This window comes from Desulfomicrobium escambiense DSM 10707 (assembly GCF_000428825.1).
GTDB classification, from domain to species: domain Bacteria; phylum Desulfobacterota; class Desulfovibrionia; order Desulfovibrionales; family Desulfomicrobiaceae; genus Desulfomicrobium; species Desulfomicrobium escambiense.
In genome coordinates, this window is sequence record NZ_AUAR01000017.1 from 57,672 (window position 1) to 99,355 (window position 41,684).

At 59.8% G+C, this 41,684-nt stretch carries 42 protein-coding genes (1 of these 42 only partly in view); 15 read left to right on the top strand and 27 right to left on the bottom strand.

Going from position 1 to position 41,684, the window contains the following annotated elements; all coding sequences use genetic code 11:
• From G394_RS0113500 to G394_RS0113590, 22 genes are all read right to left on the bottom strand, one after another.
• A protein-coding gene (locus G394_RS0113500) for a nucleoside-diphosphate sugar epimerase/dehydratase (RefSeq protein WP_043775942.1) crosses the window boundary here: on the bottom strand, positions 1 to 438 show its 5' portion. It extends 1,440 nt beyond the left edge of the window; the window shows 438 of its 1,878 coding nt (coding positions 1–438); the start codon lies at positions 436 to 438; its stop codon lies off the left edge, out of view.
• A gap of 14 nt (positions 439 to 452) precedes the next feature.
• A complete protein-coding gene (locus tag G394_RS0113505; RefSeq protein ID WP_028578111.1) occupies positions 453 to 1,631 on the bottom strand; it encodes a DegT/DnrJ/EryC1/StrS family aminotransferase in 1,179 nt (392 codons plus the stop codon).
• A complete protein-coding gene (locus G394_RS0113510) occupies positions 1,625 to 2,248 on the bottom strand; it encodes an acetyltransferase (RefSeq protein ID WP_028578112.1) in 624 nt (207 codons plus the stop codon). Before G394_RS0113510 ends, G394_RS0113505 begins: the two co-directional genes overlap by 7 nt.
• The gene (locus G394_RS0113515) at positions 2,245 to 2,856 is read right to left on the bottom strand and encodes a sugar transferase (RefSeq protein WP_028578113.1); all 612 of its coding nucleotides are present in this window, start codon (positions 2,854 to 2,856) and stop codon (positions 2,245 to 2,247) included. The genes G394_RS0113510 and G394_RS0113515 overlap by 4 nt, the downstream gene beginning before the upstream one ends.
• On the bottom strand, positions 2,853 to 5,009 hold the full coding sequence (locus tag G394_RS0113520) for an STT3 domain-containing protein (RefSeq protein ID WP_156902618.1): 2,157 nt from the start codon (positions 5,007 to 5,009) through the stop codon (positions 2,853 to 2,855). The genes G394_RS0113515 and G394_RS0113520 overlap by 4 nt, the downstream gene beginning before the upstream one ends.
• Positions 5,009 to 6,142: a glycosyltransferase family 4 protein gene (locus tag G394_RS0113525; protein ID WP_028578115.1), complete on the bottom strand. Its 1,134-nt coding sequence runs from the start codon at positions 6,140 to 6,142 to the stop codon at positions 5,009 to 5,011. Before G394_RS0113525 ends, G394_RS0113520 begins: the two co-directional genes overlap by 1 nt.
• 63 nt (positions 6,143 to 6,205) lie before the next feature.
• Positions 6,206 to 7,075, bottom strand: coding sequence for a glycosyltransferase family 2 protein (locus tag G394_RS20855; protein ID WP_156902619.1), 870 nt, complete (start codon positions 7,073 to 7,075; stop codon positions 6,206 to 6,208).
• Positions 7,072 to 7,953: an alpha-1,2-fucosyltransferase gene (locus G394_RS20860; protein WP_084435652.1), complete on the bottom strand. Its 882-nt coding sequence runs from the start codon at positions 7,951 to 7,953 to the stop codon at positions 7,072 to 7,074. The genes G394_RS20855 and G394_RS20860 overlap by 4 nt, the downstream gene beginning before the upstream one ends.
• A 19-nt stretch (positions 7,954 to 7,972) precedes the next feature.
• A complete protein-coding gene (locus tag G394_RS20865; protein WP_084435654.1) occupies positions 7,973 to 8,824 on the bottom strand; it encodes a glycosyltransferase family 2 protein in 852 nt (283 codons plus the stop codon).
• Positions 8,825 to 8,929: 105 nt separating this feature from the next.
• Positions 8,930 to 9,997, bottom strand: coding sequence for a class I SAM-dependent methyltransferase (locus G394_RS20870; RefSeq protein ID WP_156902620.1), 1,068 nt, complete (start codon positions 9,995 to 9,997; stop codon positions 8,930 to 8,932).
• Positions 9,998 to 10,030: 33 nt separating this feature from the next.
• The gene (locus G394_RS20875; protein WP_084435657.1) at positions 10,031 to 11,527 is read right to left on the bottom strand and encodes a flippase; all 1,497 of its coding nucleotides are present in this window, start codon (positions 11,525 to 11,527) and stop codon (positions 10,031 to 10,033) included.
• Between the two features lie 271 nt (positions 11,528 to 11,798).
• Positions 11,799 to 12,632, bottom strand: coding sequence for an HI0074 family nucleotidyltransferase substrate-binding subunit (locus G394_RS21655; RefSeq protein WP_156902621.1), 834 nt, complete (start codon positions 12,630 to 12,632; stop codon positions 11,799 to 11,801).
• A gap of 33 nt (positions 12,633 to 12,665) precedes the next feature.
• Positions 12,666 to 12,923 (bottom strand): type VII toxin-antitoxin system HepT family RNase toxin, encoded by a 258-nt coding sequence (gene hepT, locus G394_RS20350; RefSeq protein ID WP_281168284.1) that lies wholly within the window; start codon positions 12,921 to 12,923, stop codon positions 12,666 to 12,668.
• Positions 12,924 to 13,099: 176 nt separating this feature from the next.
• Positions 13,100 to 13,483: a type VII toxin-antitoxin system MntA family adenylyltransferase antitoxin gene (mntA, locus tag G394_RS19245; protein WP_169725567.1), complete on the bottom strand. Its 384-nt coding sequence runs from the start codon at positions 13,481 to 13,483 to the stop codon at positions 13,100 to 13,102.
• Positions 13,484 to 13,502: 19 nt separating this feature from the next.
• Positions 13,503 to 13,964: a type VII toxin-antitoxin system HepT family RNase toxin gene (gene hepT / locus G394_RS19250; RefSeq protein ID WP_051307195.1), complete on the bottom strand. Its 462-nt coding sequence runs from the start codon at positions 13,962 to 13,964 to the stop codon at positions 13,503 to 13,505.
• Positions 13,954 to 14,349 (bottom strand): nucleotidyltransferase domain-containing protein, encoded by a 396-nt coding sequence (locus G394_RS0113560; RefSeq protein ID WP_051307196.1) that lies wholly within the window; start codon positions 14,347 to 14,349, stop codon positions 13,954 to 13,956. Before G394_RS0113560 ends, hepT (G394_RS19250) begins: the two co-directional genes overlap by 11 nt.
• A gap of 92 nt (positions 14,350 to 14,441) precedes the next feature.
• A complete protein-coding gene (locus G394_RS0113565; RefSeq protein WP_028578119.1) occupies positions 14,442 to 15,455 on the bottom strand; it encodes a GDP-L-fucose synthase family protein in 1,014 nt (337 codons plus the stop codon).
• A 34-nt stretch (positions 15,456 to 15,489) separates the two neighbouring features.
• A complete protein-coding gene (locus G394_RS0113570; protein WP_028578120.1) occupies positions 15,490 to 16,887 on the bottom strand; it encodes an RNA-binding domain-containing protein in 1,398 nt (465 codons plus the stop codon).
• Between the two features lie 287 nt (positions 16,888 to 17,174).
• Positions 17,175 to 18,293 carry a GDP-mannose 4,6-dehydratase gene (gmd, locus tag G394_RS0113575; RefSeq protein ID WP_245578342.1) on the bottom strand — a complete coding sequence of 373 codons (1,119 nt, stop codon included), beginning with the start codon at positions 18,291 to 18,293 and terminating at the stop codon, positions 17,175 to 17,177.
• A gap of 51 nt (positions 18,294 to 18,344) precedes the next feature.
• A complete protein-coding gene (locus tag G394_RS0113580; protein WP_028578122.1) occupies positions 18,345 to 18,869 on the bottom strand; it encodes a winged helix-turn-helix domain-containing protein in 525 nt (174 codons plus the stop codon).
• Positions 18,870 to 18,990: 121 nt separating this feature from the next.
• Entirely contained in the window at positions 18,991 to 19,278 is a 288-nt protein-coding gene (locus tag G394_RS0113585) for a ComEA family DNA-binding protein (protein ID WP_028578123.1), read from the bottom strand.
• A gap of 434 nt (positions 19,279 to 19,712) precedes the next feature.
• Positions 19,713 to 21,674 (bottom strand): peptidase U32 family protein, encoded by a 1,962-nt coding sequence (locus G394_RS0113590; protein ID WP_028578124.1) that lies wholly within the window; start codon positions 21,672 to 21,674, stop codon positions 19,713 to 19,715.
• 229 nt (positions 21,675 to 21,903) lie between these two features.
• Here G394_RS0113590 and G394_RS0113595 point away from each other — a divergent pair, with 229 nt between their 5' ends.
• Both G394_RS0113595 and G394_RS0113600 read left to right on the top strand, forming a co-directional pair.
• Positions 21,904 to 22,950, top strand: a complete 1,047-nt coding sequence (locus G394_RS0113595; protein WP_028578125.1) for a tetratricopeptide repeat protein — start codon at positions 21,904 to 21,906, stop codon at positions 22,948 to 22,950.
• Between the two features lie 3 nt (positions 22,951 to 22,953).
• Positions 22,954 to 23,157 (top strand): hypothetical protein, encoded by a 204-nt coding sequence (locus G394_RS0113600; protein ID WP_028578126.1) that lies wholly within the window; start codon positions 22,954 to 22,956, stop codon positions 23,155 to 23,157.
• A 75-nt stretch (positions 23,158 to 23,232) separates the two neighbouring features.
• Here G394_RS0113600 and G394_RS0113605 read toward each other — a convergent pair whose 3' ends face one another.
• Genes G394_RS0113605 through G394_RS20355 form a run of 3 tightly spaced genes read right to left on the bottom strand, consistent with a single transcriptional unit; the run spans position 23,233 to position 25,490 of the window.
• Entirely contained in the window at positions 23,233 to 23,931 is a 699-nt protein-coding gene (locus tag G394_RS0113605) for a pseudouridine synthase (protein ID WP_043775946.1), read from the bottom strand.
• Complete coding sequence (locus tag G394_RS19255; RefSeq protein ID WP_043775948.1) at positions 23,925 to 24,314, bottom strand: hypothetical protein; 390 nt, start codon at positions 24,312 to 24,314, stop codon at positions 23,925 to 23,927. The genes G394_RS0113605 and G394_RS19255 overlap by 7 nt, the downstream gene beginning before the upstream one ends.
• A gap of 12 nt (positions 24,315 to 24,326) precedes the next feature.
• Positions 24,327 to 25,490 (bottom strand): Na+/H+ antiporter NhaA, encoded by a 1,164-nt coding sequence (locus tag G394_RS20355; RefSeq protein WP_169725568.1) that lies wholly within the window; start codon positions 25,488 to 25,490, stop codon positions 24,327 to 24,329.
• 217 nt (positions 25,491 to 25,707) lie between these two features.
• On the opposite strand from G394_RS20355, the gene G394_RS0113620 reads away from it, so the two are divergent.
• Together G394_RS0113620 and trmFO are read left to right on the top strand one after the other, a co-directional pair.
• Positions 25,708 to 28,410 carry a cation-transporting P-type ATPase gene (locus tag G394_RS0113620; protein WP_028578129.1) on the top strand — a complete coding sequence of 901 codons (2,703 nt, stop codon included), beginning with the start codon at positions 25,708 to 25,710 and terminating at the stop codon, positions 28,408 to 28,410.
• Positions 28,411 to 28,540: 130 nt separating this feature from the next.
• Positions 28,541 to 29,851 (top strand): methylenetetrahydrofolate--tRNA-(uracil(54)-C(5))-methyltransferase (FADH(2)-oxidizing) TrmFO, encoded by a 1,311-nt coding sequence (gene trmFO, locus G394_RS0113625; protein WP_028578130.1) that lies wholly within the window; start codon positions 28,541 to 28,543, stop codon positions 29,849 to 29,851.
• 188 nt (positions 29,852 to 30,039) lie between these two features.
• On the opposite strand, the gene G394_RS0113630 is transcribed toward trmFO, so the two are convergent.
• On the bottom strand, positions 30,040 to 32,163 hold the full coding sequence (locus G394_RS0113630) for a DUF3536 domain-containing protein (protein ID WP_028578131.1): 2,124 nt from the start codon (positions 32,161 to 32,163) through the stop codon (positions 30,040 to 30,042).
• Positions 32,164 to 32,248: 85 nt separating this feature from the next.
• Here G394_RS0113630 and rdgC point away from each other — a divergent pair, with 85 nt between their 5' ends.
• Positions 32,249 to 32,878 carry a recombination-associated protein RdgC gene (rdgC, locus tag G394_RS0113635; protein WP_028578132.1) on the top strand — a complete coding sequence of 210 codons (630 nt, stop codon included), beginning with the start codon at positions 32,249 to 32,251 and terminating at the stop codon, positions 32,876 to 32,878.
• A complete protein-coding gene (locus tag G394_RS0113640; protein WP_028578133.1) occupies positions 32,878 to 33,399 on the top strand; it encodes a hypothetical protein in 522 nt (173 codons plus the stop codon). The genes rdgC and G394_RS0113640 overlap by 1 nt, the downstream gene beginning before the upstream one ends.
• A gap of 123 nt (positions 33,400 to 33,522) precedes the next feature.
• Here the strand turns inward: G394_RS0113640 and G394_RS0113645 are convergent, their stop codons facing one another.
• Complete coding sequence (locus G394_RS0113645; RefSeq protein ID WP_028578134.1) at positions 33,523 to 34,017, bottom strand: PilZ domain-containing protein; 495 nt, start codon at positions 34,015 to 34,017, stop codon at positions 33,523 to 33,525.
• A gap of 346 nt (positions 34,018 to 34,363) precedes the next feature.
• Between G394_RS0113645 and G394_RS0113650 the strand changes: the two genes are divergently transcribed.
• The 9 genes from G394_RS0113650 to G394_RS0113690 all read left to right on the top strand — a co-directional run.
• The gene (locus G394_RS0113650) at positions 34,364 to 35,419 is read left to right on the top strand and encodes a BMP family ABC transporter substrate-binding protein (protein WP_028578135.1); all 1,056 of its coding nucleotides are present in this window, start codon (positions 34,364 to 34,366) and stop codon (positions 35,417 to 35,419) included.
• 9 nt (positions 35,420 to 35,428) lie between these two features.
• Entirely contained in the window at positions 35,429 to 36,493 is a 1,065-nt protein-coding gene (locus tag G394_RS0113655; protein ID WP_028578136.1) for an ABC transporter permease, read from the top strand.
• Positions 36,490 to 37,410 carry an ABC transporter permease gene (locus G394_RS0113660; protein WP_028578137.1) on the top strand — a complete coding sequence of 307 codons (921 nt, stop codon included), beginning with the start codon at positions 36,490 to 36,492 and terminating at the stop codon, positions 37,408 to 37,410. Before G394_RS0113655 ends, G394_RS0113660 begins: the two co-directional genes overlap by 4 nt.
• 9 nt (positions 37,411 to 37,419) lie before the next feature.
• The gene (gpt, locus tag G394_RS0113665) at positions 37,420 to 37,905 is read left to right on the top strand and encodes a xanthine phosphoribosyltransferase (RefSeq protein WP_028578138.1); all 486 of its coding nucleotides are present in this window, start codon (positions 37,420 to 37,422) and stop codon (positions 37,903 to 37,905) included.
• A gap of 3 nt (positions 37,906 to 37,908) precedes the next feature.
• On the top strand, positions 37,909 to 39,411 hold the full coding sequence (locus G394_RS0113670; protein ID WP_028578139.1) for an ABC transporter ATP-binding protein: 1,503 nt from the start codon (positions 37,909 to 37,911) through the stop codon (positions 39,409 to 39,411).
• Positions 39,398 to 40,066: a class I SAM-dependent methyltransferase gene (locus G394_RS19265; protein ID WP_043775957.1), complete on the top strand. Its 669-nt coding sequence runs from the start codon at positions 39,398 to 39,400 to the stop codon at positions 40,064 to 40,066. The genes G394_RS0113670 and G394_RS19265 overlap by 14 nt, the downstream gene beginning before the upstream one ends.
• 8 nt (positions 40,067 to 40,074) lie before the next feature.
• Positions 40,075 to 40,494, top strand: a complete 420-nt coding sequence (gene nikR / locus G394_RS0113680) for a nickel-responsive transcriptional regulator NikR (protein WP_028578140.1) — start codon at positions 40,075 to 40,077, stop codon at positions 40,492 to 40,494.
• Positions 40,494 to 41,300, top strand: coding sequence for a GTP cyclohydrolase FolE2 (folE2, locus tag G394_RS19270; protein WP_051307198.1), 807 nt, complete (start codon positions 40,494 to 40,496; stop codon positions 41,298 to 41,300). The genes nikR and folE2 overlap by 1 nt, the downstream gene beginning before the upstream one ends.
• Before the next feature lie 13 nt (positions 41,301 to 41,313).
• The coding region (locus G394_RS0113690) for a flagellar basal body rod C-terminal domain-containing protein (RefSeq protein ID WP_028578141.1) at positions 41,314 to 41,684 on the top strand (371 nt) is incomplete at its 3' end.

Sequence of the window (41,684 nt, forward strand, 5' to 3'; positions counted from 1 at the left end):
CATCCCCGGCAGCAGGGCCGAGAACACGGCCCTGGGCCGGAAAGAAAATTCGTACACCGAGCGGATGAAAACCCGCGCCCCGCAGGCGAAGACGAACGCCAGCAGAGGGTCCAGAATGAAGACCGACCGCGGGTAGCCCTGGAAGTGGGACGCGAAGACGACCCAGATAATGAGCGCCACCTCGGCCATGAACACGGCCCGTGCGATCCGCCACAGGTCCGACAGGCCGGTGTAGCGCCACATGCCGCGATACAGGCCGGTCAGGAGAAAGAAAGCGAGTTTGAAGGCCACGGCCAGAGGCAGGAGACTCAGCATCTGGCGGAAGAAATCCGGGGGGATGTCGAATTCGAAACGCAGCAGGAAGGCGATAACCAGAGCCAGGGCAAACAGCCCTGATTCGCCGATGATCATGATGTAGAAATTGGCATTGCGAAACATGTTCACACCACGCCTCACCCGTTCATCGCACGACGGATCACCTGCTCCACAGCGTCGGCGTACCTTTCCATGTCGCACCGGGAAAGTGTCGGGTGGACAAGGAGCAGAAGGCTTCGCCGCCCCAGATCTCCAGCCACGGGCAAAGGATTTACCGGCGCCAGGCCGGCCTGCACAAAAGCCTGCTCCCTGTACATCTCCGGGCAGATACCCGCCAGGCACGGAAAACCCGCCGCATTTACTTCCGCAACGATCCGGTCCCTGTCCCAGCCGGTCCGGAGTCTGGCGGCTTCGAGAGTAAGGTAAAATTTATAGTAGGCATGATAATAATCCGACCCGGGCACAGCAACGTGCACTCCCGGCAAGGTCTCCAGCCTCTCGGTCAAACACCTGGCATGGACCCTGCGGGAAGCGACCCAGCCGTCCAGCTTGCGCAGCTGCACCCGACCGATGGCGGCCTGCATCTCGGTCATACGCCAGTTGGTCCCGAACGACTCGTGCACCCAGCGAAAACCCGCCGGATGATCAGTACGATGCACAGCGTCCCACTCTTTGCCGTGATCCTTGTAGGCCCAGGCTTTTTTCCAGGCGTCGTCATCGTCCAGCAGCAACATCCCACCTTCGCCGCCGGTGGTCATGATCTTGTCCTGGCAAAAGGAGAACGCAGCGGCATGGCCGATGCTTCCCACCGGCCTGCCCTTGTAGCAGGCGCCGTGGGCCTGGGCGCAATCCTCGATGACGAGAAGGCCTCGCTCCCGCGCCAGCTCCATGATCGGATCCATGTCGCAGGGCCACCCGACCAAATGCACGCAGATGACGGCCCGGGTCCGAGGCGTGAGGACCCGGGAGATGGTTTTCGCCGAGACATTGCGAGAAATGGGGTCCACATCCGCGAGCACCGGCACGGCGCCCCGAGCCACTGCGCAGCTCGCCGAGGCGATGAAGGACCAGCAGGTGGTCACCACCTCGTCGCCGGGGCCGATGCCGAAGGCCTGGAGGGCAAGTTCGAGTGCCACGGTCCCGTTGGCCAAGGAAATGGCGTGTTTTCGGCCGACGTAGGCGGCGAACTCATCTTCGAACCGGCGGCACTCCTCGCCTGTCCAGTAATTGACCTTGCCCGATTCCAGCACACGCATGGCAGCGAAGCGCTCATCTTCGGCAAAAACAGGCCAGGAGGGAAATTCAGCCTTCAGCATGACGCCTGAAACCTCACTATTCGAGCTGGGGAGCCCACGACAACCGCATTGTCCGGGATATCCCGCAACACGGTCGCTCCCGCGCCAACCATGACGTTGGTCCCAATGCGGACGCCCTGTATGACAACGCTGCCGATCCCCACCCACGTGCCGTCGCCAATCGTGACGCCACCGCCGATATTCGCGCCAGGGCAAACGTGCACAAAATCCCCCACACGACAATCGTGATCGATCGTAGCTCCGGTATTGACGATGCAATGCCGACCTATATTGCTGTCAGGTTGCACCACAGCCCCTGCGCAAATCACGGATCCCTGGCCGATCCGGGCCGTCGGATCAACCCAGGCCGTCGCATGGATGGCTTCAACCCAACAAGCGTCACGGCACATCCCGACTACCTGTCTTCTGATCATGCAATCGCCTATCGCGACAATGGCTTGTCCCGCACGCCGCGCAAAATCAGCAACTGTCCCAAGAACGGGCGTATCAGACACGGCCCTGCCGACCAACTCCTCATCATCGTCATAAAAACCAAGGACAGCCGTCTGCGACGAACGCAAAACTCCAAGGACAACCTTTCCGTGGCCACTGGCCCCAAGAATGCAGACTCCGTTCATTCACCTCTCCGTAAATCGCCCGAACCGGTGAACCTCGGCATGGTCTCGTGCCCTTCCGAACTGATCCCTTGCCGCAGAAAAACCGACCGTACCGTCAGCCACAGGATCTTCAGATCCAACCATATACTTTGGTTGTCCACATACCAGACATCAAGAGCGAACCGCTCCTCCCAGCCAAGGGCATTGCGCCCGTTGACCTGGGCCCACCCCGTGATACCGGGCTTCACTTCGTGACGCCGCGCCTGTTTCGGCGAGTACAGCGGCAGATACTCCATCAGGAGGGGACGTGGGCCGACGAGGCTCATGTCTCCTGTGAGCACGTTCCACAACTCGGGCAACTCATCCAAGGAGGTGGACCGCAGGAAACGCCCGAACGCGGTCAGTCGCTGCGAATCCGGCAGAAGGTTCCCCCGCCCGTCCGTGGCCCTCGCCATGGTTCGGAACTTGATCATGTGGAACGGATGCCCCCCCAACCCCGGCCGGGTCTGCACGAATAGAACCGGGCAGCCCATGGCGGCCCACACAGCCAAGGCGACCAGCACGAGCAGCGGCGCCAGCGCGAGCAGCAACCCCGCCGAAACCAGGATATCGACGATCCGCTTGATCATCTGGCCCGATACACCCGAGCCCACGGGAACCTGTCATCGACCAGTTCGAAGTGGGGTTCAAAGGAACGAGGATCGGCGATGAGCATTTGAATCATCATGGAACGGTACATTTTCGAGTCCATGAGGAAAACCTGCCGGGAGAGCTGGTTGATGACAGCATGCGAACCGGCACCCTTGGGCCAGTCGAAATGCCGCGTGCCGTTCTGCTCCACCACGTCGAGGGAATCCACGGGCACGCCGTTGCCGGACACGACCATAGTGCCCGTGGCCGTATCGATACGGACTTCGCCCTTCACCTGCTGTATCTTGCCGGGATTCGACGTGCCCGAAACGAGATCCCAGTTACCGTAGTAGCCGATCCACCCGCCCAATCGCAGATTCTCCCAGGACACGACCAGATACTGGGCTGGCAGGTCGGCCGGAAAGTCCTGCTTTGTGAAGGCCAGGTCAGCAACGAAGGCAGTTGCGTTCTGCGCCCCCATGGCTCGCAGGGACGCTATGGGATCGGCCCAATAGTACTTTGTCGGAGCTTGGTCGGACGCGTTGTTCCTCTGGTCCAGCGTAACGAATTTCATCAGCTGCGCAGCCTGCAGGGGCGAGGAAGTGCTGTGCACCCGGGCTAGGGGGTATAGCCACTGGCCATCATGAGAGCCGCCATCGCCGAATGTCGCGCGTTCGGCATAGTATTGACCGGCGTATCCGTAATCCCACCATTGCCACAGACGCGCGTCAGGCTCGGTCCTGTCGCGCAGGTCCACAAAGGTCTGCGCGTACAGCTTCGGAAGTACAGGCACAGGCTGCATGTCCTGCATGAATGCGCTGGCCGGCCAGAAGGCGAAACAGGCCAGCAGGAGCTGCGCTATCCAGCGCCGTCCCTGATTCTGCCCGAGCAGACGCATCATTTCGGCAAGACCGAATCCGAACCCCACCCCCAAGGCGACCCCGCCGAACATGGAAAAACGGTTACCAAGCTTCACGCTGGCCAGACCCAACCCGAGGAATGGCAAAAAGAGCAGGAGCTGCGGCCTTCGGAAGACCGCGAAGACATATCCCGCAAGGCCTATGACGAACAGGACCCAGTTCCCCGCCATTCTGTCCGCCACCTGGCCCCACGGCAGATTCTGCGCTTCGCGCACGCTTTGGGCGATGGCCGGAAGCTGCAGGGTGCTGGCGTTGGAACCGATCTCCACGGAATCAAGCTTGGAGTAGGTCGCAACCGCTTGCAGATATTTTAGAACCATCTCGGGCAACCCCGCCCAGATCATGACACATATTGCGGCCACACCGACAACGGCTGGCGCAGCCTTGCGTTCAAGCAAATCGGGCCGACCAAGCAGTATTCCTCCGAGCGCCAAGCCGACCCCCCAACCGCCCCAACCGCCGAAAGCCAAAGCATAGATCAGCAGCAATCCCGACCATGCTTTCACACCGCCGGATTTTGGTCCGAGCACGAAGGTCAAGATGGCAGACGCTCCGAGAACAGCCAACAGCAGGCTTCCGCCCTGGGTATAAAAAGAGATATTGATCGCACCGAGAGCGCCAGAGAGAACGGCATAGGCCAAAGACTGCCGGCTCGATTTGGCTTCTTCCATCCCTCGCCACCACCAGACGTGGCTGGTTTCCGAAGCCAACCACGCCGTCACCGCGCAGGTGAAGGCGAGGGGAAAAAACAGGGAGACCAAGTCCGTATCACAAAAACCCAACCTGGTGCGCACCAGATAGCCCAGGCTCGACCCGGCGGTCAGGGCGAAGATGACTCCGGCTTCGGTCATGCGCAGCGTCCGTGCCAGAAGGCAGGCCGGGACGGCCAGCCACGGTACCGTCAGCACCGGCAGCCAGAAGCCGATGGTCCCGAGGGGCAAGCCCGTTATTTCATGCAGCCACCTGATGCCTATGGAAAAACGCGAAGCCGCATAGGCCCCGACCCCTTTGGCCCCCGCCAGCCAAGCATAAGCGTCATGGGTGGCCATGAGGGGCTCCTGCCCAATAAAAAATGGCTCTGCCTGCCATGCGCCGTATTCGATCAGACGAATGGCCGCATTCAAAAAAAAGCCCAGGGCCAGGGCCAGAACCAATTCACCGTTTTCCGACATCTCCCAAACGGTCTTGCCCTTTCCTTCGACGCGCACTGTTGCGCCATCCGATTTGCGCATCAACTCACCCCATACAGTTCAAGATATTGTTGCACCACATGCCGCACGTCGAATTCACGCACCGCCTTTTCGCGACCGGCCCGGCCCATGCGTTCCCGCAGTGCCGGGTCGTCGAGCAGGGTCGCAATCCCCCTGGACAGAGCCTCGCTGTCGCGTACCGGGACGAGGATTCCATTAATTCTGTCCTCGACCACTTCCCGGCATCCAACCGTGTCCGTCGTCACGATGGGCTTGGCCATAGACGCGGCTTCGAGCAGCGTCCGAGGAACTCCTTCCCGGTAGCTGGGCAGCACGTACACGTCGCACAAGGCGGTCAGTTCCGCAATATCGGTCCGCGGCCCAAGCCAGCGTACATGAGGCTGATTCAGCAGATATTCTCGTGAAGCCGAAGAAGGATTTCCTAAGTCGACGTCTCCCGCCAAAAGAAAGACCGCATCAGGATACTGGATGCGAAGCATTCTCGCGGCACCGATGTATTCCGCCAGCCCCTTGTGCCAAATGGCCCTGGCGACCATGAGCACTACTCGGGACGCGGAAGCAAGTCCAAGCTCTCGGCGAACCGACGACGCATCATAAATTTCAGGGCTGAACATCTGCGTGTCGATGCCCACGCTGCGAATGATACGCATCTTGGCCTGCGGGACCAGCCTGTGAGAGCGAAAGTGATCTGCGTCGTCCCGGTTGACGAAGACCGTGCTGTCGGACAGGCGGCAGGAAATGGCGTAAAGCCCCTCCATGCAGACCCTCACGCAGCGGTTGCGCAGGGAGTCCTCCACGTAGAAAGAGCCCAACCCCTCGACGAGGTTGTAAATAACCGGCACCCGAGCCATCCGACCGGCAAGAGTTCCATAGATGTTAGGCTTGGCGGTAAACGTATGCAGAACATCGGGTCTGTGCTGACGTAGCAAGGACGCTAAATGAAGAATGACGGGATATTCACGCAGAGGGTTGAGGCTGGATCGGTCGACGTCGTAGTCGACCGCCGTAACACCGTGCTCTGCGAAACGATCAAACACATCCCCCCTGGGGCACAAGGCTATTGCCTCGTGCCCTCGTGCGATCAGGGCTTGCATGATAGGCAGACGGAACAAGAACAAATTAAGATCGAGATGAGAAAGGAAAACAAACTTCACAACCCTTCCTCGTAGCACCCCACAAATCGACAACAATACTCACCAGGCATTCTCGAAGTTATCCTAAATTGAATATTTATTATATATTTTTTTAAATATAATAACATCTTTGGTTGCTGGCTTAGCGCTCATACGCCAAAAATAAAGAGCATCAAGCATCGGAAGCGACGCAAAAAAATCAACGACGCATTTGATCCCGAATATGACCAACGACTTGAATATCATGAGATACTTAGAAGAACGCAGTAAACAATGAATCTGCGCTTTCAGCAAATTTGCTCTACCGACAAGAGTTTTTTTCAAGCAAAAAGGACCCTGCCTGTAAGCCAGAAGCACATCGGGCAAACAAGCAAAGGTGCTCACTTCGTGCGTGCGCAACAAAAGCTCCTGATCTTCTGCCCGTTTATATTCTGGAACTGCATATTGGTGCCGACGAAACCAATCCGCTCGTCCCATCCAAGTCGGATGCGGCAACGGAAAACCATTCCATGGACGAGCGCAAATTGCATCATGGGATTCGGCAAAAAAAGGGTGCCCAATTACACTACCGTCATCACGAAAGACGAGAATTCGGGTACCAACCAAATCCACATCCGGATGCGCCTCCAGAAATTCGACCTGCCGAGCCAAACGTTCTGGAAAGGAGATGTCATCGGCATCCATTCGAGCAATATATTTACCATTTGCCATATGAATTCCCTGATTTAGACGTAGAGCAAGACCGCGATCATGGTTTGGCAAAATAGGAAATACCCTGTGATCTTGAATATCATTTATAATTGTCACTGATTTGTCTATAGAACCATCGTCTAATACAAATAGCTCCCAGTTGTCATACGTTTGATCAACTATAGATTTAAGAGCTATTACCAATGATTTTTCTCCGTTAAGAACAGGAAGTATCACTGACACAAGAGGACGACAATCGCTCATAATCGAATCCATGATTCTGGACAAACATCATCAGTGTTTATTCTTGAGTCACAAAACCAACGCTTTGGAGCGATAACGATTTTTTCTTTATTTATGTTTAGCCACGCACCCCACCAACTAAACGAGCTATTAGCTATAATATTATGCTTACATAGAGCCATAAGACGCATATCATTATAACTATTTTCACCATAATTATAATCAATGAACAAGTGACGTTGCCTTATACCAATATTATTACGAGCCCACTCTATATCATCTGAAAAAAAATAAAAAACTGGATTTGTGACTCGCTCTGATATATAATTGATAGAATCAATATAGTACCCAAGCGAACAAACACCATGCATTCTATGCACAGCCTTGCTCGTCACATAGTCACCTCGCCGAACATGAACACTAACAGAATTCACAGCATTCATCTGAGTAGCTATTTTCTCATTTACCAATGGCATCGCAAGACAATATTCGAATTCTTTTCTCAAAAGGCTTTTGACATTACTGAAATATTTTTCAGACTGCCAATATCCCAACAAATAGACATCATCCAAAAGATCAACAAAATTTTTCCAATAATGGAAATGAGGCTCAACGACAATTTTTTTCCCTCTAAAAAATGTAAAAAAAGGACGACGAAACACTCTCATCGCCAGCTTATTCTTTCGCCAACCCAAAAATTCTTTCAAAGAGGAGTCACTTGCAACTTCAGAACGAACGCAAAACAACCTATCAAGATCATACTTCCTAGGCACTCTACGACATTTAAATGCACTCAAATCAAGAATCAAATGAGTTTTTAGCCTGTCAGCGAGCGCAAAGCCCGCAGCATATTGAAACATCTGATTACCAAGACCTCCAAATATCGAAGCGACGATCATGGCACCCCTAGCAGTTTATTTAATTCATTCTTTGAAAAATCAAACAGAATATGGAGAGCGTCTTCCACGCCAATGACTCTACTATACAGAATGCTTTACAAAAGAGACTACTTCCTGTTAAAAAAAATAAAAAACTTTTATTATACTTTTTAGATAAGTAAATTTCTTCACTCTTTAAAATATGAGGCAAATCGAACTTAATCTTTCGTGTAATAGAATTATTTGCGTCTATTTCAGAACAAACAGCAATATCTTTAAAAAAAACAATGTTGCGAGTTTTTATTGCCAACCTATAATACCAATCCACATCAACAAGCCATCTCAAATTACTATCAAAGCGCTCACACAATGATCTTTTAACAATTAACGATGCTGTAGGACCTATAAAATTTCTCTTAAAAATATATATTGGCAAAAATTTATAAAATAAGTATCGCAACGAAATCGAAAGATGCTGCTTATATATATTACTACCCCTCATTAAAAAACAATTAAAAATCCCTACATCAAATTTTATATTTTCAATTCTATCAATAGCATTTTTTATAAATTTTTTTGACAATAAGAATTCGTCATGATGCATTAAAATTATGTAATCAGCACTCGCCATATCCAGCAAAGCATTCCAATTGATTACAGGACCGAGCGAAACATGATTATGTCGATACTTTATAAAATGTTTATAATTGATTAGCAGTTTTTGTATGCGCAATTGTTCATCAGGATTATCTGAATCATCAAGCACAATTACTTCAACCTCACTCAAGTCTTCTTCATCAAGGAATTTCACAATTCTCAAAATACCATCATAATAGTTATATAATGGTACAAGTATACTGATTTTTTTTTCATGCTCCCGCGATATATCCATCAGAATTATCCGCTTAGCAGAGGTTTTCAGGGCCAGCTAAATATATAATACAGATCAAAATAAATAAGACTTCAAATCAATCTCAAAAATTAGAAATAAAAAATTCTATTTACGCGCGCAAATGGTAATAAACTCTGTCTTACTATCATCAAGAATTGAAAAATTTTCTAAACATATCCCCGTAATAACATCTAAATATTTTAAAACAAAATCAGCCAAACTATTAATTCTACCATGAATAGATCTACTGGCACGCGCCATACCTGAATATGGCGCAAACCGAACAATTTTTTGCAGTTCTACAAACCCTACTTTATTTAACAAACCTATAACTGACTCCCAGTTAAAAAGCACCAAATGTCGGGGGACTTCGAGCCCACGCCAATTTTCTCTAAAACGCATGTGCCCATACGCGTCAATGTTTGGCGTCTCAATAAACAACATTCCACCTGGCTTTAGCAACCTATAAGCACTACTTATCATTTCGCCAGGATCACTAACATGCTCTAAAACATGATTTATAGTAATCGCATCGAATGAGTCTTGAACCTCGTCAAAAGAACAGAGATCACCATGGTAAACATTGAGGCCACATTCTGACGCATTAGCGACAACCACTGGATCAAAATCGACGCCGGACACATGCCAGCCTATTCGACGAGCTAAACGCATAAACTCACCACTGCCAAAACCTACATCAAGCAATCGCGCACCGAGCCTTGCCTGTGGAAGATAGCGCATCTGCCGATGTAGCGCTCTCTGAAATGATGGAAGCAAAGGAACGATCCTTTCACCAAATCTACTCGTTGGAAAAAATTTATATCCATATTGATAATTGAGATATCCATTAGCCAGCACACGCGCCAAACTTTTCAATAATGACAGCAAGTCTACAGACGAACTACATTGTTTATTATGAGTATAATAATTACGATACGCTAAATGAATACTTGCCAAACTTGGACGAGGATCTAAATATGCACAGCGACACTCACTACATTGATACATATCCCAACGACCCGGGGCAGAACAAAAAACTCGATCCTCAAGTCCAGAGTAAAGCAAAAATCGCTCTCCTGCGCCACAAACTGGGCAACTGATGACCCGTTCAAGATCCTCGTCCGGCCAGTCTTTTAGTCCCGAACTCTTCTGCGTCGCATTTTCAGACTCCACTATCCAACTCCTCTAGCGGATCAAAATTTAGCATTAACTATCTTGCGAACTAACAAACGTCCATCCTTTCACGAGCTCTTGCAGCCTAAACCACAACATTATTCCGGACACAAGCACCACTGTTAACAAAACAAAAATTCGAATAGTCCAAGATGTCACAACCCAAAAAGCACAAAAAAAGGCACCTGTGATTAACATTACAAAACATGTTTTGACAGCCTGCTTCCGCAATTCGGGAATCTGTTCCCAAACAAGCATGTTAAGAATCAAAGTATCGACTGCCACACGCAACGTCCATACAGCCGCGACACCACTGATACCATACACTTTAGCAAGCCACCACAAAAAATATAGATAAGGAAAAAGCTCCAACACATGCGCTTTTGCGATCAAATCAGGACGTCCCACAGATTGCAGCACAGTGAAAGCTGGAAGCGCAAGAGTGTTAAGCATCAATCCCGCAGCAAGTAGCTGCACTACAGAGGTGGACGCGTCCCTGAATTCAGCGCCTAACCAAATTTGCAGTGCTTCGGGGGCCATCAACAACGCCCCGACCGAAACAGGAAGAATCACCCAATAAACAATGCTACTTACAGCTAAATAGATTTCTCTCAACCGACTCCGATCGGCCATATGAGCTACCGTCATGGCAGGGAACAACGCCCCCATAACCGCAATGGGCAATATCTGCAAACGCGTCATCACCTCATAAGGAGTACAGTAGTAGGCTACTGCCGCAAGCCCTAACATTGAACTGATAAAAAAACGATCTAAATATGTCATTATTGGGCCAACAATATTTGTAACTGTCAACCAACCTCCAAATTTTATCAGAGGATAAATTTCTTTTCTCTTAATTATACGAACCTGAAATAGCTCTTTACAAATTTTTGCTGCAGCAAAATAATATGCAATTAACGCCAATACTCGTACACATAACAATGCCCCAGTCGCCCAAGCAATGCTAGGTGTAATTTGCATGGTGATAAATGGTCCAAGAAATGTTAGCAACCCCAACGGAATCCGAATCGAAGCAATGACCCCAAAACGTTGGTGTGCCTCGAGAATACCAACGAGGCCTGATGTCACAAGAACACAGGGCACTCCAAGCGCGAGAAAACGAAGTGCGAACGTAGCTTCATCACGAAACACAACTGGAACATTAAGCAATCCTCCGACCAAATTAGCACTGAATGTGGCCAAGAGAATCCCGCCCACAGATCCCAAGATTGCAATCAACGTAAGCGCAGTCCAAATCAATTCGCCGAGGTCGGAATTCTCTCCCTTCCCCAAATGTTCTGCTACCATCTTCGTCAGTGCACGCCCAACGCCCAAGTCAAAAAGGCTAAAGTAACCTACTCCCATCCATATAATTGAAAGTAAACCAAACCGCTCACTACCCATTCCAGCGATTAAATATGGCATCACAACCAATGCGACAAGCATTGGCAAGCTGATTCCGATAAAATTACAAATGGCGCTACGCACCAAGATACGATTTGAAATTAATGATTTTATTTTGACATTCATTCTTTATGCTTAGGTCAATTTATCGTTCTAAAAAAATAGAAACATGTGTTTTTAGATGATTCTTTCTGCAATTTTTGGCTATTTTTTCGATGTCGGAACATGCTGCGTTCAGCAGCACAGCTTTTAAACTGGGCGTGGGGTCATCTGCTATCTTCGAAGGTGTCCTTTTATATGGTTATCAAGTCTTCTTTTAACTATTTTTCCGTTTTCATACCCAAACCAGCCATTATAGATGCCCGGAAGACCACAAATCATCGACCATTCCATCTCGCTACCCTGCCCTGCGAAAAATGCTTTTTCCGACCCGTCCAATGTGAGTAAGCAACTCCTCGTTTTCGATATGATGGAAAAGCGAAACATCAAAGGTATAGGGCAAAAGCAGGTCATCCAATGCCAGGCTGATCCGGTTCAAGTCCTGCAATGTGAGATCTTTCCCCTTGAACACTACGTCGATATCTGAACCGGGCTTATGCACACCCTTGGCCCGCGAACCGTATATTATAGCTTCCTCGACCAAAGGATTGTCGCGCAGCACGCCGATGATCCGTTCAAACATCGAACTCTCAATGCCGAAACGGTTTTTGGATGCCGCATTCTGATCCCGAGCAAGCAAAGACGTCATCTTCTCTTCCAGCGCCACAAAAATCCCGTGGTAAACTCCCAAGATGGCGTCGACCACCTCCCTGGCTGTTTCCTCGTTGTAGGTATGCGAGGTTTTGGTTCTGCTCGTATAGGCGTCCATCCACTTGTCGCCGTCAGTGATCAGCCCAAGCTGGAAGGCTTTGCGGATGGCGTCGCGAGATCCATAAATGTCCGTCTGCCCCTGATGTTCCAAAAAATCCTTCATGACATTCCAGGCCAGTTCATACGTATATTCAAAAGCCTGAATCGCCCCCTGCTCCTCCAATTCGTTCAGCTGGCCCTTTTGCACAAATTTTTTCAACTGGGACAAGGCCTTCTTGAAATTCGCAAACCGCTGCTCCCACCGGACATCCGCACCATTTCCCGTCATGACTTGCTCCCAACGCGACAAGACCTTTTCAACCGTGTTCTTCGTGATGAGACGTTTTCCTCTGTGGTTATTACGGCCAGAAAATTCAAACAAAACTTATCCACAGCACAATGAGCTAACCTTGCCTCACTTTTCCTCATCCGCCCCTCTCCTGCCCAGCCACCCCTCAATTTCGCGCATGTACTCCACGAACACGTCCACATGACCGTTAACAACATCCTGAACAATCTGCCAATTCACTGCGACATAATCATGCACCGCGATATTGCGCAGGCCAACGCTGCGGCGAAGGGCGCTGGCCGTAGCGCCCGAAATGACTCCGTGTTCGCGTAGCGCGATGAAGGCTTCTCCCATCGTGTCCGGGAGTTTGCCGGAGAGATCGATCGGAGAGCATGTGCAAGGCGATGTCCACGCTCAGTTGCACCGCGCGTTGGAGATTCACGCTCAAGATATCCTGCAGATCGAAATCGCGAAGCAGCTCTTCATGCGTAAACCCGCGCTTGGAGCGGATTCTGTTCACGCACCTGCCAAGAGATTCCATTTTCCGCAAAACGAGCACTTCATCCATGCAGGCTTCTCCTCACCTTGGCCCTGAGCGCCCGAAGCACCATTGGCCGCATGTCTTCCCGGTACCCGATCGCCCGAATGGCCAGCTCTGCCAAAAGAGAAGCGTCCCGCTTTACCGCGACCTCCCCACCCAGGACGATCTGCGCCAGAAACTCCCCCTGCGCCGTGCGCAGATCGGCGACATCGACCTCGCACCCCAGCGCTTCAGACAACCGTGCGCTCAATTCACCCTGTCGAGATGGAGACATCTCTCCGTCCAGCGCCACGGCCACGTCGGCATCCGAACCGGCATGGGTTTTCCCGGACGCCTGCGACCCGAACAAAATGGCCAGCCGGATATCCGGGTCGGTCAGGGTTTGGCCGATGATGCGCAGCATGCTTTGCGTATTCATCTTCTCACTCACACTTCGCGTCACTTGCCACACTGTAGCCGTCACTTCCGCATCGACGTTCGAGATGTCCCGTCAACCCCGACAACACATCCAGAAGAAACCCATATTCCCGATTCCTGACAATGGCTTCGACAACTGCGTCATCAACATTGAGGTAATCGTGCACAAGGACGTTGCGAAATCCCACTATTTTCATCAGGTTGGCGTGTGTCCCCCGATCCAGAACACCCGCGCTGCACAGCTCGTCCAGGCTCTCCCTGCTTTTCGCGACCCGGATGCCCAATGCCACTTCAGCCACGTATCGCGACATGCCGATGACGGATTCCACAAGGATCTGCAGCGCCCGTTGAATGGCCAGGAGGTCCGTCTCCGAAAACCCCTCCCGCCTGCCATGAAAGCCGTCCAGAATCCGCGTCATGCGCGCGGCGTTACGGTTCAGCTCGTGTTCGTACAGTTCATCCCGCATGAGCGTAATCCTTCTCAACCGTTGAAACGATCGACGCCTCGACCCTGCGCACCCTCGGCACTCCCCGATCAAAAAACCGCATGCCGCGAATGATGTTCCATTGCAGGGGCGGGGGAACTTGTTCCACATCCACGACCGAAATCCGATCATACATGTGAAGCTCCCTTTCCAGAATCGTCTCGACCTCCTGCGGCCGCAAGGCTCTTTCGACCGGGTCCGAAGCGTATTCGGAAAAAAGAATGCCGATATCCCAATCGCTTTCCGGCCGGCCAGTGCCTCTGGCCCTGGAACCATAGAGATAGATGGCGTCCACGTTGAACGCCGAAAGAATGGCGTTCGCAATGCGCTCCAGGGTCTGACGGGATTCTTTGTTCAATCTTTCCATCTCCGCCTCACCTTTCCTTCAATCCGAAGAGCAATCAATAGAGAAAACCCGGGATCGCCTCCCCGAGTTCGGCCAGATAGGGGGTAAGGCTATCAAATCTTCCTTTGTTCATTCTGGAAATACCATCCATACGCCAAACCGATCCCCACCGGCAACGCAACGTTCGGACGCCAGTCCATCCCGCTCATCCTCGACACATCGAGAAGCTTTTGCGGCGTTCCATCGGGCTTGCCAGCATCAAAGACAATCTCGCCCTCAAAGCCCACAACCTCCGCGACCATGCCCGCAAGCTCGGCGATAGTCACATCTTCGCCGCAGCCGATGTTGACCAGGGGCGGTTCGTGGTCGTTGAACAGCGCTTCGGTCTTTCCGGCCGCGATCATCAGGAATGCGCAGGCGCCGGCCAAATCGTCGCTGTAGAGGAACTCGCGGCGCGGCGTGCCCGTACCCCAAACGGTAAAGCTCCTGTCGCCGCGCACCTTGGCCTCGTGCGCCTTGCGGATCAGGGCGGGCAGGACGTGGCTGGTCTGCAGGTCGTAATTGTCGCCCGGACCGTAAAGATTTGTGGGCATGACCGCCAGATACCTTGTGCCGTACTGACGGTTGTACGCCCAGCACATCTCGATGCCCGCGATCTTGGCCAGGGCATAGGGCCGGTTCGTGGCTTCCAGGGGGCCGGTCAGCAGATAGGATTCGCGTATGGGCTGCGGGCATTCGCGGGGATAGATGCAGCTTGAGCCCAGGAAAAGGAGGCGCTGCACGCCGGACTCGTAGGCGCTGTGGATGACGTTTGTCTGGATGGCCAGGTTGGCGTGGATGAAATCCGCTGGGTACGTGTTGTTGGCGTGGATGCCGCCGACCTTGGCCGCAGCCAGGAAGACGTGATCGGGCCGCCGGCGTTCGAAGAAGGAACGCACCGCGCCCTGGTCCATGAGATCCAGGGGTTCCAGGCGAACGCGGCCTGCTGCCTCGGGGCCGAAATCCGGCGCCTTGCGGTGGATGGTGCCGACGATGTTTTCAAAACCCCGGGCCAGCAGTGCGCGCACCAAGGCGCTGCCGACCATGCCGGCCGCCCCGGCTACGAGGATCTTGTCTGTCGTTTTCATCTGCGTGTCATCACCATGCACCATCCATTTCGCTCTACCCTATTAATCTAATACGATATTTTTGCATGCGACTTGTGGGCTTCTCCGGAATGGTGTGTTCTATCATTCCGGCATCAAGCAAAGCGCGCACGACCTTGTTGAGCTGCCCCGAGACTCGTTTCTGCCCAAGCCGAGCTGAAATCTCGGCCTTTCCTGCTGGCCCTTCCGCCAGAATACGCAGCACAGCTTTTTCCAACGACTCTGGCTGCGACTCTGGCTGCGACTCTGGCTGTGCATTGTCTTTAACCCGTCGACGGACGACCGCTTTGAATTGATTGCCTGTACGATCATCGATCAGCTCGATTTCGGACCAATTCGCAAAGGCTCGCGGAATGCCGCTCCCAAGTCCACGATAGGGCAACATGTGGAACGCGTGGGAGGCCAGCACAGGATTTCGAAGATTTGAAATGCCGTAGCGGATCTTTTCGGTATCCAGATGGTTAGGCAGATGTCCGGGGCTGATGATCTCGACCCGATCGGAAAAAATCAGCAGCCGAATAGGGGCGCTCAAAAAATAATCACGATGCACCAGGGCGTTAACGAGCAACTCTTCAAAAACGTCCTCAGGTATCTCCAACAATCCAGGGCTGTTGAACCCTTGACCACCCTGTACATGCCGCAGGTTGCGTTTGAGAAAGGCCATGGCGCGTCGATACTGCTCGAACAGATCACCATCTATGTCCTCGCTGTCCAAGTAGCGATTGCCATGTAACACCGTGCCTGGAAAAGCGACGGATTTGACAATGAAGGATGGCTTATACACGTGCGGCGACTTGCCGAACAACATCAGAGCCGCCAGATTGGGAACGCCGTCACGCGCCAAATTAAGGTTTGCGAGCAATTGCGGCAGAGCCAGGCCGGTACTCTCGACAGATCGCTGATAGCGCCTGCCAAAGTATTTGCCCAAGGCGTCCTGATCGAGATCGTTGAACGTGGCCGATTGAACCGGAACCTCGTCCGCATACACGAGACCGGAGGATTGAAACAGTCGCTGCATCTCTTCTCGTGCGGTCACGTGGCGCTTGTCCGCTCCGCTCTTGACCCAAATCCGGCCCTGGGCGTCCACGTAGGGCTTGTTTAATCCCTCAGCCACATCAATCACCACAACAAGGCCATTTTCTGTCATGACATTGCTGCTTGTCGGATTAATGGGCGGACGAACATTCTGCGAAGAAGCATTCGACAACAACTGATTGAGCCGGGACACATCCGCCACGTCCAAGCCGCCGACATTCCCGCTATCGTCGACGCCAATCAGCAGCGATCCACCTCTTGTATTCGCAAAAGCGATCAATTCCGCTGCCAGCGAGTCGATATTGCTGAAATCTCGCTTGAATTGGTGGCGACTATCCTCGCCTCTGGCAATGATGGCAGTGAGTTCAGCTTCGTTCATTTGTCCGTCTTACTCATTAATCTTGACGTCTTCATCCATTTCAGGACTTGGGACTGGTTTCAAATTGTCCTTCGTGGAAGGACAATTGGTTCGAAAAGTATCCGCGCCGGGAGGACGACTGGGTTAAAATATGTTCCAGCTCTGGCGGACTCGATGCCATCCCTGTGCATACGCCCAGCATGGACAGACGGGACTCTGGGATTCTCACGCCGGAAATGCATGGATCCCCGCCTTCGCGGGAACGACGCACTCTCTCTGCGCTGCACCGGCTTCTTTTCTTGGCCGCCTCATTCCTGCGGCGTATTGACGCAAAACCCCGCACGCATACACAGCTCTTCCTTCTTCGCTTCTTCCAGGTCCGCGCGAACCATTTCCCCGACCAGCTCCCGAAACGTGATCCTCGGTTTCCACCCAAGCCTCTCCTTGCCCTTGGATGGATCGCCCAGCAGAGTCTCCACCTCGGTGGGACGGAAATAGCGCGAGTCCACGGCCACGACGGTCTTGCCGTTGGCCGGATTGACGCCCTTCTCATCCACCCCTTCGCCGGAAAATTCGATGGTCATGCCCAGTTCACCCGCCGCGGCCTGCACGAATTCGCGCACCGAGTGCTGCTCGCCCGTGGCGATGACGTAGTCGTCCGGGGCGCCCTGCTGGAGCATGAGCCACTGCATCTCTACGTAGTCTTTTGCGTGGCCCCAGTCGCGCAGGGCGTTCAGATTGCCCAGGAACAGGCATTCCTGCAGGCCGAGGTGGATGCGGGCCAGGGCGCGGGTGATCTTGCGGGTGACGAAAGTCTCGCCGCGAATGGGGGACTCGTGGTTGAAGAGGATGCCGTTGCAGGCGTACATGCCGTAGGCCTCGCGGTAGTTGACCGCTATCCAGTAGGCGTAGAGCTTGGCGCAGGCGTAGGGCGAACGCGGGTAGAAAGGCGTCTTCTCGGTCTGAGGGACTTCCTGCACCAGTCCGTAGAGCTCGGACGTCGAGGCCTGATAGAAGCGCGTCTTCTTCTCCAACCCCAGAATACGGATGGCCTCCAGCATGCGCAGGGCTCCCAACGCGTCTACATTGGCCGTGTACTCCGGCGTCTCGAAGGATACCTGCACGTGGGACTGGGCCGCCAGATTGTAGATTTCGTCGGGCTGGACCTGTTGGATGATGCGAATGAGGTTGGACGCGTCCGTCAGGTCCCCGTAGTGCAGGAAGAAACGGCGGCTCTTCTCGTGCGGATCCTGATAGAGGTGATCGATACGATCCGTGTTGAAGAGGGAAGCCCGGCGCTTGATGCCGTGGACCTCATAGCCCTTGGCCAGCAGGAACTCGGCCAGATAGGCTCCGTCCTGGCCGGTGATGCCGGTAATGAGGGCTTTCTTGCCCTTTCCGGGCATCATTTCGTCAACTCGTTGCATTCAATACACCTTACACCTTGTTGCAGTGCCGAAGGGGGCTCCGCCTGTTGTCTAAACCACTTTCCAATGCGGTCGTTGCAAAAAAGTCCGCTTCGAACCCGCAAACTCTTCCACCCCGACAACCATCACCCGCAGTTTGCGCCTGATCTTCTCTTCCGTGATGCGGACGTACTCCCGCAGCCGGTCGGCCTTGACCTCGCCGACGATGAGCAGGTCGATGAGTCCCGAGTCCTTGCCAAGGGCGTAATCATCCAGGATGTATACCGCATTCACGTCGCCCAGGTCCGCCCGGACTTGCTCGATGACCCGGTCGATGCCCAGGCTCTTTTTGACGATGGAATGCAGTTCCGGAAAAATGGGGTGACTGGTGTTGGCCCGAAAGAAAAGGGAGCGGCCCTGCTTCCTCTTTTCGAGATAGCCGGCCTCGGTCAGGCTATCGAGCTCTTCCTTGACGGCGTTGGGGGACACGGCGAATTCCGTGGCCAGTTCCCGCAGATAGCAGGAGACGTCGGGGTTGAGGAAGAGCTTCAGGAGAAGCTGGATGCGTGTCTTGGAGGTGAAAAGTTGCGAGAGCATGGCGACTTCGTACAATTATCTTGAACGATATGCAAGAAGGCGGAAATTTTTGCGGCAAAAAAATTGCGGCCCCGGCCGAATGACCGGGACCGCGCTGGAGGAAGAGCATAACCTTCTGGAGTTATTCTTTCTTGGCCGGTGGCTCCCCGACGCTGATGCGGTCCTTGATGGCCTCGTACTTGGCGGGGCCGATGCCTTTGACCTCGAGGACCTCTTCGACCGTGGCGAAGGGGTGCGCCTCGCGGTATTCCACGATCTTGGCCGCCGTGGCGGGACCGATGCCGGGGAGGGATGTCAGTTCCTCCACGGTAGCGGTGTTGACGTTGATGAGGTCGGCGGCAAAGCACGGCGCGCCGAGCAGAAGACCGAAGAGCAGCACACAGACCATGACATGAAACAGTTTCTTCATCCAACAACCTCCTTGTGAATTTCGGAAACTGCTAGCATCAAACTTATATCTCCTTCAATATTGATTTTATTACTTATATAAAAACGCACATTTGGTACTCGATGAAGCACCAACCCAGAAAATATACTGCCAAAATTTCCACCAAATATTCTTCCATCAATACAATACAATAGCATTAAAACTATTCATCGACTACTGATTCAATATTACGTTGCAAAAAAATGCGGACCTGATCTCTCAGGTCCGCATCTCGTCGACTCCAGCGGGATGGAGCTAATGCTGATGAACTCATGAATGATATGCAATTTTCCCGAAGCCGTTCAAAAACCGTTCTGGCGAGGCGCGACCCGATTTTCGAGGGCGAAGTGTAGCCGTCTACATGAGCCCTCGAAAATCGGGGAGCAACGCTGTCCAGAACGGATTTTTCAACGGCTTCACAGCATCTTCAGGTCCCAGTTCCAGAGCCCCTGCCGTTCCTTGATGACCACCTTGTCCGGCACGGGCTCGTGCAGCCTGGCCAGGAGGGCGTAGCCAGCCTTTTCCAGTTCCGTCCATTTTTCGCTCAGGTCCAGCTCCCAAGTGGGGAAGGTCCAGACCAGGTTGCCGTAGGTCCGGGACCAGAACTGTTCGCCCTTGGGGCTCTGGAAGGGGTCGCGCTCCTTCAGGTTTTCCGAACGGATGCGCGAGACGCACAGGGGGTGGATGCCGCGGACCAGGACGCCAAGGGGCAGGGGCGACAGGGCGGGCAGTTCCAGAAAGCCCTCCCGGTCCAGTTCCGGGCTGACGAAGGCCCCGGCGAAGCCCATCCTGGACAGTTCGGCCAGGGCCAGGGGGTTGGCCGTGTTGCACATGGGGCCGGCCCAGAAGGTCTGGCGTTCGGGCTTGGCGAAAAGCCCCATCTGCCAGGGGGCGTTCAGCACGAACTGCCGGGCGCCGAGGCGGGTCATGTTCTCCAGGCAGTCGGTCCAGGCCTTCTCCTCGGCCGGCCAGACCACGGGCGGCAGCCACCACCAGATGCGGCCGAAAATGTTACGCGATATGTCCCGCTCCACGCCGGGCGTGAGCCATACGGCCTGCTCGCTCTGGTTGCCGAGACGCTTTGGCAGCTTGCGCCACACGTCCATTTCGCGGGGTCGGCCCTTGACCTTGCTCCGTTTGGGCAGGGTCGGGACAAACGTGGATTCGCGGCTCGGCCGGTCCGTGGCCAGCTCCTGCCGCAGTTCCGCGATGATGGCCTGCAGCTCGCGCTCGCGCCGGTCGACCAGGAAGACGGGCGCGCCCTGCGGCGCGGGCCTTCCCGGACCCTTGGGCAGATCCAGCCGGCCGCCCTTGGGCACGTCGCGGCGGACCTTGACCGTCTGGTGGCCGGCCTGATCCTCGTAGCCGATGCGCAGCAGGTCCCCGCTCTTGAGGGGCTCGCGCGGCGAAATGTAGGCCTTCATGCCGCCCTGGACCTTGCCGACCATGTGTCCCGACGCCGTCTGCTCGCGGTCGGCGATAGGGTTCGAGGGCCGGTGCCCCAGGAAATTGTAGTGCGAGCCCGGGCGCCCAAGCGCCATTTCCAGCAGTTCCTGGGCGGCCTTGCGCTGGGCCGGGTCGTTGCCCGCGTCGCGCAGCATGCGATAGGCCTTGACCGTGTAGAAGACGTAGTGCGGTCCCTTCTTGCGGCCCTCGATCTTCCAGGACTCGACCTTGTCCACACCGCTCAAGGGGCGCACCAGCACGTCCAGGGACAGGTCGTCGCAGGAGAAGAACGCGCCCTTCTGGTTCTTCTGCACGTACTGCCTCCGGCAGGGCTGCACGCAGCGGCCCCGCAGGCCGCTCTTGCCGCCCAGGTAGCTCGACCAGTAGCAGCGGCCCGAGACGGCGTAGCACAGGGCGCCGTGCACGAAGACCTCCAGGCTCAAGCCTTCCGGGCAGTTGGCGGCCACGGCCTTGATCTCGTCGATGGACAGTTCGCGTGGCAGGACCAGGCGGTTCACGCCCAGGGCCAGGATCTGCGGCAGGCCGGAAATGGTTCCGCCGTTGGCCAGGGTCGAGAGATGCAGCTCGCCCTTGAAGCCCGCCTGGCGGGCCAGGGCAGGCAGCCCGAGGTCCTGCACGATGAGGGCGTCGGGCCGCACCTGCTGCGCCAGGCGATCGATGAGCCGGCCGGCCTGGGCCAGTTCGGGCGCCTTGAGCAGATTGTTCACGGCCACGTGCACCCGCACGCCTCTGGCATGGGCCAGTTCGGTGAGGGCCGCGAGTTCGGTCAGGGAGAAGTTCTCCGCTTCCATGCGCGCGGAAAAATTCTTGAGGCCGCAGTAGACGGCGTCGGCTCCGGCCGCCACCGCTGCCAGAAAGCTGTCGGTGTCGCCGGCCGGGGCGAGGATTTCGGTTTTTTTTTCGATACTCATGTGAAGACCAACGGCCAATGGCCGTGCTTTGATGCCCGTCGGCGGGAGGCCGGCGGCGCTGCTGCGTACAACGGTCGATGAGGAGGCAGGCGAACGGTTCCGGGGTAGCCCGACGGGCCGGGGTCATGTCAAGGCCAAAGGGCCGCCCTTGTGCGTTGTCTGGGAATATCGTACGAAATTGATACGTACTCATTCCCTCACGCGTTTACCGGGACCATCCAGGATGAACATGTCGGATCTTGTTTTCGTGGCCACGTGCCAGGACGCCTTGTTTCAGGAAACCAGGGGCAACCTCGCCAGGCTGGGCTACACCAACTGCGCCCGATTCTCCTCGGGCAAGGCGGCCGCGGAATTCATCAAGTACAACCCGTCGCGCATCATCATTGTCGACACGGAAGTCGAGGACCTCTCCCTGGCCGAGTTCGTCACGGCCCTGCGCGAAGTCCGCACATCGGAATTCCTTCATATCCTGGTCATCGCCTCCGAGCGCACCGAGGAGTTCGTGCTGTCCATGATCTCCGCCGGCTGCTCGGGCCTGGTCCTGCGGCCCTACAATCTGGCGTCCCTCAAGAACCACATGCTGCAGTCCGAAAAGCTCGACCACTTCCAGGACGGCGAACGGGAAACCATCGATCTGGCCGACACCATGATCACCCAAGGCCGCTACGAAGACGCCATCGGCGACCTGACCATGGTCGTCAGCCACCAGGAGGACCTGGCCAGCAAGTATTTTTTCCAGGGCTGCCAGCTGCTGGTGGAGAAGAAATGGTCCGAGGCCATCCTGGCCTTCAACCAATCCCTGTCCCGCAACCAGACCTTCATCAAGGCCTACGAAGGGCTCGCGCGGGCCTACCTAGGCAAGAACGATACGGACCGCTACCGCTTCTACCTGCAAAAGGCGGCCGAAGAGTACGCGAAGCTGAACAATTTCGCCAAGGTCAAGAAGATCTTCGTCGAGATCGTCAAGTATGACGTCAACGCGCCCAACCCCTACAACACCCTGGGCATCCGCCTGCGCCAGGAAAAGCAGTACAAGGAGGCCATCCAGGCCTATTTCCAGGCCATCGAGCTGAGCCCCAAGGACGAGAACATCCACTACAACATGGCCAAAGCCTATTTCTGCGACAACCAGCCCGAAAAGTCCCTGGAATGCATCCGCCTCGCCCTGTCCCTGGCCCCGGAACACATCGAGGCCCTCAAGATGTTCCGCCTGCTGAGCGGGGTGTCGTGGGACGACGATCCCAAGGCCGTCTTCAACCCGCAGAAGGGGAAGTGAGGCATGGCCAAATTCAGCACCTGCGCCATCTGCGGCAAGCTGGTCGACATCGACCAGGAATCCCACACCCTCTTCCACTGCCGCAACTTCCTGCTGCGCGCCTTCTACGGCGAAAAGAACGAACACCGCCGCGCCCGCCTGCAGGAGCGCATCGACGCCCTGAACGCCCGCATGCGGGTCAAGGGCAACAATCTGCTGGACACCTGAACCAATCCGGCCGCCCTGCCGGTCCGCCGCTCCATCCGCCCCTGCGCAGACCGAGATCCGCGTAAAGAAGGGGCGTCATTCTCGCCTTCCCGGCCACGGGAGCGCCTCAAGAGCCCCCAGACCTGCGAGCGCGTGCCCGAACCGCTCTTCCAGAAATAGCCTCCCGGCCTTCGGCGCGCACGCGTAGCCGAACTCCGTTCCCCCCAGACAAAAGCGCAGGGTGTGGGCGTGCAGGTACATGCGGTCCGGCCAGTCCGGCACGTGGGGATGGTAGAGTTCGTCGCCCAGGATGGGGGAGCCCAGGCTCTTCATGGCCACGCGCAACTGGTGCGTGCGCCCCGTCAGGGGCTTGAGGACGAAAAGGCGCAGCCCCGGCCCGACGGAGAAGCTGAAGAAACGCGTCCCGGCCGGGCGTTCCATGGTCCGGGTCAGTTTCCATGTCCCGCGCCGGGAGCGGACCATGTCGCCCTGCACCAGCCCCTGCTTCTTGCGCGGCGGGGAGTCCGAAAGGGCGATGTAGAACTTCTCTACGAGCCGTTCCCGGAACAGGGCGGCAAGGTCAGCGGCCCGGCGGCGGTCCGTGGCCAGGAGCAGAAGCCCGGAGGTCGCCTTGTCCAGCCGGTGCACCGGGAACACGGGCCGCTCCAGATGCCGCCGGACCAGCGTGCACAGCCCGGGGCGGCCTTCGCAGTCGTGAAAATCGAGGCCCGGATCCTTGTCCACGACAAGGAATCCGGGCCCGTCAGCCACGAGGGAGAATCCGGCGGCTACCATTTCTTGTTCTTTTTCTTCGCCTGGCCCGGAGGGTACTTATGGCGATGTTCGTCGTAGCGGCGGTACGGTTCAGGCACATCCATCTCAAGCGTCACCGGCCCATACAGGCCTACGCGCAGGCTTCCGGGCAGACGGGTCGAAACGCGCCAACCGCCGTCGAGATAGAAATAGAGCCGGCGGTCCAGGTCGAAGTACACGCCCACTTCCGGGTAATAGTAATACCTGTAATACCGCTGCTTCTCGCGATACCCATGGGCCGGGGCATGGGGCGGGGGCCCCTGCCTGTATCCGTCATCGCGATATACCGGCGGAGCGGTAGCGATGACGCAGGCTTGCATCAAAAATACAAGCGTGAGGAGAATCAAAACGTATCGTATTTTCATGAAAACCTCCCATCATGCTCTCTGTATAACCTTGTTGCGTCGACGGGCAAGGGCATAGCGCAGAATTGCATACCCGCATGAGACGGACAGCGCAGACGCCGCCATGGCCGCCAGCCGGATTTCGTTCACGGCCGGCCCGTCGTGTCCGGCGAGTGCGAGACCGAGAAAAACGTTCACCGTGAACCCGGCCCCGCCGAGCAGCGCCACCCCGCCGAATTCCTTCCAGCCGACCCCTGCCGGCAAGGCGCACAGCCGCAGCCTTGTCCCGACCCAGCACATCCCGAAGATCCCGGCCGCCTTGGCCGGGAACATCCCCAGAAAGGCCGGCAGCGCCTCCCGCGGCGTGATGGGATCCGCGGCCGCCTCGGCCGGCGAAAAACCGGCGCTTGCGAACACCAGCAGCGGCAGCGCCACGCAGCACACCGTGGGGAGCAAATCCTGTTCCAGCTCCACGAGAGGGGACGCGTTCGCCTCCCGGCCCCGTCCTGGAACGAAAAACGCCGTCAGGGGGCCGGCCAGCACGGCCAGGGAGCCTTCGCCCGCAGCCGCCGTCCACAGGACGGCGCCCGTCAGCAGATACGGCGAGACAAGGTTGACGGCCGCAAAGCGCATGACCGCGAAAACGACAACGCAGGCTCCGGCAACGGCCAGCACCGGCCCGGAGGGCAGCCCGCCCTGCACCCCGACCAACATGGCCGACGACCCGAGCAGGGAGAACATGGCCATGGTCGCGAAAAGGGATTTCAACGCTCCGGGCACGCGGTCCCCGAGCAGCGAGAGCACGGCCAGCCCCAGAGCCATGTCGGTGCCCATGGACGCGACCCACCACGGCTCCAAGCCGTCCCGAGCCCCGGACAAAAGGGCATGGACCGCCCCCGCGGCGAGCATCCCCCCCAATGCGCCGAACGCGGGAAGCCGCAGACGGTCGGCACCGGCCAGCTCCTCCTCGACCACGCCGCGCTTGCACTCCAGAGCGACCGCAAAGAGGACCGCGCTCATGAGCGCCAGGTTGATCCAGACAAGCGCTGGTCGCCCGAGGGTCACGTCTCCATAGGAAACGCCGAGCATCGGCAACCTGATCCCGGCGTACCAGGGCGCAAGCCCCGTGTTCGAGACAATCATCGCCAGCGCGAAGGCCAGGGCCGAAAGCATCCCGGCCATGGACACCCATCGCATGAAACTCTTACAGGATATTGATATCATGAACAAACCCCGCCAGGACAGGCCACAGGCCAAAGGCCTGTGCTCAGCGCCGTCCGGCCGATGTTGAAGATGTACAGGTGAATCCGAACTCCGGCTTGAAGTTTGCCACCATGTGCACTACTCAGTAAATACTTGTCTTTTCCCCGCTTGCCGTGAAAAAATTGCAGACAAACCGTCAAGGAGCGATGTTATGGAATCCTTTCTCGGAAAACTCTGGCACCATCTCCCACCTGGGGAAGCCGCGGAACTGTTGCAGACGGACCTGGAAAAAGGCCTCGACTCCTTCGAGGTCAAACGCCGCGCCGAGCACTTCGGCCCCAACTCCCTGACCGCGACCAAGGGCAAGAGCAAGCTCGAACGCTTCCTGCTCCAGTTCCACCAACCCCTGGTCTACATCCTCATCGCGGCCGGCATCGTCACCGCCGTGCTGGGCGAGGTCGTCGACTCGGCGGTCATCGTCGGCGTGGTTCTGGTCAACGCCATCGTCGGCTACATCCAGGAAGCCAAGGCCGCAGGCGCCCTGGAGGCCCTGGCCCGGGCCATGGTCACCGAGGCCGTGGTCATCCGCTCCGGCGCGACGCGGCGCGTCAATGCCGTGGAGCTGGTTCCCGGCGACGTGGTCGTGCTGCGCTCCGGCGACAAGGTCCCGGCCGACGTGCGTCTCACGGCCATCAAGGACCTGCGCGTGGACGAATCGGCCCTGACGGGAGAATCCGTGCCAGTCGGCAAGAAAGAGGACATCCTGGACCGCGGCACGGTCCTGGCCGACCGCCGCAACATGGCCTACGCCTCGACCCTGGTCACCTACGGCCAGGCCACGGGCGTGGTCGTGGCCACGGGCGACAACACCGAGATCGGCCGCATCTCGACCATGGTTTCCGAGGCCGACGAACTGGCCACGCCCCTGACCCGCAAGATCTCAAAATTCAGCCACCTGCTCCTGTGGGCCATCCTCGGCCTGGCCGGCCTGACCTTCGTTGCCGGCCTGCTGCACGGCGAAAACCCGGCCGACGTGTTCATGGCCGCCGTGGCCCTGGCCGTGGGCGCCATCCCCGAAGGCCTGCCCGCCGCCGTGACCGTCATCCTGGCCATGGGTGTCTCGCGCATGGCCGCGCGCGGGGCCATCATCCGCAAGCTTCCGGCCGTGGAGACACTGGGCGGCGCCTCGGTCATCTGCTCGGACAAGACCGGCACCCTGACCGAAAACCAGATGACCGTGACCGCCATCTTCGCCGGCCGCCGCACCCACGCCGTGCACGGCACGGGCTACCGCCCCGAGGGCCGCATCGACGGGCTGGACGAGGACAACGAGGCCCTCGCCAGCGCGCTCCTGGCAGGTCTTTTGTGCAACGACACGCGCATCGAGTACGACGGCGGCGCGGAAAAGGTCATCGGCGACCCGACCGAGGCCGCCCTGCTGGTCTCCGCCGCCAAGGCCGAGTTGGAAGCCCACGCCGAGGGCCGGCGCCTGCCGCGGCTCGACACCCTGCCTTTCGAGTCCGAACACCAGTACATGGCCACCCTGCACGACCAGGGCAAGGGCGCGCCGCGCCTGACCTTCTTCAAGGGCTCGGTGGAATCCGTTCTGCAGCGCGCCGCCCGCGAGCTCCAGGCCGATGGCTCCCTGGCGCCCCTGGACCAGGACCTGATCCGGGCCGAGGTCGAACGCCTGGGCATGGAAGGCATGCGCGTCCTGGCCATGGCCTGCAAGGAACTGCCCGCGGACACGGGCACGCTGACCCATGACGACGTGGCCGCGGACCTCATCTTCATCGGCCTGCAGGCCATGATAGACCCGCCGCGCCCCGAGGCCGTCCTGGCCGTGGACGCCTTCAAGCGCGCAGGGGTCAAGGTCAAAATGATCACCGGCGACCACGCCGTCACGGCCGCGGCCATCGGCGTGCAGCTGGGCCTTGGCATCAGCACCTGCCCCGGCCAGCCCACCTGCCAGGTCATGACGGGCTCGGACATGGCCCTGCTGTCCGACGACGAACTGACCCGCAAGGCCGCCGAAACCGCGGTCTTCGCCCGCGTCGCCCCGGACCAGAAGCTTCGCCTGGTCATGGCCCTGCAGGGCCGCGGCGAGATCGTGGCCATGACCGGCGACGGCGTCAACGACGCACCGGCCCTCAAGCAGGCCGACATCGGCGTGGCCATGGGCAAGGGCGGCACCGAGGCGGCCAAGGAAGCGGCGGACATGATCCTGACCGACGACAACTTCGCCACCATCGAAGCCGCCGTGGAAGAAGGGCGCGGCGTGTACGACAACCTCCTCAAGTTCATCGTCTGGACCCTGCCGACCAACGTCGGCGAAGGTCTGGTCATCCTCCTGGCCATCCTCCTCGGCGTGGCCCTGCCCATCCTGCCGGTGCAGATCCTGTGGATCAACATGACCACGGCCGGGTGCCTGGGCCTCATGCTCGCCTTCGAGCCCAAGGAACCCGGCATCATGGACCGCCCGCCCCGCGACCCGGCCATGCCCATCCTCGACACGGAGCTCTACATCCGCATCCTCCTCGTGGGCGCCATCCTCCTCGTCACGGCCTTCGGCCTCTACGAGTGGGAGCTGCGGACCACCGGCGTGCAGGAACAGGCCCGCACCGTGGCCGTCAACGTCTTCGTCATGGTCGAGGCCTTCTACCTCTTCAACAGCCGCTCCTTCACCCGCTCGCCCTTCGAGCTGGGCTTCTGGACCAACCCCTGGGTCACCGCCGGCTTCGTGATCATGGTCGTCCTGCAGCTGGCCTTCACCTACGTGCCGTTCATGAACACCCTCTTCGGCAGCGCACCCATCGGCGTGCTGCCGTGGGTCAAGATCATCGCCGCCTCCCTGGCCGCCTACCTGATCATCGAGGCCGAAAAGAAGATCCGCAGCCGACAGGCCGCGGCCTGAAATCCCGGGCGGGCGTTTCGGCGCCCGCCCGCCCCATCGCCCAACCCAGCCGTACGCCTCGAACACCGGGATTGACCCCGCCGCAGCCTTGGGTCACAAGCCCGTCTTTCACCATCAGGAGGGGAATGCCGTGAAAACCTACGGAATCATAGGCGCCGGTCTGGCCGGCTGCGAGGCCGCCTGGCAGCTGGCCCAGGCCGGGCACGACGTCGTGCTCTACGAGATGAAGCCTAAGCGCTTCTCCCCGGCCCACCACAGCGAGGACCTGGCGGAACTGGTCTGCTCCAACTCCTTCCGCTCGGCCGAGCCCGAAACGGGCATCGGTCTTTTGAAGCTCGAAATGTCCGAGCGGGGCAGCCTGGTCATGGACGTGGCCAAGGGCACGGAAGTGCCCGCCGGCAAGGCCCTGGCCGTGGACCGCGAACGCTTTGCCCGCGAAATGACCCGGCGCGTCCTGGAACACCCGCGCATCACCTTGGTGCGCCGCGAAATCGAAAGCCTGGACGAATTCGACGCCCAGGGGCACGACGCCATCATCGTTGCCGCCGGCCCCCTGGCCTCCGACGCCCTGTCCGCCGACCTGGCCCGCATCGTCGGCCGCGATTCCCTGGCCTTCTACGACGCCATCGCGCCCATCGTGCTGACCGAGTCCGTGAACATGGACACGGCCTTCTGGGCCTCGCGCTACGCCCCAGAAGACAAGGACTACCTCAACTGCCCCATGACCGAAGAGCAGTATCTGAACTTCGTACGCGCCCTGATCGACGGCGAGAAGGTCGCCCCCCGGGAGTTCGAGAAGGAGATGCACTTCGAGGGCTGCCTGCCCATCGAGGTCATGGCCGAACGCGGCGAGATGACCCTGGCCTTCGGACCCCTCAAGCCAGTGGGGCTCACGGACCCGCGCACCGGTCGCCAGCCCTTCGCCGTGGTCCAGCTGCGCGCCGAGAACCTGGAAAAGACGGCCATGAACATGGTCGGGTTCCAGACCAAGCTCAAATACGGCGAGCAGAAACGCATCTTCGCCATGATCCCCGGCCTCGAACACGCCGAATTCCTGCGCCTGGGCAGCATCCACCGCAACACCTACGTCCTGGCGCCCGAAGCCCTGACCCCGACCCTCGAACTCAAAAACCGCCCCCGCACCTACCTCGCCGGACAAATCAGCGGCGTGGAAGGCTACCTCGAATCCGCGGCCACCGGCCTCTGGCTGGGCCTCCACCTGGCCGGCAAGATGGACCTGCCCCCGCAGGAAACCGCCCTGGGCGCCCTCCTCTCGCACCTGCGCACCCCGGCCAAACACTTCCAGCCCGCCAACGTCCACTTCGGCCTCATGCCCGCCCTGAACAGGAAGGCGCCCAAGAAAAAGCGCAAGGAACTCTACGCCCAGCGGGCGCGGGAGGTTTGGAAAGCATGGATGGAGAAGGGAGGCGCGAAGGGCTGAGGGCGGGAAGCGTGCCTCCGGCGGGCAGGGGGCTCGCCCCCTGCACCCCTTGCAGGTTCGTTTAATCGGCAAAGACGGGTCGATGAGCACGGATTGCTCAAGGGGTTGGGAAAGGCTTGCCTCCGGCGGGCAGGGGGCCCCGCCCCCTGCCCCCCTTGTATGTTCGGTGAACCTGCGATGGGCGAATGTCAGGCCTCGGGCAGGGACAGGTTCAGGAGCAGGCAGAGTTCCTCGTGCACGCAGCGCTTGGGCTCGGCCATGACCAAGTTCTGGACCTCCCACCAGTAGATGGACATGCCCAGACGGCGCGTGCGGGCGATGAGCTCCGTCAGCGCATGGGAATTGGCCGTAAGGTCGCGGGCCATGTCCGTGCCGCGCTCCTCGGCCAGCCCCTCCAAGAGGTTGCGCATGTCCTTGTTGGCCGACAGCCAGACGTTCAGGAAAGCCAGCACGTCGGCGGGATACGCGCGGCCCCCGAAGAGCCAGTTCCAAACCAGCCCGGGGGCCAGCATGGCCAGGCGTTCCTGCGGAACCTTCTGCCCCTCGTCGAAACCGGCCAGGAGCGGGTCCAAAATTTCGGCCAACCGGCTCGACTCGGCCAGCAGGCCGCGCTCCATCTCCTGCGAAAGACGGCAGGAAACCTCGGTTCTGAAACGCGAGCGATGAGCGGGCCCTGCAGGCAGGAGCACCGCTTCCTCCTCCTGGGTCCGCGTCCAGAAGCCTTTGGCCCTTCTGCCGGCGGCGCTGTCCTCGACCTCCAGACGCAGGCCGGGCCACTGCGCCTTCATCCGCCCGGACGAGTCCGGGAAATTCACGGCATATTCAGAAAGCTCCGCCAGGGACGGACGCCTGGGCGTGACCAGCGTCTTCCAGATGGCCTCGCCGTCCCAGTCTTCCCGGATATTGGATTGGGCCTCGGACAGGACGCGCACGAATCCGGCCTCCACATCGGGCCCGCCCGTGGCCGTAAGCAGGTCCAGGGCCCGCCGGGCCGAGGTCAGGGCGTTCAGGGGCTCGATGCGGGTGACCTCGTCGAAAAACCAGGCGCAGCTGGCGAAAGCGGCCAGGGACAGCCGCTGCATGAGCAGCAGCCGGCACGCGTCGATGCGCTCGGAGACGGCGAGGCCCGACGTGCAGTGCCGGTCCAGAAAAGCGTCAAGGGACTCGGCCCCCGCCAGGACCATCCCGTACTCCCGCAGCGCCGAGGCTGCGTCCCCGAAGAACGCGGCCCCGCGCCTTGCATAGTGCTCGTCCACATAATACTTGAGGTAGTTGAGGCTTCGGCGCAGGGGGCGCCGCCAGTCCTGCATCCAGTCCGGGTGGCCGCCGTCGGAGCAGCCGCAGTGGGTCTTCCAGCGCTCCACCCCGTGCACGCAGCTCCAGGACGTGTTCTCGTGGATCAGGGCCTCGTCCGTGGCAGGATGGGCCGCGAGGTGGGTGGCGTAATTGGTCATGGCCACACCGTCCCGGCCCTGGCGGGCCTGCTCGATGACATAGGCCAGAGCCATCTCCCCGAACATGAAGTGGTGCCCGTAGGATTCCCCGTCCGTGGCGATGTGCCGCAGGCCCCCCGGCAGGGAACCCGTGAGGCGGGTCCAGAAATTCTCGCCGCTGGCCAGCAGGCGCTCGAAAGCCACGGCCCGCGATACGGCCCCGTCGTAGAAATACACGCTTATGCTCTTGCCTTCCGGGAGCCTGACCAGATAGGGCCGCGTGGTGTCGAGGCTGTCCTCGGTCACCGCCCTGAACTCCCCGCCTTCGGCGCATACGGCCTTGGCCTGGCGCGGGGCGAGGATGGTGAAGCGGATGCCGGCCCTGGCCAGGGCCGAAAGGGTCGGCAGGTCCACGGCCGTCTCGGCCAGCCACATGCCCTCCGGGTCTCGGCCGAAGCGAGTCCGGAAATCCTGGACGGCCCAGGCCACCTCAAGGTCCTTGTCCAAATCCGTGGCCAGGGGCATGATGGCGTGGTGGTACACTTGGGCCAGGGCGTTGCCGTAACCCAGACGCGCGAGACTCAGCCGGTCCCCTTCCAGGATGCGCGCATAGGTCTGCGGCGCCTGCAGTTCCATCCAGCGCAGTAGGGTCGGGCCAAAATTGAAGCTCATCCAGGCGTAGCAGTTCACCAGTTCGTGGATGCGGCCCCGGCCGTCCAGTCTGCGAGCCCAAGCCAGAGGGGCGTAACACTCCCTGGTGATGCGCGCGTTCCAGTCGTGCTCCGGCGCGGCGCTGCCTTCGGGCAGGACGGTCTCGAGCCAGGGGTCGAGACGGGGCGGCTGGTAGAAATGACCATGGATGCACAGGGCGTTGGGCATGGGCGCTCCGGAATTTTCGGTTTGCAATGAAACGACTTTGAAACAAAACCATGGTGCCGTCAAAGGCGGCGCAAGGGAGGATACCTTGGGATTCATGTCAGCCAGCGTCGGCCTCACCCGCTACCGCATCGTCGAGGAGGACATCCCCTCGACCCTGTGGCACGAGATCGAGGACCGGCTCAAACGCAACGCCTTTCGCGACATCGACGGCAGCGCCGAGGAGCGCAGCTTCGGCTGGGTCTCCTTCGACAACATGCTCGACCCCGATTTCGCCCTCTGCCCCCCGGAAAAAGGCCCCTACCTGGCCTTCACCCTGCGCCTGGACACCCGGCGCATCCCGCCGGCGGTCATGAAGAAGCACCTCCTCGTGGCCATGAACGAGGCCATGCAGGCCATGCGCGAGCAGGGCAAGAAGTTCGTGACCAAGGAGCAGAAGGCCGAGATCCGCGACCAGGTCGAACTGCGCCTGCGGGCCAGGACCCTGCCCATCCCGGCCTGCTTCGACGTCATCTGGGACACGGACAAGCAGATCGTGTCCATCGCCTCGACGCAGTCCAAGCTGACGGAGCTCTTCGAGGAGCTCTTCACCCACACCTTCGGCCTGACGCTCGAACCCCTGACCCCGTATTTTCTCGCCCTGCAGCTCATCGGCAAGGACCGCCAGGCAGAACTGGACGAGTTCGAACCCACCGTTTTCGCCCAGGGAGGTGCATGATGGATCTCGATCACGCGCAGACAGTCAGCCTCATGCTCGGCCAGGAATTCCTGACCTGGCTGTGGTTCGCCAGCGAGACCAGCAGTGGCCTCTTCCGCACCAAGGACGGCGAGGCCTTTTCCGTGACCGTCGAACAGAAGGTCTCGGTCCAGGGCGGCGAGGGGGAAGCCAAGGAGACGGCCGTGTGCAGCGGCCCCATGGCCGAGCTGCGGGAGGCCCGCATGGGCCTGGCCACCGGCAAGAAGGTCAACAAGGTCAAGGTGCGCATCGAAAAGGACGAGGCCGCCTGGCAGGTCCTGCTCGACGCCGCAACCTTCACCCTGCAGGGCCTCAAGACCCCCAAGGTGGACACCAAGCTGGAGGAGGGCGAAGACCCCGACGCCCGCATCCTCGAAAAGGTCTACCTCACGGAAAAATGCATGGCCTACGTGGACACGGCCTACGCCCGCTTCCTGGACCTGCGCTTCAGCCCCCACTGGAAAGAGGAAACAACCAGACTGCGCAGATGGCTGGAAGGCTAACCCCGCCGTCCACCAAGTCCATACAGTCCATCTCGTCCAGACGATCCATTGCAGCCTGCCAAAAAACTCGCCCCGGGGCACAACCGTACCCCGGGGCGATGAGAGTCGGACCTGCCCGGAAAATCAGTACAGGTAGCTCTGCAGGGCCTGATAGCTGTCGAGGTCCGCGTCGTCGAAGCTGGCGCCGACCTGGTAGCTGTCCTGGGTCTGGAAGATTCGCTTGCCCTGGCATTGGATGGTGATGGGCCGGTCCTCCTGGGGCAGGGCGAAGACCACGTCGAACGCGTCCAGGCTCTCCTCTTCCAGGGCGCCGTTGTGCTCGTTCTTGGGCACCACGAGATTGATCCCCCCTAGGGAGAGATTGGTGATCTTGCTGGCGTGGAAATGCTTGCGGGCGCCGTTCGTGCCGCTGATGATGGCCGGGATGGTCTTGTGCTGGCGCGGGAACCTCCGGCGGTCCTGCATGAGAATATCCTGACCGGCCTGGGATTGGAGAAAATCCTGCAGCACGGCATCGATAAAGCCGGAAAGGGTCGTCTTGTTCTTCTTGGCAAGCCGTTTCAGCGACTTGCTGAACTCTTCCGTGGTCCGGAAACTTATCATGGTGTCTTTGGACATGAGGTCCTCCGTATCGTCATATGATCTTCGTCGAAAACCGTCTGACATATTAGAAGAAGCATGCCGACTGCCTCAAGATTCTTTTAAATGAGCATGTTATACACTTCAAACCCCAGAAACGGCGATCAAGGCCGCCGCCTTTCGTCCGGTTTTTCCGGATTATCTTTTTCATTATCAACAAATGTCTGACATATGTCCATCTTTTCCGGACGCCGGGACCGCCCCCCTGACTGTTGCCAGGCTGACGGGTATTGGCTATGTGCCTAGTGCTTGGCACTCTCACCTTTGGCGGACGCGGTGTCCGTCATACAAACCCCAATCAGAATCATGATACGGAGGAAGGATGATGCGCAAATGTTTGTCCCTGTTCCTGCTGGCGTTCCTGGCCCTGGGAGCGACCGCCTTCGCCGAGGACACCAAGGTCGGTTTCGTCTACGTGTCGCCGGTGGGAGACGCCGGATACTCCTACGCCCATGACCAGGGCCGCCTGGCCGTGGAGGCCATGGACGGCGTGACCACCTCCTTCGTGGAGTCCGTGGCCGAGGGCCAGGATTCCGAGCGCGTCATCATGAACATGGCCCGCAAAGGCTACGACATCATCTTCACCACCAGCTACGGGTACATGGACCCGACGCTGAAGGTGGCCAAGGAATTCCCCAAGGTCAAATTCCTGCACTGCTCCGGCTACAAGAACGCAGCGAACATGGCCAACTACTTCGGCCGCATCTACCAGGCCCGCTACCTGACTGGCATGGTCGCCGGCGCCATGACCAAGTCCAAGGTCCTGGGCTACGTGGCCGCTTTCCCCATCCCCGAAGTCATCCGCGGCATCAACGCCTTCACCTTGGGCGCCCAGTCCGTGAACCCCGACGTGCAGGTCCGCGTGGTCTGGACCAAGACCTGGTATGACCCGGCCACTGAGAAGGAAGCCGCCAAGTCCCTGCTGGACGTGGGCTGCGACGTCATCGCCCAGCATCAGGACTCCCCCGGCCCGCAGGAGGCCGCCCAGGAGCGCGGCGTATGGTCCATCGGCTACAACTCCAACATGTCCGCCTTCGCGCCCAAGTCCCACCTGACCTCCGCCGTCTGGAACTGGGGCCCCTTCTACAAAGAGATGGTCCAGCAGATCAAGGACGGCACCTGGAAGGCCCAGTTCTACTGGTACGGACTGGACCACGGCGTCGTCGACATCGCCCCCTTCGGCCCCATGGTCCCCGAAGACGTGCAGAAGACCGTCCTGGCCAAGAAGGCCGAGATCGCCTCGGGCGCCTACAAGGTCTTCAGCGGCCCCATCAAGGACCAGTCCGGCGCGGAGAGAGTCGCCGCCGGCGCCGTCATGCCCGACGAGGAACTGCTCGGTTTCAACTGGTTCGTTCAGGGCGTCGTCGGCACCCTGGAATAAGGGTCGCACATGCCCGTCTTGTCCGCCGTTCGTCGACAGGAGCCCCTTGGCTGGGGCTCCTGTCTTGTTTTTCTGGCCGCCCTCGCCCTGGCCTTCACGGTCAGCGGGACGCTCCTGGCCGTGCAGGGCAAGCCGGCCCTGCAAGCCTTGTGGCTCCTGGTCGAGAGCGCCTTCGGTTCTCGCTACGCCCTTGAGGACTGCCTCATCAAGGCCGTGCCCATTTTTCTCTGCTCCCTGGGCGTGGGCCTGACCTTCCGCCTGCAGGTCTGGAACATCGGGGCCGAGGGCCAATTCGCCCTGGGCGCCGTGGGCGCGACCTGGGCGGCCCTGACTTTCCCGAGCTGGCCCTGGTACGCCCTGCTGCCCTTCATGCTGCTGTGCGCCTCGGCGGCGGGCGGCCTCTGGGGCGCCATTCCGGCCGTGCTGCGCCTGAAGCTCAAGGCCAACGAGATCATCGTCACCCTGATGCTCAACTACGTCGGCATCCTCATCCTCGACTTTCTCGTCTACGGCGTGTGGAAGGACCCGGCCAGCTTCGGCTTCCCCATGACCAGCGAGTTCGTCCCGGCGGCCGTGGTGGCGCGCATCGGCGACACGCGCCTGAACTGGGGCCTGCTCCTGTGCCTGGCCGTTGGCGTGCTCATGTCCGTGTTCCTGCGCTCCACCCGCCTGGGCTTCGAGCTGCGCGCCTGCGGCGAAAACGTGCGCGCCGCCCGCTACGCCCGCATGCCCTATGCCTTTCTAGTGGTGCTGGTCATGGTTGTCAGCGGGGCCCTGGCCGGCTGGGCCGGGTTCCTGGAAGCCTCGGCCACCCTGGGCAGGCTGCAGCCGAGCATCATGTCCGGCTACGGCTACACGGCCATCGTCGTGGCTTGGCTGGCCAACCTGAACCCCCTCGTCATCGCCGTGGCCTCCTTCCTCCTGGCGGGCGTGCGCGTCGGCATGGAGACCCTGCAGCTCGACCTGCAGGTGCCCGCGGCCTTCGGCGGCATCATGGAGGGCTCCATCCTCCTGGCCGTGCTGGCCGGCGGCTTCTTCTCCCGCTACCGCCTGCACCTGCGGAGGGCCGCATGAGCCTCGAAATCCTCCTGGCCCTCCTGGCCGCCACGGTGCAGGCCGGAACCCCGATCCTCTACGCCACCCTGGGCGAGATCCTGACCGAGAAGGGCGGCGTTCTGAACCTGGGCGTGGAGGGCATGATGCTCGTCGGCGCCCTGGCCGGGTTCCTGACCGCCCTGCACACGGGCTCCCCGGCCCTGGCCTTCCTGACCGGCGGCCTGGCCGGCGCGGGCATGGCGGCCCTGCACGGCGTGGTCTGCATCTGGTTCCAGGGCAACCAGACCGTCTCGGGTCTGGCCCTGACCATCTTCGGCACGGGCCTGGCCGGGTTCTTCGGCACGCCCTACGTCGGCCGCACCGCCCCCGGCTTCGACAAGTTCTCCCTGCCCGTACTGGGCGACATCCCGCTCTTGGGCGACATCTTTTTCCAGCAGGATGCCCTTGTCTACGTGTCGTACCTCGTCCCGCCGCTCATGTGGGCCTTCTTCCGCTACACGCGATGGGGCCTGGGGGTGCGCGCCGCGGGCGAGAGCCCTGCGGCCACGCGCGCCGCGGGACTGAACGTCCTGGGCTTCCGCTGGGCCGCGCTCCTGGGCGGCGGGGTGCTGGTGGGCTTCGGCGGCAGCTACCTGAGCTTGGCCTACACCCACCTCTGGACCAACGGCCTCTCCTCGGGGCGCGGCTGGATCGCCGTGGCCCTGGTCATCTTCGCCTTCTGGCGTCCGTCCCGGGCCATGCTTGGGGCCTATCTCTTCGGCGGGGTCATGGCCTTCCAGCTCCGCCTGCAGGCCATGGGCACGGCCCTGCCGTCGTCCATCCTGCTCATGCTGCCCTATGTGTTGACCATCGCGGCCCTGGCCTTCTCCTCGTGGCGCAGCAAGCGCACCGAGGCCCCGGCCGCGTTGGGCGTGAACGTGGAACCATCGGAATAGGATAACTCAATGAGCGAAAACAGATACCAGCGCACCTACCCCATCTCCTGGGACCAGCTACACCGCGACGCCAAGGCTCTGGCCTGGCGCCTCCTGGACAAGGACTTCTTCAGGGGCATCATCGCCGTGACCCGCGGCGGCCTCGTGCCCGCGGCCATCATCGCCCGCGAGCTGGACATCCGCCTCGTCGACACCATCTGCGTGTCCAGCTACGACTGGCAGAACCAGAAAGGCGAGGTGAAGCTGCTGAAGGGCATCGAGGGCGACGGCCAGGGCTGGCTCATCGTCGACGACCTGGTGGACACCGGCCGCACGGGCAAGCTCATCCGCGAGCTGCTGCCCAAGGCCCACTTCGCCTGCGTCTACGCCAAGCCCGCCGGCCGCCCCCTGGTGGACACCTTCATCACCGAGGTCAGCCAGGACACCTGGATTCTCTTCCCCTGGGACGCCGAATCGCAGTTCGTGCAGCCCCTGGCCGGGAAGCGGCAGGGATAGCTCGTGACCCCGTCCACGCCAGCGGTCGGCCTGCGCGGCATCACCAAGGTCTTCGGCTCGGTCCGGGCCAACAACGCCATCAGCCTGGACATCCACGCCGGGCGGATCAAGGCCCTGCTGGGCGAGAACGGGGCGGGCAAGAGCACCCTCATGTCCATCCTGGCGGGCCACTACCTGCCCGACGCCGGCGAGATTTTGATCGACGGCCGCCCGTGCCACCTGCGCTCCACCAAGGACGCCATCCGCGCCGGCATCGGCATGGTCTACCAGCACTTCATGCTGGTCGAGGCCATGACCGTGGCCGAGAACGTGTTCCTGGGCCAGGAGCCGGGCTTCCTGCTCTCGCCCAAGGCCATGCAGGAACAGGTCAGGGCCCTGGGCGCCGCCTTCGGCCTCGATGTGGACCCGGCAGCCCGCGTGGCCGACCTGTCCATGGGCGAGAAACAGCGTGTGGAGATCCTGAAGCTTCTGCAGCGCAAGAGCCGCATCCTCATCTTCGACGAGCCCACGGCCGTGCTCACGCCCCAGGAATCCGAGCAGCTCTTCGCGGCCCTGCGCAGCATGGCCGCCCAGGGCAAGGCCATCGTCTACATCTCCCACAAGCTGGGCGAGGTCATGGCCCTGGCCGACGAGATCGCCATCCTGCGCAAGGGCGAGGTGGTGGACGAGGTCCCGGCCGCCGAGGTGCATTCCCAGTCGGACCTGGCTCGGCGCATGGTCGGCCGCGAGGTGCTCCTGGAGGTCACCCGCGCCCCGGTGGAACTGCGCCAGAACGTGCTGCGCATGGCCGGGGTCAAGGCCGGCGTCATGCGCGACGCGTCCCTGAGCCTGCGGCAGGGGGAGATCCTGGCCGTGGTCGGCGTGGCCGGCAACGGCCAGAAGGAGCTGGTCGAGACGGTCTGCGGCCTGCGGGCGCCCGAGGCCGGCGAGGTCTCGGTGCTCGGCAAGAGCTGGCAGTCCTTCTTCGCCGACCCGTCCTGGCAGGGGGGCCTGAGCTACGTCCCCGAGGATCGTCAGGGACTGGCCGTGTGCAAAGGCATGGACCTGGTGGACAACTTTCTGCTGACCACCCGCCAGGGCTACAGCTCCACGGTCTGGCTGCAGCGCGACAAGGCTGCAGACGTGGCCCGGGAACTCGTCGAGCAGTTCAAGGTCTCGCCGCCCGACGTGACCTGCCAGGCCAGGCAGCTTTCAGGCGGCAACCTGCAGAAGATGGTCCTGGCGCGCGAATTTCACCGCCGTCCGCGCCTCATCGTGGCCGAGCAGCCCACCCAGGGCCTCGACGTCTCGGCCATCGAGGAGGTCTGGGCGACCCTGCTGGCGGCCCGCGAGGAGGCCGGCATCCTGCTGGTCACCGGAGACCTGTCCGAAGCCCTGGCCCTGGCCGACCGCATCGCGGTCATGTTCGGCGGCGGAATCGTCGACGTCTTCCCGTCCGGCGACCGGCAGCGCGTGGACCGCATCGGCCAGATGATGGCCGGCATGAGGCCCGATGCCGAGCACTGAGCAGCCGGACAGCTTCCAGCGACTCACCGTGCAGACCGCGGGCCGGACCTGGGCCCTGGAGCGCCCGGCGGACCTGGAGTCCCTGTGGCAGTCCCTGGACGAGGACGACCCCGAGGCCGAGGAGCACATCCCCTACTGGGTGGAGCTGTGGCCCGCGACCCTGGCCCTGTGCGACTGGCTGGCCCGGCAGGACCTGGCCGGACGCACCTGCCTGGACCTGGGCTGCGGGCTCGGTCTTTCGGCCCTGGTGGCATCCGGCCTGGGCGCGCGGGTCGTGGGGATGGACTACGAGCGGGACGCCCTGTATTTTGCCGCCAGGAACGCCCGGCTCAACGACGTGCCCCAGCCCCTGTGGCTGTGCATGGACTGGAACCGCCCCGGCTTCGCGCCCCGCGCCTTCGACCATGTCTGGGGCGGCGACATCTTTTACGAGCAGCGGTTTTTCGAACCGCTGGAAAAACTGCTGCTGCACTGCCTTGCCCCCGGGGGCAAGGTCTGGTTCGGCGACCCCGAGCGCACCGTGTCCCAGGCCGTGTGGCCCCGCTTCGCCCGCCGCGGCTGGCGGGTCGCAGGCCGGGGACAGGTGGTGGTGCCTTTCGAGGGGGCGCGCATGACGGTCAACGTCTGGGAACTTTCCCGCCCGGACGTCACATAGGAGGAAACATGGGTCAGACAATACGTTTCGGAGTGTCCCTGGACTCCGACCTGCTGGAGAAATTCGACGCCCTGTGCGAGGAGCGCTGCTACCAGACCCGCTCCGAGGCCATTCGCGACCTCATCCGCGGCACCCTGGTGCAGAAGGAATGGGAGGACCTGAACAAGGAGATGGTCGGCACACTGACCCTGGTCTTCGACCACCATCACTCGGACCTGGCCCAGAAGATGACCGAGATCCAGCATTCCTCCCTGGACGTCGTCCACTCGTCCCTGCACATCCACCTGGACCACCACAACTGTATGGAGGTGCTCATCCTGCGCGGCCCCGGGCAGGACATCAAGGCCACGGCCGAGCGGCTCATCTCCACCAAAGGCGTCAAGCACGGCAAGCTGACCCTGGCCACCACCGGGCAGGACCTGAAGTGATGCGCGATGTGCAGAGCGGTCCGGCCGACGTGGCCCTGCGCATCGACCGGGTCGGGGTCAAGAACCTCTCGGTGCCCCTGACGGTCCGCGACAGGGCCAGGGGCCGCCAGCAGACCGTGGCGCGCGTGGACCTGAGCGTGGACCTTCCGGCCGAGTTCAAGGGCACGCACATGAGCCGCTTCCTCGAAGCCCTGCGCGACATGGAGACGACCCTGGACACGGCCAGCTGCGGACGCCTGCTCCAGGACCTTCGCGACCGCCTGCAGGCCAGGAGCTCCCACCTGTGCTTCCATTTCACGTATTTTCTGGAGCAACGCGCCCCGGTCACGGGCAGCCCCGCCCTGATGGACTACGCCTGCTTCCTGCGCGGCACGCTCATGGACGGGGGCGTCGAGCTGGTCCTGGGCGTGGAGGTGCCGGTCATGACGGTCTGCCCCTGCTCCAAGGCCATTTCCGCCGAGGGCGCCCACAGCCAGCGGGCCATGGTCCGCATCGAGGCGGGGTGCTCGGGCATGCTCTGGCTGGAAGACCTCATCGCCATCGCCCAGGAGTCCGGCTCATCCCCGGTCTACGCCCTGCTGAAGCGCGAGGACGAGAAGTTCGTGACCGAGGCGGCCTTCGCCTCGCCGACCTTCGTCGAGGACGTGGTCCGCAACGCGGCCTCCCGTCTGGCGGCCCACCCGAAGGTGCGCGGCTTCAGGGTCGAAGTGGAGTCCTTCGAGTCCATCCACAACCACAGCGCCTACGCCCGCATCGACCAGATGGGGGTTGACGAAACGTCCGGCCGGGATATTGTGAACCCATGACCGGAGGTGCCCCATGATCGAGAACGTGCAGGCCCTGCAGGCCATTTCCGTTTCCCAGCAGGTCGCGGCCAACAACGTGGCCAACGTGAACACGAACGAGTTCCACTCCAGCCGCGTGGAATACGAAACCGGCCCGAACGACCGCGGCGTGCGGGTGTCCGACATATACGAAAACACCGCTCCCGGCCCTCTGGTCCAAGGCGGCGAATACGTCGGGACCGAAGAAGGCCTGCGCTACGAGGAAACCCTGGTCGAAGGATCCAACACGGACCTGGCCACGGAGATGGTGCAGATGATCGAGAACGAGCAGGCCTTCGCCGCCAACGTCGCGGCCCTGCACACCAATTTCGACATGACGGGCGTGCTCATCGACATGATGGTCTG

What these genes read in the sequence shown, in the direction of transcription:
- G394_RS0113505 (WP_028578111.1), bottom strand. Translation starts at nt 1,631, where the DNA reads ATGCTGAAGGCTGAATTTCCCTCCTGGCCTGTTTTTGCCGAAGATGAG.
- G394_RS0113510 (WP_028578112.1), bottom strand. Translation starts at nt 2,248, where the DNA reads ATGAACGGAGTCTGCATTCTTGGGGCCAGTGGCCACGGAAAGGTTGTC.
- G394_RS0113515 (WP_028578113.1), bottom strand. Translation starts at nt 2,856, where the DNA reads ATGATCAAGCGGATCGTCGATATCCTGGTTTCGGCGGGGTTGCTGCTC.
- G394_RS0113520 (WP_156902618.1), bottom strand. Translation starts at nt 5,009, where the DNA reads ATGCGCAAATCGGATGGCGCAACAGTGCGCGTCGAAGGAAAGGGCAAG.
- G394_RS20855 (WP_156902619.1), bottom strand. Translation starts at nt 7,075, where the DNA reads ATGAGCGATTGTCGTCCTCTTGTGTCAGTGATACTTCCTGTTCTTAAC.
- G394_RS20860 (WP_084435652.1), bottom strand. Translation starts at nt 7,953, where the DNA reads ATGATCGTCGCTTCGATATTTGGAGGTCTTGGTAATCAGATGTTTCAA.
- G394_RS20865 (WP_084435654.1), bottom strand. Translation starts at nt 8,824, where the DNA reads ATGGATATATCGCGGGAGCATGAAAAAAAAATCAGTATACTTGTACCA.
- G394_RS20875 (WP_084435657.1), bottom strand. Translation starts at nt 11,527, where the DNA reads ATGAATGTCAAAATAAAATCATTAATTTCAAATCGTATCTTGGTGCGT.
- mntA (WP_169725567.1), bottom strand. Translation starts at nt 13,483, where the DNA reads ATGCTGCGCATCATCGGCCAAACCCTGACCGACCCGGATATCCGGCTG.
- hepT (WP_051307195.1), bottom strand. Translation starts at nt 13,964, where the DNA reads ATGCGGGATGAACTGTACGAACACGAGCTGAACCGTAACGCCGCGCGC.
- G394_RS0113560 (WP_051307196.1), bottom strand. Translation starts at nt 14,349, where the DNA reads ATGGAAAGATTGAACAAAGAATCCCGTCAGACCCTGGAGCGCATTGCG.
- G394_RS0113565 (WP_028578119.1), bottom strand. Translation starts at nt 15,455, where the DNA reads ATGAAAACGACAGACAAGATCCTCGTAGCCGGGGCGGCCGGCATGGTC.
- G394_RS0113570 (WP_028578120.1), bottom strand. Translation starts at nt 16,887, where the DNA reads ATGAACGAAGCTGAACTCACTGCCATCATTGCCAGAGGCGAGGATAGT.
- gmd (WP_245578342.1), bottom strand. Translation starts at nt 18,293, where the DNA reads ATGCAACGAGTTGACGAAATGATGCCCGGAAAGGGCAAGAAAGCCCTC.
- G394_RS0113580 (WP_028578122.1), bottom strand. Translation starts at nt 18,869, where the DNA reads ATGCTCTCGCAACTTTTCACCTCCAAGACACGCATCCAGCTTCTCCTG.
- G394_RS0113585 (WP_028578123.1), bottom strand. Translation starts at nt 19,278, where the DNA reads ATGAAGAAACTGTTTCATGTCATGGTCTGTGTGCTGCTCTTCGGTCTT.
- G394_RS0113590 (WP_028578124.1), bottom strand. Translation starts at nt 21,674, where the DNA reads ATGAGTATCGAAAAAAAAACCGAAATCCTCGCCCCGGCCGGCGACACC.
- G394_RS0113595 (WP_028578125.1), top strand. Translation starts at nt 21,904, where the DNA reads ATGTCGGATCTTGTTTTCGTGGCCACGTGCCAGGACGCCTTGTTTCAG.
- G394_RS0113600 (WP_028578126.1), top strand. Translation starts at nt 22,954, where the DNA reads ATGGCCAAATTCAGCACCTGCGCCATCTGCGGCAAGCTGGTCGACATC.
- G394_RS0113605 (WP_043775946.1), bottom strand. Translation starts at nt 23,931, where the DNA reads ATGGTAGCCGCCGGATTCTCCCTCGTGGCTGACGGGCCCGGATTCCTT.
- G394_RS19255 (WP_043775948.1), bottom strand. Translation starts at nt 24,314, where the DNA reads ATGAAAATACGATACGTTTTGATTCTCCTCACGCTTGTATTTTTGATG.
- G394_RS20355 (WP_169725568.1), bottom strand. Translation starts at nt 25,490, where the DNA reads ATGCGATGGGTGTCCATGGCCGGGATGCTTTCGGCCCTGGCCTTCGCG.
- G394_RS0113620 (WP_028578129.1), top strand. Translation starts at nt 25,708, where the DNA reads ATGGAATCCTTTCTCGGAAAACTCTGGCACCATCTCCCACCTGGGGAA.
- G394_RS0113630 (WP_028578131.1), bottom strand. Translation starts at nt 32,163, where the DNA reads ATGCCCAACGCCCTGTGCATCCATGGTCATTTCTACCAGCCGCCCCGT.
- G394_RS0113640 (WP_028578133.1), top strand. Translation starts at nt 32,878, where the DNA reads ATGGATCTCGATCACGCGCAGACAGTCAGCCTCATGCTCGGCCAGGAA.
- G394_RS0113645 (WP_028578134.1), bottom strand. Translation starts at nt 34,017, where the DNA reads ATGTCCAAAGACACCATGATAAGTTTCCGGACCACGGAAGAGTTCAGC.
- G394_RS0113650 (WP_028578135.1), top strand. Translation starts at nt 34,364, where the DNA reads ATGCGCAAATGTTTGTCCCTGTTCCTGCTGGCGTTCCTGGCCCTGGGA.
- G394_RS0113655 (WP_028578136.1), top strand. Translation starts at nt 35,429, where the DNA reads ATGCCCGTCTTGTCCGCCGTTCGTCGACAGGAGCCCCTTGGCTGGGGC.
- G394_RS0113660 (WP_028578137.1), top strand. Translation starts at nt 36,490, where the DNA reads ATGAGCCTCGAAATCCTCCTGGCCCTCCTGGCCGCCACGGTGCAGGCC.
- gpt (WP_028578138.1), top strand. Translation starts at nt 37,420, where the DNA reads ATGAGCGAAAACAGATACCAGCGCACCTACCCCATCTCCTGGGACCAG.
- G394_RS19265 (WP_043775957.1), top strand. Translation starts at nt 39,398, where the DNA reads ATGCCGAGCACTGAGCAGCCGGACAGCTTCCAGCGACTCACCGTGCAG.
- nikR (WP_028578140.1), top strand. Translation starts at nt 40,075, where the DNA reads ATGGGTCAGACAATACGTTTCGGAGTGTCCCTGGACTCCGACCTGCTG.
- folE2 (WP_051307198.1), top strand. Translation starts at nt 40,494, where the DNA reads ATGCGCGATGTGCAGAGCGGTCCGGCCGACGTGGCCCTGCGCATCGAC.